Below are 43,370 nucleotides of genomic sequence, written 5' to 3'. Positions count from 1 at the left end.
TCGATCGGGTCCATTTGAACGGCAACGCGAAGGGGCATGTGAAGCTTTCGATCCGAAAGGCGTGTTGATCGCCACGATACCGCGGGCGAGCGTCAGCCGGTGGTCGTTTAGCTGATTTAAACCGGCGGCGAAATGATGCGTCGCGCACAGGGTTAGAAGCGCGCTCGCTTATGGCAAACATGCCGCAGAACGCGCCACTTATAGGAAGTTGTAGGGATCGACGTCGACGGTGATCCGAATGTCGGACTTGAGCTTTGGAATCATTCCAGCCCAGTCCCTGAGATAGCCCTGCAAATCGGCGTCGCGCGGCGCCTTGACGAGCAACCGCCAACGATGGCGGCCACGAACGACGGCTATCGGCGCTTCGGTCGGGCCTAGAACCGAAATGGTATCGCTCTGAGGCGCCCGCCGCGAAATGTCGCGTGCCGTCGTTTCGGTCAGGGCTTTGTCGCGCGCCGAGATGACGATGGCGGCGAGCCGGCCGTATGGCGGCAGCAATCCCGCCTGACGTGTCTTTACCTCGTAATTGAGGAAGGCCTCGCGGTCGCCGGCGACGATCGCCTTCATCACCGGATGGTCGGGCGAATAGCTTTGCACGTAGCCGCGGCCGACGAAACTCGTTCGCCCGGCGCGACCCGTGACCTGCTGCAAGAGCTGGAACGTGCGCTCTGCGGCGCGAGGGTCGGCGCCATGTGCGAGGCCGAGATCACCGTCGACGACGCCGACGAGGGCGAGGCCCGGAAAGTTGTGGCCCTTGGCAACGATTTGCGTGCCGATGATAATATCGAATTCGCGCGCCTCAATGCCACGGATCATCTCGCGCATTTCGGTCAGCCCTGGGATGAGATCGGACGACAGCAACGCCAGACGCGCATCGGGGAATCGCTCCGCCACTTCTTCCTGCACGCGTTCGATACCGGGTCCGCAGGCGACGAGCGCGCCAGGGGCTGCACACTTCGGACATTTCTCGGGGAGCGACAGCGAGAACCCGCAATGGTGGCACGTCAGCCGCTTCTTGAAGCGATGCTCGACGAGCCATGCCGTACACTGCGGACATTCGAGCCGATGGCCGCACGAGCGACAGAGCGTCAGCGGCGCGTAACCACGACGATTGAGGAACAGCAGTGTTTGCTGACCTTTTTCCAGCGTTTCAGTGATCGCTGAAACGAGCTGCGGGGCGAGCCATTTTCCCGGTTCCAGCTTTTCCCGTTTCAAATCGATGACCGAAACATCCGGCATCGCGACGCCGGAGAAGCGGCCCGGAAGGATCGCGTGGCGATAGCGTCCGACGAGCGCGTTGACGTGGCTTTCGATCGACGGCGTCGCGGACGCGAGCACGACGGGAAACTTGCCGAGGTTGCCGCGCACCACGGCCATGTCGCGGCCCTGATAGTGGACGCGGTCTTCCTGCTTGAATCCCTGATCGTGCTCCTCGTCGACGACAATGAGGCCGAGCTGACAGAACGGCAGGAAAAGCGCCGAACGTGCGCCGACGACGCATCGCACGTCACCACGGGCCACGCCTTTCCAGATGCGGCCACGCTCCGCCGGACTCAACGCCGAATGCCACTCGACAGGCGCGGCGCCGAAGCGGCGCGCGAAACGATCGAGGAACTGGCTGGTCAGCGCGATTTCAGGCAGCAAGATCAGGGCTTGGCCGCCGGCTTCGAGCGCACGCGCCACGGCCTCGAAATAGACTTCCGTCTTCCCCGACCCCGTGACGCCATCGAGCAAAGTGACGGAGAAATTCTCAGCGTCGACAGCACTGACCAACGATTCGACGGCGCGCGACTGATCGAGCGTAAAGTCCGTCGACGCGTGGCGCGGCTCAGGGTGCGGAAAGGCGCGTTCGGGGATTGCAACTTCAACGAGCGTGCCGGCCGCAGCCAGTCCGTCAATCACGCCTGTCGAGCAGCCGGCGATGTGCGCCAGATCGGATTTGGCGCGGACCAGGCCATCCGCCGCGATCTCTAGGACGCGCGTGCGAGCGGCGGTCATTTTGGCGGGAAGCTGTGCTCCTTCGACGAGGCAGACGCCGAAGCGGTGTTTCGGCGGCTCGAATGCCGCATCGGCGCTCATCATCATACGCGCCACCATGCCTAGCGGCGCCAGCGAATAGCGCGCCACCCACTCCGCGAAACGCATCGAAATTTCGGGCAGCCGCGGCGCATCGATGCGGCTGGTCAGGGTCTTGAGCTTTTTGGGGTCGACCGGCTTGCGGTCGCCACGCGGCCCGTCCCAGACGATGCCGATTCGGGTTTGGGGTCCGAACGGCACGAGCACGAAGGCACCCGGCGCTGCCTCAATACCCTCCGGCACCAGATAGTCGTAGGTTTGGTCGAGCGCGACCGGCATCAGCACCGGCACGCTGCGGAGGCCGCGACCGGCGCCGTTATCCAGAATTTCGAGCAGACTATCCAAAGGGACGTTCAACGGACTAGAAGCTTTTTCCAAGAATCGGGCGTGCTAGGTTTGCCTTAAGATGCGGCGCAGCAAAGGCAAGCGCCCCGTGACTTATGGGACGAGGTCAGGAGAAATAAATGAAATTTTTCGTCGATACTGCCGACGTGGCCGAGATCAAGGAGTTAGCGGCGACGGGGCTGCTCGACGGCGTGACGACGAATCCGACGCTCGTCGCCAAAGCAGGCCGCGATTTCAAGGAAATCATCAAGGAAATCTGCGCCGCCGTGCCGGGGCCCGTTTCGGCCGAGGTCGCCGCGACCGACTACGACGGCATGATGCGCGAAGCCGAAGTGCTGCGGAAAATCGCCAAGAACGTCACGATCAAGGTGCCGTTGACGATGGACGGCCTCAAAGCCTGCAAGGCGCTGACGGACGATGGGACGATGGTCAACGTAACACTGTGTTTTTCGGCCAATCAGGCGTTGCTGGCGGCGAAGGCGGGCGCGACGTTCGTCTCGCCGTTCATCGGCCGGCTCGACGATATCGGCCTCAACGGCATGGACGTGATCCGGGAAATTCGCACGATCTACGATAACTACCCCGATTTCTCGACGGACATCCTCGCAGCGTCGATCCGCTCCGTGAACCACGTCAAGGAAGCGGCGATGATCGGCGCCGATGTCGCGACCGTTCCACCCGCGATTTTAAAAGCGCTGGTGAAACACCCGCTGACGGATGCCGGGCTGACGGCGTTCGTCAACGACTGGAAGAAGACCGGACAGAAGATCGTGTAACGTCGTCGCCTCAACTCGCCGTGGGCAAATCGCGTGCGCTTGAAGAGCCTTCCCGCAAGTTTGATTGAACGTTTCGCCGCGATCGTCGGCGAAGCGCATGCGTTGACGCGCGCCGACGATCAAGCGCCCTACCTGCGTGAATGGCGCGACCGTTATACGGGCAAGACGCCGGTGGTGCTGCGCCCCGGATCGACGGAAGAGGTCTCGCGGATTCTGGCGTTGGCCAACGAACACCAAGTCGGCATCGTCCCGCAAGGTGGCAATACCGGTCTTGTCGGCGGCCAAATTCCCTCGCAAGAGGGCAACGAGATCGTTCTATCGCTTGCTCGGCTGAAGGCGGTTCGCAACATCGACGCGGCGGGCAGCACGATGATCGTCGAAGCCGGCGTGACGTTACTCGAAGCCCAGAATGCCGCGCAGGCAGCCGACCGGTTGTTCCCGCTGAGCCTTGCCTCGGAAGGAAGCGCCATGATCGGTGGCGTGCTCGCGACAAACGCCGGAGGCACGGCGGTGCTCGCCTACGGCAATGCGCGGAATTTGACGCTCGGGCTCGAGGCAGTGCTCGCCGACGGGCGCGTTTGGCACGGGCTGCGACGGTTGAAAAAGGACAACACCGGGTACGATCTGCGCGATCTGCTGATCGGTTCGGAGGGCACACTCGGCGTCATAACGGCGGCGTGCTTGAAGCTTTTGCCAATGCCGGCCGAACGCGAAACCGCCATCGTCGCGTTTCAATCGCCGGATGATGCGCTGAAACTGCTGCGGCTGGCGGAACGCCACGCGGGACAATCGCTGACGGCGTTTGAATTCTGGGCGGCTCGCGCGCAAGAGTTCGCGCTTCGCTTCATGCCGAACGTTCGCGATCCATTCGCCGACCGGCATCCCTGGTACGCATTGATCGAATTATCGCAGGCGCGCGGCAGCGATCAGAGTGCGAACGCGATGGAATATCTCCTGACGGCGGCGAGCGAAGACGGCATCATTCGCGATGCGGTCTTCGCCGGATCGCTGCAGCAGGCGCAGGATTTCTGGCGTCTACGCGACGCCTTCTCGGAAGCACAAAAAGGCGCCGGTGGCAGCATCAAGCACGACATCTCCGTGCCGGTTGCCCGCATTCCGGAATTCCTGATGCGTGCCGCCAGCGTCGTCGAACGTGTCTGCCCGGCCGCGCGTCCGGTGCCGTTCGGTCATTTCGGCGACGGCAATCTGCACTACAACGTCACGCAGCCCGAAGGCATGGATCGCGCCGCGTATCTGGCGCTCTGGACGCCGATGTCGGATGCGATCTTCGAACTTGTCGCGGATCTCGACGGCTCGATCTCGGCCGAACATGGTATCGGCCAGATGAAGCGCGAGGCGTTGCGGCTCTATAGAACGCCGGTCGAACTCGACATGATGCGTTCGATCAAGCAAGCGCTCGACCCCAAGGGCATATTGAATCCCGGCAAACTGCTGTAGAAAAGCCTGGCGTTAACGCTTCGTTAACCCAATCACCCAGACGCTTCTGCGGGCACGACAGGGCGCAGCACATGACGGACACGCTTGATGACATTCTGACGGCGGATGCCGAGCTGCCGCTCGGAGCCGATCTGAGACAGGCCGTCGACGCGTGGCTGACACATCTCGTCAACGAGCGCGGTCAAAGTCCCGCGACGTGCGAAGCTTACGCGCGCGATCTCCGGCAATTCCTGGCGTTTCTCAAATCTCACCTGGGCCATCCGCCGTGTCTCGGCGATCTGGCGCGGCTCGATGCCAAGGCGTTTCGCGCTTTCCTCGCCAAGCGGCGCAAGGCCAAGGTCATTTCGCGATCGCTGGCGCGGTCGCTATCGGCGCTGAGAACGTTTTTCCGGTGGCTCGAGCGGGAAGACACGCTGAAAAATCGCGCCGTATTGCAGGTGGCGCTGCCGAAGATTCCGCATTCCGTACCCAAGCCATTGACGATAGAGGGCGCGGCGTCGCTCGTCGTAGCTGACGTTACCTTCGAGACGGAATGGATTGTGGCTCGCGACGTCGCCGTGATGTTGCTGCTCTATGGAGCCGGGCTTCGTATCAGCGAAGCGTTGAGTCTGACGCCGAACAAGGCGCCGCTCGATGGCCGCGACGTCATGCATATCAAGGGCAAGGGCGGCAAGGAACGGCTGGTGCCGGCGCTGGCCATCGTATCCGGCGCGATCGCAAAGTACATGCGCCTTTGCCCGCACCCGCTGACACCGGATGGACCGCTGTTTCTCGGGGCGCGCGGTGGTCCGCTGTCGCCGCGCCTCATCCAGCTGGCGATGGAAAAGCTGCGCCATCAGCTTGGCTTGCCTGAGACCGCCACGCCGCATGCACTCCGGCATTCGTTCGCTACGCATCTTCTTTCGGCCGGTGCCGATTTACGACAAATCCAGGAGCTTTTGGGTCACGCCTCGCTCTCGACGACACAAGTCTATACGGAAGTGGATCGGGAGCGCCTGCTTGCGGTTTACGATCAGGCTCATCCGAGGGCGGCGCGACTCTGAACGTCAACGCCCGTCAAGCGCGAGATTGTCATGATATTACCACCTAATATCCGGCCGTTTGCGTGCGTGTTTGGCGCGACGTTGGTTGCGACGCTTCTCTTGGCGTCTCGCCCGGCGGTCGCCACAGAGGCCGGGCGCTGTCACGGCATCGACATGCTCGCCGAACTACAGACCACGTCGCCCGAGCTCTACAAAAAGGTGATGGAGGAAAGCAAAGCACTTCCCAACACCGAAGCCGTGTTTTGGAAAGTCGAGAAGCCCGGCGTCGAACCCTCCTACCTGTTCGGAACGATGCATCTGAGCGATCCCCGAATTTCCGAGCTTTCGCAGAAAGCCAAAGACGCGATCGCCAAATCGAAATCCGTGACGCTTGAAGTCGCGGATCTGTCGGACAAGGCGGTCGGCGACGCGATGGCGAAAGACCGAAACCTCATTGTTTATGCCGACGGCAGCAAATCCCTCAAAACGCAACTTTCGGACGACGAATACAAGAAGGTCGAGAAGGTCGTTTCGAAGTCGGGCATGCCGGCGGAATTCGCGAGCGTACTGAAGCCCTGGCTCGTCAGCATGTTGCTAGCCACTTCGGATTGCGAACGCCGTCAGTTGGCTTCCGGCGCAAAGGTACTCGATCTGCGCGTCGCGGCGGAGGCGCAGAAGGACGGGATGACGGTCGGCGGGCTCGAGACGGTCGAAGATCAGCTCGCGGCGCTCGCCGCCGTGCCGGAGGACCAGCAGGTCGCCATGCTGAAAGTCGGCCTCAAGTACATCGACCGCGCCGACGACATGATGGAAACGCTGGTCCAGATGTATGTGAAGCGTCAGATCGGCGCCGCCATGCCATTCCAGCTGGCGCTGGCGGCCGAGACCGGCGTGCCGGCTTCGGCGTTCGACGGGTTCAAAAAAACGCTGCTTGTCGATCGCAACGTCAAGATGCGCGACGCGGCTGCGCCAATGCTCGAAAAGGGCAATGCCTTCATCGCCGTCGGCGCTCTGCATCTGCCGGGCGAGACGGGTCTCGTGGCGCTGCTACGCGACCGGGGCTACACCGTCACGCCGGTCGAGTAGCGCTCAGAAATGTATTGCCCGTTTGCCGACGGCAAGGGCCGCTTCCTTGACGGCTTCCGTCAACGTCGGATGCGCGTGGCAGGTGCGCGCCAAGTCTTCCGCTGAACCGCTGAATTCCATCAGTACTGCCGCTTCCGCGATGATCTCGCCCGCGTTGACGCCGATGATGTGAACGCCGAGCACGCGGTCCGTCGTGGCGTCGGCCAGGATTTTGACGAAGCCGTCCGTCATGTGAATGGTCTTGGCGCGACCGTTCGCGGTAAACGGAAATTTGCCGACGTTGTAGGCGACGCCGGCGGCCTTCAATTCTTCTTCGCTCTTGCCGACCGTCGCGACCTCCGGGCTCGTGTAGATGACGTTTGGTATGACGTCGTAGTTCACATGGCCCGCTTGCCCCGCGACGACCTCGGCAGCGGCGACGCCTTCGTCTTCCGCCTTGTGCGCCAGCATGGGGCCCGCGATGACATCGCCGATGGCGAACACGCCCGTCAGATTCGTCTGGAAATGGCCGTCGACCAGCACGCGCTTCTTGGTATCGAGCGCGATTCCGGCCTCCGCGAGCCCAAGCCCATCTGTGAACGGTACGCGGCCGACCGCGACGAGCACAATATCGGTTTCAATGGATTCGGCAGGACCGCCTGCAGCCGGCTCGATGTTTGCAACGACGCTCCGGCCTCGCGTCTCGACCGAGGCGACCTTGCTCGACAGCCGAATTGCGACGCCCTGCTTTTCGAGAATGCGCTGAAAAGCCCGCGCGATTTCGTTGTCTACTCCGGGCAAAATTCGGTTGAGGTATTCGACGACGAGTACGTCCGAGCCGAGGCGCTGCCAGACGGACCCGAGTTCGAGTCCGATGACGCCGGCGCCGATGACGAGAAGCCTGCGCGGCACAGCCGGCAAGTCGAGTGCGCCAGTCGACGACACGATGCGCTTTTCATCGATCTCGATTCCGGGAAGACGGGCCGAATCGGATCCAGTCGCGATGACGATCGATTTTGTCGCGAGCGTCTGCGTCTCACCACTGGCCGAAGTCACGGCGACTTGCCCAGATTTGATGATGCGGCCAGTGCCGAAGACGCTGTCGATTTTGTTTTTCTTCAAGAGATATGCGACGCCATCGACGTTACCTTTGACGCCTTCGCGTTTGAACGCCTGCATCGTCGGCAAATCTAGCGTCGGATTGGCGTCGATACCCATTGCAGCAAAGGCATGCTTTGCTTCGGCGTAGGCGTGCGAAGCGTGCAGCAGGGCTTTCGACGGAATGCAGCCGACGTTGAGACACGTGCCGCCGTGCGTCGCCCGCTTTTCGACGACTGCAACTTTGAGCCCGAGCTGCGCGGCGCGAATGGCGCAGATATATCCGCCGGGTCCGGTGCCGATGACCACCAGATCGTACGAAGTGGCCATTCCTCAAAGCTCCAGAATGAAGCGCTGCGGATCTTCGAGACACTCTTTGACGCGCATCAGGAAGGTCACCGCCTCCTTCCCATCAACGACGCGGTGGTCGTACGACAGAGCCAGATACATCATCGGGCGCGCCACGACCTGACCGGCGCGGACGACGGGCCGCTCCTCGATGCGGTGCATGCCGAGGATGCCCGATTGCGGAGCATTGAGGATAGGCGTCGACATCAGCGAACCATAGACGCCGCCGTTCGAGATCGTGAACGTGCCGCCCTGCATGTCATCGATCGAAAGCTTGCCGTCACGAGCCCGGCGGCCGAAATCATTGATTTGCTGTTCGATCTCGGCAAGGCTCAAACGATCGGCATCGCGGACCACCGGGACGACGAGACCCTTCTCGGTCCCGACGGCGACGCCGATGTGATAATAATTCTTGTAGACGAGATCGTCGCCGTCGATCTCGGCATTGACGGCGGGCACGTCGCGCAATGCCTGGATGCAGGCCTTCACGAACAAACCCATAAATCCCAATTTCACACCGTGGCGCTTTTCGAAGGCGTCCTTGTATTGCGCGCGCATCGCCATCACCGCGGTCATGTCGACGTCGTTGAACGTCGTTAGCATGGCGGCTGTATTTTGCGCGTCCTTCAGGCGCCGTGCGATCGTCTGGCGGAGCCTCGTCATCTTGACGCGCTCTTCGCGGGTCGCGTCGTTGGCGGGGGAAGGAAAGCGCACATCCTTCAAGGCTGAAGCCGTATGCCGGTGCACAGCAACGGCCTTTGCCGGGGCCGCGGCGTTCGACGGTTCGCGAGGTGGCGGAGGTGGCGAGGGCTTCGCCGCAGCCGCAATCGCATTGACGACGTCTTCTTTCAAAATCTGGCCGTGCTTGCCGGAGCCGTGGATCTCCGAAGCTTCAAAGCCTGCCTCTTCCAGCGCCTTGCGCGCAGCGGGAGCCGGAGGTGGTGTGGCGGCTGACGTCGATGGCCTGGACACGGTTGGCTGCGCTGTCTGAGGCTGAGGACGCGGCGGCGGGGGTGCAGCCTTCGGCTCGCTCGGGGCCGATTGTGGCGCGGAGGCCGAAGCGGTCTTTGCAGCCCCATCTCTCAAGGCCGCGAGCAGCGATCCGACGGCGACGGTCGATCCCGACTTGACGAGGATATCGCCAAGCACGCCCGAAGCCGGCGCCGGTACTTCGACGGTGACCTTGTCGGTTTCGAGTTCGACGAGCGGCTCGTCGGCGTTGACCGACTCTCCGGCTTGCTTGAACCACTTGCCTACGGTCGCCTCCGTCACGCTTTCGCCAAGCGCGGGAACGCGAATCTCGATCGACATATGAGCCCTCACACCTTCCTGATTACGTTCCGAGCGCGTCGGCGACGAGTGCGGTCTGCTCCTTGATATGTTGCGAAAGCAGACCGGTTGCAGTTGAAGCCGAGGCAGGTCGCCCAGCGTAGCGCGGGCGACTATGAATATAGCCTAAATGGTTCAGCACCCACTCGATATTCGCATCCATGAAGTACCAGGCGCCCATGTTTTTCGGCTCCTCCTGGCACCAGACGATTTCCGCGAACTTGAAACGTCCGAGTTCGTGGATCAACGCACGGGCGGGAAACGGATAAAGCTGCTCGACGCGCAGCAGGTAGACGTCGTCGCGCTGTTGCTTGTCGCGGGCCTCGAGCAGATCATAATAGACTTTGCCGGAACAGATCACGACCCGCTTGATTTCGTTGTCGGGACGCAGCGTGATTGACCCCGTACCCATCTCGGCGTCGTCCCAAAGAAGCCGGTGGAAACTCGTTTGAGCGCCGAATTCCTCGATCCTCGAGACGACGCGCTTGTGGCGCAGCAAGGATTTCGGCGTCATCAGGATCAGCGGCTTGCGGAAGTTGCGATGCAGCTGCCGTCGCAGAATGTGGAAGTAATTGGCGGGCGTCGTGCAGTTTGCGACTTGCCAATTGTCCTCTGCGGAAAGCTGCAGGAAACGTTCGAGGCGTGCCGAAGAGTGCTCTGGGCCCTGCCCTTCATAGCCGTGCGGCAACAAGCAGACGAGACCCGACATGCGCAGCCATTTGCGTTCGGCCGACGACACGAACTGATCGAAGATGACCTGCGCGCCGTTTGCGAAATCGCCAAACTGCGCCTCCCATAGGGTCAGCGCATTCGGCTCGGCGAGCGAATAGCCGTATTCAAAACCAAGAACGGCCTCTTCCGACAGCATCGAGTTGACGATTTCGAAGCGTGCCTGGTTCGGTGAAATGTGCTTCAGCGGCGCGAACCGGCGGTCGTTGTCCTGGTCGACGAATACGGCATGGCGCTGCGAGAACGTACCGCGCTCGCAATCTTGACCTGAAAGGCGGACGCGAAAGCCTTCCATCAACAGCGATGCGAAGGCGAGATGTTCGCCCATCGCCCAGTCTATGCCCTGGCCGCTTTCGATCATCTCGCGGCGGCGATCCAGCAACCTGCTGATTGTCTTGTGAATGTGAAAATCTGTCGGGATGACCGTGACGCGCCGGCCGATGTCCCTCAGCTTCTCGACCGCAACGCCGGTATTGCCGCGCCAATCGTCGCTATCGACGCGCGTGATGCCGGACCAGCGGCCGTCGAGCCAATCGGCTTTGTTCGGTTTGTAGCCGTCGGAGAACCCGAACTCGCTGTCGAGGTTGGCGCGAACCGATTCCTTCATTTCCGTGACTTCGGCGTCATTCAGCACGCCTTGTTCGATAAGTTCCTTCGAATAAATCTCAACGACGGTCGGATGCGACTTGATGCGCTTGTACATCGCCGGCTGCGTGAACATCGGCTCGTCGGTCTCGTTATGGCCGTGCCGGCGATAGCAGAACATGTCGATGACGACCGGCTTCTGGAAACGCTGGCGGAATTCCGTCGCGATCTTCGCGACATGCACGACGGCTTCCGGATTGTCGCCGTTCACGTGGAAGATCGGCGCTTCGATCATCAACGCCACGTCCGAGCAGTAGGGCGAGGAACGCGAGTGATGCGGCGACGTCGTGAAGCCGATCTGGTTGTTGATGATGAAGTGGATCGAGCCGCCGGTGCGGTGACCTCTGAGGCCCGATAGGCCGAAGCACTCGGCAACGACACCTTGCCCGGCGAACGCCGCATCGCCGTGAATGAGAAGCGGTAGCACGGGTGTGCGTTCGCCGGCCGCGCATCCGTATTGATCCTGCTTGGCGCGCACTTTGCCGAGCACCACCGGATCTACGATTTCGAGATGCGAGGGGTTGGCCGTCAGCGACAAGTGGACGGTATTGCCGTCGAAGGCGCGATCGGAAGATGCACCGAGGTGGTATTTGACGTCGCCTGATCCCTCGACATCGTCCGGCTTGAAGGAGCCTCCCTTGAATTCCTTGAAAATCGCGCGCAGGGGCTTGGCCAGCACGTTGGCGAGCACGGTGAGGCGCCCGCGATGCGCCATGCCGATCGCAATTTCTCGGACGCCGAGTTGGCCGCCGCGCTTGATGATTTGCTCGAGCGCCGGGATCATCGCTTCGCCGCCGTCGATGCCGAAGCGCTTGGTTCCTGTGTATTTCAGATCGCAGAATTTTTCGAACGTCTCGGCTTCGATCAATTTCCTGAGGATCGCCTTACGACCCTTCGGCGTGAAGCGAATATCCTTCTCCACACCTTCGACTCGCTCCTGAATCCAACCCTTTTGCGTCGGATCTGTAATGTGCGTGAACTGAACGCCAATCTGGCGGCAGTACGTGCGCCGCAGAATGGCAAGTATCTGGCGCATCGTCGCCGTGTCGAGACCCATGACGTGGTCGATGAAGATTGGCCGGTCGAGATCGGCTTCGGTGAAGCCATACGACTCCGGCATCAGCTCGCGGTGCACGCGGCGATCGGCGAGGCCAAGCGGATCGAGGTCGGCGGCGAGATGGCCGATAACGCGGTAGGCGCGGATCAGCATCAGCGCGCGGATTGAATCCTGTGTCGCCCGGAGCGAGGCCGCCGGCGTCATCTCGAAGCCGGCGACGTGCGCCTGCCGCACGATCTTGTCGCGGATCGTGCGTTCCGTCTGTCCGTAATCGCCGGTCAGAGCCCCGACGAGATCGCGGTCCGTTGCATTGTCGTTGAGGAGGGCCGAAAGCTGCGGCGCCCACGCCGGCCCACCCGCTTCGATGCCGGCAGTCGCCTCAGGCTCTTTGATGCTCTCGAAAAAACGCCGCCATTCATCGCTTACAGCGCCGGGGTTGCGCTCATATTCCGCCTGCATGTCTTCGATGTAGGGCGCATTGGCGGCATTCAAAAACGAGGTGCGCAAAAAGGCTTCGTTCTGGCCGTTTCGTGACATCTAGTTCGTCCTTTTCATGCTCCGGCTGCTAATCTGAGCAGCGGCTGACGCGGACATATCGACCGGATGCAATATCGCCGGTCTTCGACTTATCGCCCTCTAGCTCGCTTATCCGTTGAGCATTTCGACAAGAGTACGACCGAGAGAAGCCGGACTCGGCGAGATGGCAATGCCGGCGGCTTTCATCGCGGCCAGCTTGTCTTCGGCCTTGCCCTTACCGCCTGAAATGATGGCGCCCGCGTGACCCATGCGCCGGCCTGGCGGCGCCGTGACACCGGCGATGAAACCTGCCACCGGCTTCTTGCGGCCTTTGCGGGCTTCGCGCGTCAGAAATTCTGCCGCGTCTTCCTCGGCCGAACCGCCGATCTCGCCGATCATGATGATCGATTGCGTGTCCTTATCGGCGAGGAACATGTCGAGCACGTCGATGAACTCGGTACCTTTGACCGGGTCGCCGCCGATGCCGACGGCCGTAGTTTGCCCGAGCCCGACATCGGTCGTCTGCTTCACAGCTTCATATGTAAGCGTTCCCGATCGCGAAACGATGCCGACCGTGCCGATTTTGAAAATGTTTCCCGGCATGATGCCGATCTTGCATTGACCCGGCGTCAGCACGCCCGGACAGTTCGGCCCGATCAGACGCGATTTCGATCCGTCGAGCGCCCGCTTCACCCTCACCATGTCCATCACCGGAATGCCTTCGGTGATGCAGACGATGAGCGGCACTTCAGCGTCGATGGCTTCGAGAATGGCATCGGCCGCGAACGGTGGAGGGACGTAGATCGACGTCGCGTTAGCGCCCGTCTTGGCGACCGCCTCGGCGACGCTGTCGAACAGCGGTACGTCGGCAAGCTCGGCGTCGGGGTGCCTCGTGCCGCCCTTCCCGGGCGTCACGCCGCCGACGATTTGCGTGCCGTAGGCCCGCGCCTGTTTCGTGTGAAACGTTCCCTGGCTACCGGTTATGCCCTGACAAATGACCTTGGTCGCCGTGTCGATTAGAATTGCCATTCCGTCCCCGCGTAAGACGTCCCGCTTGTGCGCGAATGTCGCGCATTTTTTGCGGTGCAGCAAGAGCGACGAACGTCTTATGAGGAACAGTTTTACCCAGTGCTGGCGCGGCCCTTCATGACAATAGCTGGAAGGAGGTGCTGCAAAATGCCTAGGCGGCGCTTTTCAGCTCGTCGGTGATCTTTTTTGCGGCGTCGGCGAGGTCATCGGCCGGAATGATCTTGAGGCCCGATCCCTTCAAAATTTTCTTGCCGAGTTCGACGTTTGTCCCCTCAAGGCGCACGACCAGCGGCACCTCGATGTGCATTTCGCGTGCCGCCGCGATAACCCCTTCGGCGATGATGTCACAACGCATGATGCCACCGAAGATATTGACCAGAATACCTTTGACGGCCGGATCGGCGAGAATGATCTTGAAGGCTTCCTGAACCTTTTCCTTCGAGGCGCCGCCGCCAACGTCGAGGAAGTTCGCCGGTTCCTGGCCATAGAGCTTGATGATGTCCATCGTCGCCATAGCGAGGCCGGCGCCGTTGACGAGGCAGCCGATGTTGCCGTCGAGCTTGACGAAGGCGAGATCGTGCTTGGAGGCTTCGATCTCGGTTGCATCCTCTTCACCGAGGTCGCGAAGCGCGACGATGTCGGGCTGGCGATAAAGCGCGTTGCTGTCGAAGTTCATCTTACCGTCGAGGCAGATGAGCTTGTCGTCCTTGGTGACGACCAGCGGGTTGATCTCGAGCAGGCTCATGTCCTTCTCGACGACCATGCGGTAAAGATTGTCGATGAGCTTGCCGCAGGCTTTCACCTGATCGCCCTTGAGACCCAGCGCGAACGCAATCCTGCGGCCATGAAACGGCTGGTAGCCGGTCGCCGGGTCGATGGTCAGCGTGTGGATCCTTTCTGGAGTGGCGTGCGCCACATCCTCGATGTTCATGCCGCCGGCTTCACTGGCGATGAAGGCAACACGTGACGAATCACGATCGATGAGGGCTGAAAGATAAAGCTCGCGTGCAATCGCAGAGCCGTCCTCGACATAGAGACGATTGACGACGCGGCCAGCTGGTCCCGTCTGCACGGTGACGAGCGTCTTGCCGAGCATCTCTTCGGCGAACGTCTTGACTTCATCGATCGACTTGGCAAGCCGCACGCCACCCTTATCGCCGGCCGATGGTTCCTTGAATTTCCCCTTGCCGCGGCCGCCGGCATGAATTTGTGCTTTGACGACCCAGACGGGACCGGAAAGTTTTTTTGCGGCTTCGACAGCCTCGGCCACCGAAAAAGCCGGGAAGCCGTTGGGCGTCGGCACGCCGAACTGACGATAGAGTTCCTTGGCCTGATATTCGTGAATGTTCATCGCATCGCCCTGTTGCCGGAGTATCGTTCGTCGCGTCTCTGATTTCTCGTGATGCCGTCTTTACGCCCTATTTCGGAGCCCAAAAGGCGAGGCTCACGCGCAATTGTCGGTATGGCAAGCCTGCGCCTCTTGAGTTGCGGTCGGCGCCGCCGTAAGTCCGGGTTCAATACAGACCTAGTCAACAACGGGGATCGTCCATGTCTACGTCTTTTGCGTGCATCAACATTGATGGCTTGAAATCGGCGCGGACAGGCCGCGATCCGTACAACTTTCTCGTCGGCGATAATTTCATTCAACCGACAGCCGTCGATCCACTCAAAGCGGATTATCCGGATCTCAAAGAGCCTGGCTTCTTCACGGAAACCGATATCAGCGAGCGTGTCCACGGTGCCTTCGCGAAACTGTTGCAAGACCTGAAGAGCCCTGAGGTTTCGAAAATCGTTTCGGAGAAACTCGATATCGATCTCGTCGACAAGCCGAAGATGATCACGATCCGCAAGATCTCGGCGGCGAAAGACGGGCGCATCCATACCGACGGCGAAGCCAAGATCGCAACGATGCTGACGTATCTCAACGACAAATGGGACGGCACCGCTGCAGGCTGCCTTCGGGTCCTGCGCAACGAAAAGAGCTTCGAAGACTACGTCGAGCAGATCAGCCCCCTCACCGGTACCGTTTTCGCGTTTCGCCGTTCCGATGGCTCCTGGCATGGGCACACGCCTTTCGTCGGTGAGCGCCGCGTCGTTCAAATGACATGGCTCAGAAGCGAAGCCGATGTTGCACGGAAGGAAAAGCGCGGCGCGCTGTCCCACAATTTGAAAAAGATGTTCCGGTTCGGTTGAGACAATAGCCTGAGCGTCGCGTGCGGCGAAGTTTGAACAGCTTGGCCGCACGGCTTTCTTTGCTCGCTCACGTTGCGAGCACCGGTTTGATCTTTTTGCAGGCGTCGATCAGGCTGCGCACGGAATTGACCGACTTTGAAAACATTGCCTGCTCTCCGTCGTCGAGCGCCAACTCGACGACCTTCTCGATACCGCCAGCCCCGATGATCGCCGTAACACCAACGTAGGTGTCCTTTTGGCCGTACTCGCCGTTGAGATAGGCCGCACACGGCAGCATGCGCTTTTTATCCTTCAGGTAGCTTTCGGCCATGGCGATCGCCGAGGAAGCGGGCGCATAGAAGGCCGAGCCCGTTCCGAGCAGGGCTACGATTTCTCCGCCGCCGCCGCGCGTCCGCTTGATCATCGCGTCAAGGCTTTCCTGGCTGAAAAAGCCGAGCTTGATGCAATCGGGCAGCGGCACGCCGCCAATCGTCGAATAGCGAATGAGCGGCACCATATCGTCGCCGTGGCCGCCAAGCGTCAGAGCACAAACATCTTCGATTGAAACGCCGGCTGCCTCAGCCAGAAAGCATGAGAAGCGAGCGCTATCGAGCACGCCGGCCATGCCGACGACCTTGTTCGACGGTAACCCCGTAAACTTCTGCAGCGCCCAGACCATCGCATCGAGTGGGTTCGTGATGCAGATGACAAAGGCGTTCGGCGCATATTGTTTGATCGCCGTGCCGACCTGCTCCATGACGCCGAGATTGACGCCCAGGAGATCATCGCGGCTCATGCCGGGCTTGCGCGGTATGCCCGCGGTGACGATACAAACGTCGGCGCCCTCGATTGCCGCGTAACCGTTCGTTCCGGCGCCTGCGAGCTTGGCGTTATAGCCTTCGATCGCGGCGGCTTGCGAAAGATCGAGCGCCTTGCCCTTGGCGACCCCCTCGATGATGTCCGTCAGGACAATGTCGCCCAGCTCCTTGAGCCCGGCCAGCAGCGCAATCGTGCCACCAATCTGTCCAGAGCCGATCAATGCGATTTTGCTGCGCGCCATACCTAAACTTCCCCCGGAGGATTTTTGAATCATTGCAGTCGAGAGGACGGACATCCTGCCGCCTAATCAAATTGGTCGGAGGGGCAAACGCAAGCCGCAACTTTCATCCGAAAGTGCAATGGCTGGTAAATAATTATCGTATTTCGCCGATCACCGCCGCGCCCGCCCGCCCGAATGGCCCGCGAGGTAGGCTTCGGACCGCATCTCGGTGAGGCGGGAGGCGGTCCGCTGAAAGTGGTCCGATCCAACGCCTTTGGGGTAGAGCGCACTGGGCTCGGCCGCCGTCGATGCGATCAGGCAGATGCGGTTGTCGTAGAGCGCGTCGACCAAATTTATGAAACGCCGGACGACATCACGGCGACCAGGGGTCAGCAACGGAATATCGTCGATAATCACGGTATGGAAGGCATGGGCGATGTGCAGATAGTCATTGGCGCCGAGTGGCTGGGCACAAAGATCGTCGAAGTGGAAGCGGGCGACGCCCATCGATGCGAGCGGCACGCGCACTTTTCGGCCTTTGACGTCGAGCGCCTGGGATTTGCCGGGATGTCGGCCGGTGAGACGCTCCCAATGCTTGTCGAGCGACGCCTTGGCTGCAGCGTCGGCAGGAAAGAAATAGAGCTGGGCGCCTGACAGCTTGTCGAGACGAAAATCCTTTTCGGCTTTCAGCTCGACGATGTCCATGTGCGCGCTGACCAAACCGATAAACGGTAGAAACAGTTGGCGATTGAGACCGTTCTTGTAGAGTCCCGACGGCGGCGAATTCGACGTTACGACGACAACGATGCCGGCGGCAAACAAGCCTTCGAACAACCGTCCCAGGATCATCGCGTCGGCGATATCGGTGACGTGCAATTCATCGAAACAAAGAAGCCGTGCTTCTTTTGCGATGGCCTGAGCGACGTGCGGTATCGGATCGCCCGGAACGTTCGTCCGGGCCATCGCGATGCGATCGTGGACGTCCGCCATGAATTCGTGGAAGTGGGCCCGCCGCTTCGGTTCGAATGGCGTTTCTTCGAAGAAGAGGTCCATCAGCATCGTCTTGCCGCGGCCCACGGCGCCCCAGATATAAAGCCCCCTGGGCGAGGGCGGCCGCTTGCCCAAGATACGCGAAACCACGTTTCGCTTCCGGCGAAGCTGCATCAGCTCGCTCTGAAGCGCATCCAGACGAGCGGCGAGTGCGGACTGCGCCGCATCGGGCTCAATCTCGAGCTCGGCAAGACGCTCCTGATAGCCCTCGATGATCGTTCCCATTCGCCCCGCCGGCCTGCACGCTTCGGTATTCGGTAGTCGTGCCGGCATGCAAAGCGCAACACCGCGCAATCATATCGCGTGAACGTTTCGCGCGACTGAATGTCACCATCCGGCGATTTCTCCAGAATTGTGCCCAGGGCCGCCGTTGCGAGCGGGTCAGACTTCCGTCGCCTGGAAGTGCATTGCTGCTGTGCAGCATAGCCTATCGCTATGCACGGATTAGTCACCAATTGCTGGTACTTACAAGTGTTTAGCGGGCGGCGTGCCGCGCGCGACTGAAGGAGCTTCGAGATGTTGGAAGCCGATCAATTATCAACTGAAGCGCAGTTTGGCTTCATTCGGCGCTTGCTGGTGAGCGAGAGCTACCTGCTCAAGGAGCACTTGCAGCGGCTCGACCCCGAGGCCCGGCGCCGCCGGTTCGGCCACGATGTGTCCGACGACACAATTGCCTCTTACGCGTCGCGCGCGGGCGACATCGGCAACATTACGTTCGGCTATTTCGTCGAAGGCGAAGTTCGCGCCGTGGCGGAATTGCGTCCCGATGCCCTGATCCGCCGCGATAGCGCCGAAGTCGCCTTTTCGGTCGAACGGCCATTCATCAACCGGGGCATTGCAACGCAACTGATGGGTCGCGTTATTCAGACCGCACGAAATCGCGGACTACGCCATCTGCTGCTGGTCTGCATGCCGGACAATGCCAAGATGCAAGCCATCGCTCGGCACTACGGAGCAGAACTGAAAATCGCCGACGGCTCGATCGTCGCCGATGTCGTGCCCCGTGGCGCGGACTATCAGTCTTGGGTTTCTGAAATTCTCGATGAGCGTTTGACGTATTTGCACGCGGCGCTCGACATGCAAACGCGCATGAGCGGACGTGCCGGGATTTAATCGCCGCCAATTGCTATTTTTGAATTGGCCGCGCAATTGAGACGGAAAATGCCATCTCGCCCAATGTGTATTTGCGCCCGCGAGTCGCCCAAAACGCCAAGTGTTCACGAAAAATAAGAAAAATTGCGACATTCAAGTCACACGTGCCTGTTAATAAACTCCTTTTTGCCCGCTATATCAAACTTCTCCGTCTACAAACTTCGTGAATTTGCTCATGTTTGCGAAGTTCGAGCTGATTCGAACTCTAGAGGGAGACTAAACCTATGGCTAAAGCAGCAGCGAAGACAGCAAAGAGAAAGAAACCCGTCGCCAAGAAGGCCGCAAAGAAGACCGTACGCAAGCCGGCCAAGAAAACGGCGAAGAGGAAGGCCGCCTAAATCATTTGCGCCTCGATGTTCTGGATTGGGCATTCGGACTTCGGGCGCAATTGAAGGCGGATTGGCGCTCATCAGCGCCTGTTCTTTTTAAATGGCCGGCGACAGCGATACGCGTCACCGGCCATATTCTTTTCAAGTCGTGCCATAGCGCCATTGCGGGTTAAATCCCCCGCTATTCCGGCAGATGCGTCACCGCCTCGATATTGTGACCGTCCGGATCAAAAACAAATCCGCCATAATAGTTCTCGTGATAATGCGGCCTGAGACCGGGGGCGCCATTATCGCGGCCGCCTGCCGCCAGCGCTGCATCATAAAACGCTTGGACTTCCTGCCGGTTTGCTGCCGCAAATGCGACGTGGAGGCGGCCCGTCAACGTCGCTCCGGTGCCAATCCAGAACTGCGGGCGTTGCCGGCCAAATCCCGCGTAGCCGTCGGCGCCATCTTCCGAAAGGCTGAATTGCTTCAGAATGACAATCCCCAGAGGCGCCAACGCCTTCTCGTAGAAAGCGACGGACCGGGCGTAGTCGGTCACCGGGAAACCGACGTGATCAAGGATATCCAGCACGACGTGTCCTTTTGCGCGTAACCGCAGGTTTAAATTGAAGCACTGGCGCTACACGCGCCGTTCAACCATCAGCTTCTTGAGTTCGGCGATAGCCTTGGCGGGTGACAAGCCCTTAGGGCAGGCTTTGGCGCAGTTCATGATTGTGTGGCAGCGGTAGAGTCGGAACGGATCTTCGAGATTGTCGAGCCGTTCGCCCGTGGCCTCGTCGCGGCTGTCGACGACCCATCGGTAGGCCTGGAGCAGGATGGCCGGCCCGAGATACCGGTCGGAGTTCCACCAATAGCTCGGACACGAGGCCGAACAGCAGGCGCACAAAATGCATTCATAGAGCCCGTCGAGCTTGGCGCGATCCTCGCGAGACTGTTTCCATTCCTTTGGCGGTGTCGCGGTATCCGTCTTCAGCCACGGCTCGATCGAGCGGTGCTGAGCGTAGAAGTTCGTCATATCCGGTACCAGGTCCTTGACGACCTCCATGTGCGGCAGGGGATAGATTTTGACCGCGCCCGAAACCTCATCGAGCCCTTTGAGGCAGGCGAGCGTATTGGTTCCGTCGATATTCATCGAGCACGAGCCGCAAATGCCTTCGCGGCAAGAGCGCCGGAACGTCAGCGTCGGGTCGATTTCGTTTTTGATCTTGATCAGCGCGTCGAGGACCATCGGCCCGCACTGTTTGCGGTCGACATGATACGTGTCGATGTGCGGATTTTGTCCATCGTCCGGGTTCCAGCGATAAACGCGAACCTCTTTCCAGTCACCGCCGTGCTCGGGCCGGTTCCAGGTTTTGCCTTCTGAAATCTTGGAATTCTTGGGAAGCGTAAGCTGAACCATGAGAGTGCTGTGCGTCCTCGCATGCGAAAAGACTGCTAAGCGACAGAAGCTTGATCGCGTTCGCGTGTCAACGGCGCGAGCGCTCGCGATGTGCGGTTCTTTGGCGCTTTAGGCGCCTTTCTGATACTTCTTCAGTTCTCTCACGAGGGCGACGAGGCGCTCGGCAATCTCGGCGCCGGTATCGACGGCGACGCGCAACGTCACGCGCGACTGGATGATGGTGTTGAGACGATCCTGCTGCTCGCCGAACCCGAAGAAGACCTCTTCCGGTGCATCGATGTCGCCATCCTCAATCGCCGTCATGACGTCGAAAGCGTTCTGCGCGGCCAACACCAGCATCGAAGCGATGTCGTTTATCAGTTGAAGGTAGAGACGCTGGGCATCGGCGCGGATGCGTTGTCCGTGGACTCCGAATTTGAGTGGCGCAGCGGCTTGCCCGCCCTCGCCGGCGAAGACGCGGGGATGGCGCTGGAAACGGCGGAAAATTTCGGCCAGCCCCAGGCAGCACGTCTCGAGATCGCGGAGCGCTGCGCCAGTCTTGCGCTTGGTTCGTGTCCGCGTCGCGAGCTTATCCTGGCCCGACCAGTTGATCGCGGCGATCGACGTAATGGCACCGAGCGCCGCAAGCGCCGGTAGGACCGCTGCAAACGGATCGGGCGACATACGAGTGTCGGTGTCGTTTGCGTCTTCTTCTGGCTTAGATCTGCTCAACTGCGGTGCCCCTCCAGGCGCCGCACACTAGCGCGTCTTGATATGGCCGCGCTATTTCTACTCGCGCGAGCCCAAACAAGGCCTTCAATACACGCGGGCTTTCGGCTCGATATATTTGACCTCATTCGTCATCGTGGTCTTGTGGACCGGCCGGTCGCCGAGCCGCACCGACGCCGTGTCATAGTCGGCCCAGGCCAGCGTGTGCTTCATCCAATTGACGTCGTCGCGGTTCGGGTAGTCCTCGCGCGCGTGGGCGCCGCGGCTTTCCTTGCGGTTCTCGGCGCCGGTAACGGTCACCGCCGCCTGCGCGATCAGATTGTCGAATTCGAGCGTCTCGACGAGGTCCGAATTCCAGACCAGCGACCTGTCGGTGACGGAAATGTCCCCTGCGTCGCGCCATACGGCCGTGATCTTTTCGACGCCCTCTTTGAGGACCGGTCCGTCGCGGAAGACGGCGCAGTTCGCCTGCATGGTTTTCTGCATGCGAAGGCGCAGGGCCGCCGTCGGCGTGCCTCCGCTGGCAAACCGGTACTTATCGAGACGCGCGATGGCCCGGTCGTGGCCGTCCTTCGGCAACTCCGGTTGCGCACTTTTCGATTCAATCGTCTCTGCGCAGCGCAGACCGGCGGCGCGGCCGAAGACAACGAGGTCGATCAGCGAGTTCGAGCCCAAGCGGTTGGCGCCGTGTACCGACACACACGCGGCCTCGCCGATCGCCATAAGGCCGGGAACGACGTGATCGGGGTTGTCACCTTTCTTCGTCAGCACCTCGCCGTGATAATTGGTCGGTATGCCGCCCATGTTGTAGTGAACCGTAGGAAGGACGGGGATCGGCTGGCGGCGCAAGTCGACGCCAGCGAACACCTTGGCGCTTTCAGTGATTCCCGGCAGTCGTTCGGCCAAAATCTTCGGATCGAGATGGTCGAGATGCAGATAGATGTGATCGGCCTCGGCGCCATGGCCGCGGCCTTCGCGAATTTCAATCGTCATCGAGCGCGAGACGACATCGCGCGAGGCGAGATCCTTAGCATGCGGCGCGTAGCGCTCCATGAACCGCTCGCCCGTTGAATTCGTCAGATAGCCGCCTTCGCCGCGCGCCCCTTCAGTGATCAAAACGCCGGCGCCGTAAACGCCGGTCGGGTGGAACTGGACGAACTCCATGTCCTGCAGCGGCAGTCCGGCACGCAGAACCATCGCATTGCCGTCGCCGGTGCATGTGTGCGCCGATGTGCATGAGAAATAAGCGCGGCCATAGCCGCCCGTCGCCAGAATCGTTCGCTTGGCGCGAAAGCGGTGCAGCGATCCGTCTTCGAGATTTAGCGCGACAACGCCCCGGCAGGCGCCATCCTGGTCCATGATCAGATCAAGCGCGAAATATTCGACGAAGAATTCGGCCGCATGGCGCAGCGACTGACCGTAGAGCGTGTGTAGCATCGCGTGCCCGGTGCGGTCCGCGGCGGCACACGTGCGCTGCGCCGGTGGGCCTTCGCCGTAATCCGTCGTCATGCCGCCGAAAGGTCGCTGATAGATCTTGCCGTCCTCGGTGCGCGAAAAGGGAACACCGTAGTGCTCCAGCTCGTAGACCGCGTCGGGAGCGTGGCGGCACAGATATTCGATGGCGTCCTGATCGCCGAGCCAGTCGGAGCCCTTGACGGTGTCGTACATGTGCCAACGCCAATCATCAGGGCCCATGTTGCCCAGCGCCGCAGCGACGCCGCCTTGAGCGGCAACCGTATGCGACCGCGTCGGAAAGACTTTCGTAACGCACGCCGTCTTGAGCCCGGCTTCGGCAGAGCCGAGCGTCGCCCGCAAGCCTGCGCCACCGGCGCCGACGACGACGACGTCATACGTATGATCGATGATCGGGTAAGCCTTGCCGCTCACAGCTGGTGCAGTATTCCGGCCTTTGGCCCCGCCATTCTTTGCCGACATCAGGCTCAGGCTCCAAAGCTCAGTTTCAAAATGGAGAAGATGCTCGCCAGCGCGATGAATGCCGCAAAGAAGGTATTCAGCATCAGCGCCGTGATCTTTAATCCTTCGCTATGCACGTAGTCTTCAATGATCGCCTGCATGCCGAGACGCATGTGCAGCGTTCCGGAGACGATCAAACCGAGCAAGGCGAGGGCGATCAGAGGATTGGATAGTTTCAGTTTCACTGTCGTGTAATCGGCACCGACGAGCGATGCAATCAGCCAGACGAGAAACAATCCGAGAAAAACGTTGGCGACGGCCGTGACGCGCTGCTTCCAGAAATGGTCGGTGCCTTCTTTCGCGGAGCCGAGTTGACGCGCAATTTTCAGTGGAGTTCGCATCAGCACCATCAAATACCCCCGAGATTCAAGGCGCAGAACCAGATGAGCACCGTCAGGACCAGAGATCCCGCGAGCGATCCCCACGAGAGGATATCTATTGTCTTCAGGTCGAAGCCGAGGCCGGTGTCCCAAATCAAATGCCGAATTCCGCCGAGCATGTGGTGCATCAACGCCCAGGTGTAGCCGAGCAGAATGAGCTTGCCCGGCCAGGTCGCAAACCAGCTCACAACGTAATTGTAGTAGTCGGGGCCCGTTGCCGCCGCGATCAGCCACCACGCCAGCAGCAATGAACCGATGTAAAGCGCGGCACCGGTGATCCGGTGCACGATCGACATCACCATATTGATGAGAGGGTAATAGATTTGAATGTGCGGCGAGAGCGGCCGTTCGGGCCGCGCGCTCCGCCCGGATGTGGCTTGCATCTGATACCCTTGCGTCACGTCGAAGCCGCGGTTGTAGCGTCTCGCAGGCGGCGCGGCAATTCGCCAAATGCCACATCGCTGAAGTTGAAGCGGCGCGGCTTCAGTTAAACGAGTCGATGATGGCGCGTCCCAACTTATCACCGCTTTCGAATGCATGTTCGGCAAGCCGGCCATGACACCAATCGCCGGCGATGCCTGCCTTGTGTTCGACCGAGTATAGGTGCGTTTCGCCGACGGTCTGATCGACAAGTCCGTGACGCCAAAGATGCGCGGTCATGCGCGACGGGCGAACGGGCGGCAGGCCCAGAACGTGGCTGACTTCACTCCAAAGCTCTTCGGCAACTGCTTCGGGATCGGCATTTTCCGCCTCGCGGCTCCATGCGGGAGAAGCGTGAATGACGATGTTCTCGCCTGCGGGGTTGCGGCCGGGCTTTGTATTGTTGCGGGCTATCCAGCGAATGGCTTCCGACACGTCGGAATAGACGTCCTGATCGGGCAAGGTCTTTTCTTCGATGCGCACCATCAACGCCCAGCACGGGACCATGCGCACGCGCGACAGCGGCGCCGCCAGTTCATCGATGCGGCCAAGCAGCAGCCGTGCGTCGGTCGCTGGAGTGGCGACCGCAACGACCTGGAACGGGCCGACGGACGTTTCATCCTCGAACCGCACGTGCCAACCCTTATCGCGCCGTTCAAGGGTGTGGACGCGCTTGCCGGTGCTAATGCGCACGTTCTCCGTGAGCGGACGGACGATCGAAGACATCCCCGGCGTTCCGACGATCCATGTGCCGGCCGCGCCGTTCAGCGTCGCGCGCGGGCTCCATCGGCCGGCATAACCAAGCTCCGATATTTCCGTCAGGTAGTCGCCAAATTCTCGCGAGTGCGTCGTCAGGTACTGAGCGCCGTGATCGAACGTATCGCCGCCGATACGGGTTGTCGCGAGGCGGCCGCCGATGATGCTGTCCTGTTCGAAAACCTCGACGAAGAAGCCGGCACGGCGAAGCGTGCGAGCACACGATAATCCTGCGAGCCCAGCGCCGACGATGGCCGCTTTGTTTGTCACGTTGTCCTGCTTTTAGTATCGCAAGTAATTGTTCGGCATCTGAGCGGTGCCGAATCGCAAAATAATTGAAAAGCTACGAAACACGTTGTGAAAGAAGTGTTTACCAAAGGTTATTGTCGGCCGGCGGCGGCCCTAAGAGCTTCTCTTTGAGCCACGTCTTACTCGGCCTTCAGCACGCCGCAGGCGATGCGCAGGCCTGCCCCGCCTTCGGGTTCAGACTGATAATCATCAGCTTTTTCAAATATGACGAGGGACGAGCCGTCGGCGTCGAACAGCGAGTCCTCGGCGTCTTTGCTGAGATTTAGAAACGTCGTCAAAACTTCGGCGGCTGCCGTTCCATCGGCGGCAGCGACGACATTCGGCAGATCGCCGGCCATCGGCCCTTCATCGTTGGAAAAGCCATGCTTGGCACCGAGCGGATTGTAGATGTTCCCGGCACTTGAAAAATCCGCCTCGCATTTGCCGGCTTCATGGACGTGCAGCGCGTGGGGCCCGGGCGTCAGTCCCTTGAGATCGAATTTCAGAAGTACCCCCGCAGGCGCTTCGGTCAACTTGATGGTACCGGCATCACTGCCGTTGGCGAACTTTAACACGGCAGTAGCGGTCTCACCCGCTGCCCACGCCGGGCCGCCGGCGGACACGACGAGAATGGCGGCGGCGGCGAGCGTCAGACGTCTAACGTTCATGCAAGGACTCCATACCGCGTGTCCGCGTGCCTTTTCATTTAGAGACGACGGCTGCGGACGACGGACTGAGGGCAGGCGATCAACGGGGGAGGACAAGCCACGTATCAAGGTCAAGGACAACCCCCTCGGCGTAGTCGCCACCCGGCGTCTTCAGCGGCAGCGACGAGCAATCCTGATTTTTGACGCCGACGAGGCGAACGCGCAGCGCGCCAACGTCTTGCCGACCTGGAATTTCAGCTTTTTCGAGAACCTCCGACCACGCATAGATCGTATCGCCTGCGAACGTCGGGGCGACGTGCCTGCCGCCGTTGATGGCGGCCAGATGGAAGGCGTTGCCGAGGCCATTGTAGGACAGCGCCCGCACCAGCGAGATGACGACACCGCCGTAGACGATGCGCTTGCCGAAGCGTCCCTTCGATTCGGTGTGCTGATTGAAGTGCACTTTGGCCGTGTTCTGGTAGAGGCGCGTCGCCGTCTGATGCTCGGCTTCTTCCAAGGTCATGCCGTCGACGTGGTCGATTTTTTCGCCCGCCTCGTAGTCGCCCCAGCGATGCGGCGAGCCCGCGAGCGCGAAATCGTATTTGCTGACATCAAGCGGGGGGATCGCCAGCGCCAAGTCCTTTGGCTCAACGCGGTCGGGAAGCTTCGGCACGACGGCCTCGGGCGGAGGGGAAGCCTTGTCGCGCTTGCGCACCATCACCCAGCGGCAATATTCGAGGACGATCAGGCCGTCCTGGTTGCGGCCGGTCGAGCGGACATAAACCGTGCCGGTTTCGCCGTTCGAATTTTCCTTGAGGCCAATGACCTCGGAAACCGAACTCAGCGTGTCGCCCGGATAGACGGGCTTCAGAAACCGGCAGGCGGCGTAGCCGAGGTTGGCGATGGCGTTCAGCGAGATATCCGGCGTGGTTTTGCCGAATACGACATGAAAGGTCAGCAGATCGTCGAGCGGGGCACGCGGATAGCCGATCGCCTTTGCGAAGGTATCGGCCGACTGAACCGCGAAGCGCGAGCCGTAGAGCGCCGTATAGAGCGCCACGTCGCCATCGGTGACGGTGCGCGGCGTCGCGTGGGGAATGATCTGCCCGTAGCGGAAATCCTCGAAGAAATTGCCCGCATTGGTTTTCGTGCCCGCCATCGTTGCCGCCTTCGCTCTTGCATGATCCTGCAAGAGACTGCCCCGGCTGGCGCCGAAGGAAAATCTTGCCTTGCCCGCTCTTTTTCAGGATGTCGCGGCCTGACCGCAACCCTTTTCAAAGACTGATGGACGCGATCTAGGGCCGCAGAAGCCTAAGTCCCGAACTAGAACCAAGGTTCCTCGACGCGAGAACGGGCGTTGATGGCCTCGGCGATGGCGGCGACCCGTTTTGCCATCACAAGATGCAGGCGTTCGACCATCTTGCCCTCGACCGTGATGACGCCCTTGCGGACGTTTTCAGGCTCCTCGAAGGCTTTGATGATCTTGCGGGCCCAGGCGACTTCGTCTTCGGTCGGCGAGAAGACCTCATTGCAGGGGGCAACCTGCGAAGGATGGATCAGGGTTTTGCCGTCCATTCCGAGTGTGCGCCCGTGCTCGCATTCGGCACGAAATCCCGAATCGTCTTTGAAATCGTTGTAGACGCCGTCGATGACGTCCAGGCCATAGGCGCGCGCGGCGACCAGCGTCATCGCCAACCATGGGACCACGGCGAAGCGATTGTTGCTCGATCGTGCGCGGCTCTCTTTCAAGAGATCGTTGGTGCCGAGAACGAAACAGGCGAGCCGATTATCGGGATCAGGGCCGCAGGCCGCGATTTCACGCGCATTTATGATTCCCATCGGCGTTTCGATCATTGCCCAAAGCCGAGTGTTCGGCGCTGCCTCTGCGGCCTTGACGACCTTGGCCGTGCCGATGACGTCGCCGGGATAAGAAACCTTCGGAATGAGTATGGCATCCGGCGCCGCCCCGATGGCCGCGTGCAAATCGGCCATCCCCCAGGGCGTCTCGATCGGATTGACGCGCAGGACGGCTTCGCGCGTGCCGAAACCGCCTTCGCGAATAACTGAGATGGCGTGTCTTCGGGCGATCTCTTTATTGGCCGGTGAAACCGAGTCCTCGAGATCGATGATGATCGAATCCGCGGCGAGCTTTTTCGCCTTTTCGAGCGCGTGCTCGTTGTCGCCGGGAACGTAGAGAACGCTGCGCCTGGGTCGCATCGCCATCGCCTAGTGCTCCGGTTCGTGAACGCGGATGGTGCATTGCACAATAGTCCATTGTAGCGAGCGGCGCAGCTGAACTTTGGCACAACGAACAAGAATCCAGCGATATGTTGCGAGCTGAACAATGGCCACACGTGTTATGGCCCGGCCGGTCGCTCCAAACCGCCACGTTGCAAGCCCAGGACCATGCGCCAGATCCTCGTCATTTCATCACACGTCGCCTACGGAACCATCGGCCTCACGCCGATGGTCGCGCCGCTGCAGCAGGCGGGCATCGAGGTCACAACGCTGCCGACCATCGTGCTGTCGAACCATCCGGGGCTCCGGCGCGTCGCCGGCAAGGCGGTTGAGCCGGCGTTGCTCGAAGACATGACGGCGGCGCTTGATGCCAACGGCTGGCTCGGCACCTTCGATGCCATCCTTTCGGGCTATCTACCCTCTGCGGGTCACGTTGCCTGGGTGAAAGCCGTTGTCGAACGGCTGCGCGAACTAAATCCGAGTGTCGTCTACGTTTGTGACCCGATCCTCGGCGATGATCCGGTTGGCCTCTACATCGACGACGCGGCGGCGGTGGCCGTGCGCGACACGCTTGTTCCTGTCGCCGACGTATTGACGCCGAACCGGTTCGAACTCGCGTGGCTGTCCGGCGTCGACGTGCAATCCGTACAAGACGCGGTCTCCGCTGCCCGTATCCTTGCTCGACCGAAGCTCGCGGCGACGTCAATTCCATCGGGGCGAGCCGAATTGGCCAACCTGCTCATCACTGAAAGAGGCGTGCTTGTCGGCAAGGTCGAGAAGCTGGACCGAGTACCGCACGGCACCGGCGATCTCTTTGCCGGTCTCTTGACCGCCGAACTTTTGCAAGGCGCGCCTGATGCAGCCGCTCTCGGTCGCGCTGCCGGTGGCGTCAAGCATGCCCTCGACATCAGTCGCGACAGCGACCGTCTATTATTGTCGATGATGAACTGGACGCACGGCATTGAGCCGGCGCGGATAGAAAGCCTTTCGTGATCGGCCCTTCGCAAAGTTGCACGGTGGCAGCGTGCCGCTGCAACTCATGAAACTTGCTAGCGACGCCTTGGCCTTGCATACCTTCATACAACATGAAAGTCGTCCGGGGGGTTAGCACGCATGAAGCCTGAGACAGATGCCAAAGGCGTCAACCGCGAGGCAGCGGCCGGTCTGGCCTTGCTCGCGGCGGCCGTGCTGGCGCTCATCGTCGCCAACTCGCCGCTACGCGAAAATTACGAAACCCTGCTTTCGACGCGGTTGCCGATCGGTGTGCCGCCGTTCGCAATTACAAAGTCATTGCTGCATTGGATCAACGACGGCCTCATGGCCGTTTTCTTCTTCGTCGTCGGTCTCGAAATCAAGCGCGAGGTGGTGCGCGGGGCGTTATCGAACCGAAAGACGGCCTCGTTGCCGGTCATCGCCGCCTTCGGCGGCATGGTTGTGCCGGCCATGATCTATGCCAGCATCAATTGGGATAACGACATTGCGCTCCGAGGCTGGGCCATTCCGGCGGCAACCGACATTGCGTTTGCCGTCGGCGTTCTGGCTTTACTCGGATCTCGCGTGCCGCCGGCGCTGAAAGTCTTTCTGCTGGCACTCGCCATCATCGACGATCTCGGCGCGATTCTGATCATCGCCTTCTTCTACAGCAGCGGCCTTTCGGTCTCCGCCTTGGCGCTCGCCGCCGCGGGCATCGTGTTGCTCGTACTGTTGAACCGCTCGAACGTGCTGCGCGTCTGGCCTTATCTTCTGGTCGGGGCGATTGTCTGGCTTTGCGTTCTGAAATCCGGCGTGCATGCGACGCTCGCCGGCGTCGCGACGGCGCTCGCGGTCCCACTAACTGGGGTAAAGAAAGGCCAGGAAGGGCCGCTCGAAAGCCTCGAAAACCGACTCAGCCCTTGGGTCAGCTTCGTCATTCTGCCGATCTTTGCCTTCGCCAACGCCGGCGTGTCGCTCACGGGGCTCTCGGCGGCGCAAGTCGTGTCGCCGATCCCACTTGGCATCGCGCTCGGTTTGTTTATTGGAAAACCGCTCGGCATCTACACGTGCGCGCGCGTGGCGATCAGCAGCGGCATCGGCGCCATGCCGGCAGGCGCTTCGCAGGTGCAGCTTTTCGGCACAGCTATTCTAGGCGGCATTGGCTTCACTATGAGCCTATTCATCGGCATGCTTGCATTCCACGGACCTCTTGAAAGTGCGGAAGTGCGAGTGGGCGTTCTGGCGGGCTCGTTGATGTCCGCCGTCGTCGGTTACCTGGTGCTGGCAAGACATCGAACCGTGTGACGGAGAGGCGCTTCTTCGCGCCTCAAGTATCTTGAATAGGAGACAAATCCACTATGAGCAGCTTTCCCGAAGCCCTGACGGACCGCTACCGCCGTTTTAAACACCGTCACTTCGTGCCGAATGCTGACCATTACGAAGAACTCGCGACCTACGGGCAAAGCCCCGATACTATGGTCATCTCGTGCAGCGATAGCCGCGTCGATCCGGAAACGATCTTCAGCGCCATGCCGGGTGAACTATTCATCTTGCGCAACATCGCCAACCTGGTGCCGCCATTCGAGACCGGCGGCAACTATCATGGCGTCAGCGCGGCGATCGAGTTCGGGGTGCTGAATTTGCGCGTCAAGCACCTGATCGTATTGGGTCACTCGGGCTGCGGTGGCGTCAAGGCGTCACTCGATCAAAGCGCTGCTATTCAAACAGAAGCGCAGTTCATTTCGCGGTGGATGTCGCTGCTCGACGAAGCTCGGCTGGCCGTTCTCGCCGAACACAAAGGCGAGTCGTCGGCGGCGCAACACACCGCTCTTGAAATGGAATGCGTAAAGACGTCGATCAAAAACCTGCGCACGTTTCCGTTCGTCAAAAACGATGAAGATCGTGGGCATCTAGCCCTGCACGGCGCGCATTTCAACATCAAGACCGGCACGCTTTCGGTGTACAATGCGGCGCGCGGCGCCTTTTTACCGCTCTGATGCGCAAGAAGTCGCCGCAGAGAAGACGGGTTAAGGCGTGACGGCGAGGCCTCGGGCCTTCTCGATCGCGGGCAGCAGCCTGGTCGCGATCGACTCTGACGAAATCGGTCCGACGTGCTTGTAGACGACCTTGCCCTTGCCATCGACGACGAACGTTTCGGGCATGCCGTAGACGCCCCATTCGATTGCGCCGCGACCCTCGGCATCGCCGCCGAGTGCCGTGAACGGGTTTCCGAAGCGGCCGATAAAGTGACGAGCCGAAGCCGCCTCGTCCTTATAGTTCACGCCATAAATATCGACGCCGGCATCGTGCTTGAGTTGGATCAGCAGAGGATGCTCTTCGACGCAGGGCTGACACCATGACGCCCAGAAGTTGACGAGCGAGACTTTGCCCTTGGCGAGGTCGGCATTCGAAAAACCCGGTTCCTGCTTGCCGTTCGTCTCGATGCCGTCGATGGCAGGGAAGACCGTTTGCGGTGCCGGTTTGCCGACCAGCGTCGAGGGCACGAGTGAAGGATCGCCGGAGCGTAGCGCCATCGCAAAAAACCCCGCGACGCCCACGAAGATCAGTACCGGCAATAGCCGCAAGAGTTGAGACCGGCCTTCGCCCACGCGCATCACTCCAGGCCGCTTGGTGATGAGCGTCGCTTGACGCCGGCGCTTTCGAGCGCCTCGAGATCGGCCGCTTGCCGTCGCCCGTCCGCAATCAGCCAGGCCACCAGAGCGGCGACCATCCCCGCGACGGCAGCGTAAGAAATCCAGATGAAAGCGGCGTGCGGGCCGAAGTCCATGACGCTTACTCCGCCGCTTGTGCTGCGAGACGATCGCGGCCAGCCACGGCTTGCGCCCGCATGGCCTTGACGCGCCGTCGCAGGATCTCGTTACGCATCGCTTTCAGATGCATCGCAAAAAACAGAACCGTGAAACCGACGGCCATCACCAGCAGCGGCCAGCGCATGCTTGGATCGACCGTCGAGGTGAAGTCGGTCGACGGCTGATGCAGCGTATTCCACCATTCGACCGAGAACTTGATGATCGGCAGGATCGTAACGCCGACGAGAGCCAGCACTGCAGTGAGCTTCGCGGCTGCGGCTTCATCCTCAAGCGAAGCGCGAAGCGCCATCAAGCCGAGATACAGGAAAAACAGGATCAGCACCGACGTCAGCCGTGCGTCCCAAACCCAATACGTTCCCCACATCGGCTTACCCCAGAGCGATCCGGTGAAAAGCGCCAGGAACGTGAAGGCGGCTCCGATCGGCGCGGCGGCCTTTGCCGAGACATCGGCGAGGGGGTGGCGGAACACCAGAAGGCCGAAGCTCGAGATGGCAATCAGCGCGTAAATCATCATCGACAGCCAGGCGCACGGCACATGAATGTACATGATGCGCACCGTTTCGCCCTGCTGATAGTCGGCGGGCGAGGCAAAGAACGCCAAGTACAATCCGTAGACAAGCAACGCCGCGGCAGCTGCCGATACCCACGGCAACACGCGATCTGAAAGCTCCATGAACCGGGTCGGATTGGCGAGTTTTTGCGTGAGTGTCTGCATCAGCGGCATTTAAGCCTTTCGTCAACGCCGCGCAACGAACGGCGAGATTACCATTTATTGAAACTGAATGCGCAACGCGGCCGCCGCGGCGATCGGCCCCAATACAATTGCCGCAAGCGAAATCGCCGTCAAAACGAGAAACGCCGCACCGACGCCACCTGGGCCCGCCGTGGCGCTGACCGCCGAGATCCCAAAGATTAACGTCGGGATGTAGAGCGGCAGAACGATGACGGCCAAGAGCAGCCCGCCGCGCCGGGCCTTCAGCGTCAACGCCGCGCCGATGGCACCTAGAAAGCTGACAGCGGGGGTGCCAACAAGCATGGTCGCGATCAAAATCGGATAGGATTTGAGGTCAAGGTTCAGCAGTATCCCAAGGATCGGCGCCAACAGCGCCAGCGGGATACCCGTCGTCAGCCAATGCGCGAGCGATTTTGCCGCAGCAACAAGCTCCAATGGTAATTGGCCAGTCGCGAGAATATCCAGCGCCCCATCCTCGTAGTCCGTCTCGAAAATGCGACCGAGCGACAGCAGCGCTGCAAGCAGCAGTGCGATCCATAAGATGCCGGCGGCGATGCGCGCCAAGAGATTGAGATCCGGGCCGAGGCCGAGCGGCATCAGCGAGACGACGATGAGAAAAAATCCCAGCGCCGTGCCGATGGCGCCGCCTTCACGCACGGCGAGCTTGATGTCGCGACGGACAAGAGCCGAGAAGCTCGTCACGCCGCTATCCTTTGATGAGCAAGCTGCAACGTTCTGGCGGACTCGAGCGCCAGCGGCAGATGCGTCGCGATGACGGCGATGCCGCCCGACTTCGTATGAGCGTTGACGGCCGCGACCAGCCGTTCCGATGAGGCCGTGTCCAGTGACACGGTCGGCTCGTCCAGCAGCCACAGCGGCCGATCGGCAATGAGAAGCCGCGCAAGTCCAAGCCGTCTCTTTTGTCCGGCTGAAAGGTAAGCGGCGGGAAAGTCGGCAAGATCGTCCAAGCCGAAATGGCGAAGTGCCGCATCGAGGCGTTCACCCGTCGCGGCGCTCGAATTCGGCGGGCCCGAACCCAGATAGTTACCCCAGAACGCCGTGTTCTCGACGACCGTCAGGCTCGACTTCACAGCGTTGGCATGACCGACGACGTGCGCCTGTTCGGCGAGCGTCAGCTCTTCGTCGCCGCCTTCGAGACGAACCGCGCCGCGCACCGGACGAATGAACCCTGCCAATGCCCTGAGCAACGTCGTCTTGCCCGAGCCGTTGGCGCCAGCGAGCACGAGCGCCTCACCGGCCGCGACCGCGAACGACAAACCATCGATAACGCAGCGGCCCCCGCGCTCTACGATCAAGTCTTCAGCAACGAGCTGCACAGGGATGAGTTTCCGCGAATGGGTGACGGAGCAACGACGGAGGCATTTGCGCGCAATGCCACCGCTACAACGTGGAGGGTTTCACTTTTGCCGCCGATTATATAAAAGGCAGGCTGTATCCTTCGCTAGCGCAAAAGCGAGAGTCCCGCGGCCACGTTAGCAGGTCGCGCGACGTCCTCGATCCGCCGGCACTCCGGCGGCGCAGCCCTTCGTCGACATTTTTCGGAGGCCTGACCTTGAGCGCCCAGAAACCCATCTCTAACGACAGCTTCAACTGCCGCAAGACCCTTAATGTCGACGGCAAGAGCTACGTTTACTATTCGCTGCCCGATGCCGAGGCCAACGGCCTCACCGGCATCTCGCAGCTCCCCTACTCGATGAAGGTTCTGCTCGAAAACCTTTTGCGCCACGAGGACGGACGTTCGGTCACCAAGGCCGATATCGCGGCGATGGCCAGTTGGCTCGACAACAAAGGCAAGACTGAAAAGGAAATCGGCTTCCGTCCGGCCCGCGTGTTGATGCAGGATTTCACCGGCGTACCCGCCGTCGTCGATCTCGCAGCGATGCGCGACGGCATGACCAAACTCGGTGGCGATCCAACTAAGATCAATCCGTTGGTGCCCGTCGATCTCGTCATCGATCACTCGGTCATCGTAGACGAATTCGGCACGCCGAAAGCTCTGGCCGATAACGTGGCGCACGAATACGCACGGAACGGCGAACGCTACAACTTCTTGAAATGGGGCCAGGGCGCGTTTGAGAATTTCAGGGTCGTTCCGCCAGGAACCGGCATCTGTCATCAGGTCAATCTCGAGTATTTGGCGCAGACGGTTTGGACCGGCACGACGGCCGACGGTGCAGCACTCGCCTATCCCGACACACTCGTCGGCACCGACAGCCATACGACGATGGTCAATGGACTTGCCGTGCTCGGTTGGGGCGTCGGCGGCATCGAGGCCGAGGCTGCGATGCTCGGTCAGCCGCTTTCGATGCTCATTCCTGAAGTCATCGGCTTCCGCCTGACGGGCCGGCTTAAGGAGGGCGTGACGGCGACCGACCTCGTGCTGACGGTTACGCAGATGCTGCGCAAGAAGGGCGTCGTCAACAAGTTCGTCGAATTCTACGGGCCTGGCCTCGACAGCATGACGCTCGCCGACCGTGCGACGATCGGAAATATGTCACCCGAGTACGGCGCGACGTGCGGGTTCTTCCCGGTCGACAAGGAAACGCTCAACTATCTGACGATGTCGGGCCGTGATTCACATCGCATCGCGCTGGTCGAAGGCTATTGCCGGGCGCAGGGTCTTTACCGCGAAGCCGGTTCCGCCGACCCAGTCTTCACCGATACGCTGACACTCGACCTCGGCGAGGTCGTGCCGTCGATGGCCGGACCGAAGCGGCCCGAGGGGCGCATTTCGCTGACGGACATCAAGAGCGGCTTCGAAACAGCGCTAACGGCGGAATACAAAAAGCCGGGCGAAATTGGTAAGCGCGTGCCGGTTGAAGGTAAGCCCTTCGACCTCGGGCATGGCGACGTCGTGATCGCCGCCATAACGAGCTGCACGAATACGTCGAACCCGAGCGTGCTGATCGCGGCGGGACTCTTGGCCCGCAACGCCGTCAATCGCGGCCTGGTGTCGAAGCCCTGGGTCAAGACCTCGCTGGCGCCGGGATCGCAAGTTGTTGCCGCCTACCTCACGAAGTCAGGCTTACAGACCTACCTCGACCAGCTCGGATTCAATCTGGTCGGTTTCGGCTGCACGACCTGCATTGGGAACTCGGGTCCTCTCCATCCGGCGATTTCGAAAGCGATCAACGACAACGGTCTCATTGGGGCTGCGGTGCTTTCGGGCAATCGCAATTTCGAGGGCCGCGTCAGCCCCGACGTGCAGGCGAATTATCTGGCGTCCCCGCCGCTCGTCGTCGCCTACGCCCTGGCGGGCTCCGTGCAGAAAGATTTGACACGCGAGCCTCTCGGCACTGGTTCGGACGGCAAGCCAGTCTATCTCAAGGACATCTGGCCAACGTCGCAGGAAATTCAGAAATTCATCGTCGAGAACATCACGCGGGCAATGTTCAAGTCGCGCTATGCCGACGTTTTCAAAGGTGATGACAACTGGCAAGCGATCGCGACCGGCAGCGGCTTAACCTACGGCTGGAACGGAAATTCGACCTACGTTCAGAACCCGCCCTACTTCCAAACGATCGCTCGGAACGCAAAGGCGGTTGCCGACATCGTCGATGCGCGCATCCTGGGTCTCTTCGGCGACAAGATCACGACCGATCACATATCGCCCGCAGGTGCGATAAAGGCGGCGAGCCCGGCGGGACGTTATTTGCTTGAGCACGGTGTGCAGCCGGTCGACTTCAATCAATACGGCACACGGCGCGGCAACCACGAAGTGATGATGCGCGGCACGTTCGCCAATATCCGCATCAAGAATTATATGACGAAGGATGCGAACGGGAACATCAAGGAAGGCGGCCTGACGATCCACTATCCGTCAGGCCAGGAGATGGCAATCTACGATGCGGCGATGCTTTATGAAAAAGAGGGCGTGCCGCTTGTCGTGTTCGCCGGCATCGAATACGGCAACGGCTCGTCGCGCGACTGGGCGGCAAAGGGTACCAACTTGCTCGGCGTTCGCGCTGTCATCGCACAGTCGTTCGAACGCATTCACCGTTCGAATCTCGTCGGCATGGGCATTGCGCCATTTACCTTCACAGAGGGCGCTACCTGGCACTCGCTCGGTCTCAAAGGCGACGAGCGCGTCTCGATCTTAGGACTTGCCCAGGTCAAGCCGCGCCAAGTGATCAGCCTCGACATCACGCGCGCGGATGGAACGACCACACGTGTTCCGGTGCAGTGCCGGATCGAAACCCTCGACGAAATCGAGTATTTCAAGAACGGCGGCATTCTCCATTACGTTCTGAGAAATCTCGCCGCCTAGACAGGAGGGCGTCGGCGGTCATTGTTAGGAATTTGTAACGTTCGAAGACGCCGGGAAGAAATCGTTGTCGTCTCACCGAGACGTGACGCGACTTTTACTTTGCGCGGCTGGAAGAACGTCTAAAATGGTGTTGCCGCGTAGGGCTTCTACGGCATCGGAACTGAAATCAATGCGCGTGCGACGCCTCCTTCTGACGTTCCTTTCGGCCGGTGCGGCGGCCTTCCTGACAGCTTCGTCGCTGTCATCGGCGCCGGCCAACCTCGAGCCGAGCCAGCCGGCGCCGATCCGAGCCGTTGTCGAGCTGTTCACGAGCCAAGGATGCTCGTCGTGCCCACCTGCCGACACGCTGCTCAAAACGCTCGCCGACGATCCCTCGATCATGGCACTGACATTGCCTGTCGATTATTGGAATTACCTTGGCTGGAAGGACACGTTCGCGAGTTCGCGCAACAGCGACCGGCAACGCAGCTACGCCAAGGTGCGGGGTGACGGCTCCATCTACACGCCGCAAGTGGTCGTCAACGGGATACAGCACGTCAACGGCGCTTCGAAAGCCGAGATCGAGAACGCCATCGGAGCGACGTCGAAGAGCCTTGGCCCGGATCGAATCCCTGTACGTTTCTGGCAAGAGAACAATACGCTGAATATCGCGACCGGGGGCGCGCAGCCCGGGCATCCGGTCGAAGAAGCCACGATCTGGTTCGGTGTCGTGCAGACCTCCGGCACGGTCGACGTTACGCAAGGCGAGAACAAAGGCAAGTCGCTGACCTACACGAACATCGTCCGCGAGTTGACGCCGATCGGATTGTGGAAGGGCCAGCCGATGCAAATCCAGATTCCGCGCGGCGCCGTGATGCTCGCTGAAACGCAGAAGTCGGTCGTGCTCATTCAGGAAGGCCGCGCCGGTCCGATCATCGGCGCCGCCTGGGCGGGGCTCTGGTAGGCCCAAACTTTGACGGCTCGAAACCGCTAAGCGGCAAGGCCGCGTTTTTTCAACAGTCCGTCGATTTTCGGTGGCCGGCCACGGAAGGCGACGTAGGCCGCGTGCGGGTCGCGCCGATTGCCCGCCGAATAGATGAACTCATGCAGCTTTTTCGCAGTCGAGGGGTGAAACACGTCACCGGCTTCCTCGAATGCCGCGAAAGCGTCGGCATCCATGACTTCCGACCACAAATAGCTGTAATAGCCCGCCGCATAACCCGACATGATGTGCATGAAGTGCGGCAAGCGGTGGCGCATGACGATTTCGGCCGGCATGCCGATCTCGGTCAGCGTCTCGCGCTCGAAGCGCTCGACGTCACCGATGCGAGCGCCTTCCGCTGAATAAAGTGCCATGTCGACGAGCGCCGAGGATGTGTATTCAACCGTCGCGAAGCCCTGATTGAAATTTCTCGCCGCGACGAGGCGCTCGCGCAGAGCTTTCGGCATCGGCTTTCCGGTCTTGTAGTGCCGTGCATGTTTTTCGAGCACCTCCGGCGTCGACAGCCAGTGCTCGTAAAGTTGCGAAGGAAGTTCGACAAAATCGCGCGACACCGATGTTCCCGAAATCGACGGGTAGGTGACGTTGGACAACAGCCCATGCAGCGCGTGGCCGAACTCGTGAAAGAGTGTGCGCGCGTCATCGAACGACAGCAATGCCGGCTCACCGTCAGCGCCCTTCGTGAAATTCAGCACGTTGACGATGATGGGGGCCTGGGCTTTGCCAAGCTTGTGCTGCGAGCGGAAGCCCGACATCCACGCACCCGATCGCTTCGCGGGGCGTGCGAAATAATCGCCGATGAAAAGCCCGACGTGCGTCCCGTTCCTGTCGAGCACTTCCCAGGTTCGCGTTTCGGGGTGATAACGCGGCAGATCGGTGCGCTCTTTGAATTGCAGTCCGAACAGGCGTGAGGCGCAATCGAAGGCCGCGCGGATCATGTTATCGAGTTCGAGATACGGCTGAAGCTTCGCCTCGTCGAAATCGTACTTCGCCTTGCGGACCTTCTCCGAGTAATAGCGCCAGTCCCAAGGCATGATCTCGGCGTTGTCGCCGCTTTGGCGCGCTTCGGCAATCAGTGCGTCACGCTCCTCGCCGGCACGTGCGACGGCCTTGCGCCAAACCGCATGCAGCAGATCCGCAACGGCACCAGGCGTCTTCGCCATCGTGTCTTGCAGTGAGAAATCGGCAAACGACTTGAAACCCATCAGACCCGCATATTCGCCACGCAGTGCCACGGCTTCGGCGACGATCTGGCGATTGTCGGTATCCCCTGCGTGAGCGCCGCGCGTGACCCAGGCGTTGAAAGCCAGTTCGCGCAAATCGCGGCGGCTCGAATAGGTCAGAAATCCTTCGATGCTCGAGCGGGCGAGCGTGATCATCGCCTTGCCTTTGAGCCCGGCGTCGGCAGCGGCGCGTTCCGCGCTTTCCCTGAGCGTCGGCGGAAGGCCCGCGAGGTCGTTGTCACCATCAAGGACAAGACGCCACGACTGCTCGTCTTTGAGCACGTTCTGCATGAATTGCGTTACGAGTGTCGCGAGCCGCGCATTGATTTCCTTGACGCGGGATTTGTCGGCCGGCGACAGACGGGCTCCGGCACGAACGAATTCAAGATGATGGCGTTCGAGGACGCGACGGTCTTCGTCATTGAGTTTCAGCGCGGCGCGGCGTTCGAAGAGATTGTCGATCCGTTTGAAAAGCCGCTTGTCGAGCAGAATTCGAGTTTCGTGGCTTGCGAAGCGCGGCGCCATTTCGCGCGCGACCTGCTGAAGTTCGGGCGTCGAGTCTGCGGCTTCGAGATTGGAAAAAACGGCGGCGACGCGGGAGAGTTGCCAGCCGCTTTTCTCCAGTGCGACGATCGTGTTGGTGAACGTCGGCGCGGCGCGGTTGGTCGCGATCTTTTCGATCTCAACCATATGGTCGCGAAATGCGGCTTCAAGCGCGGGCTTGAAGTGGCGAACCTCGATTTTACCGAACGGCGGCATGGCAAAGCCGCTATTCCATTTAACCGTAAAAGGGTTCGAGGTGGGTTTGGCGCGCGGCCTGGGCGCCGGCTTGCGACTGGCAGCTATCATGCTGTCAATAATACCAGAATTTCCGCTTGTGTAACATTATATTATGTACATTTCGGCCTTGGCCGAAGGTGCCGAAACCTTACAAAAAGAAGGGCCGGGTTTGATACCGGCCCTTCGTCAGGGGGAAGTTTCAGGTCTAGGGCGTCTTGGTTGGGGAGCCAAGACGGGAGAGGGGGTCTTCCGGGAGAAGTTGCCCGAGGGCCCAACCCCGAAAACTGTGGCCCCGGGGGGCTGGGGGGCTGAGTATCCAGAGCCGGTCGTTGAAGTCAGGCCCCAGGCAACGGTTATCTCTATCGCGGTATAATGCGGCAGATTGTGGCCCGCGCGGGGTCGCGAATTTGTTCGGCCAAGGGTATTTCCATGCCGAAAGTTGCAGCGCTCATCATTCGCCAATTCTGCAATCGAGACCGCCCGCTCTTGCAATCCGGACGTGTTGGCGCGATCTTTGACCCGGCAACGATGGACGATGCGGTTTGAGCGAAACCACCGACCCGATACGCTTTCGCCCGCGCCCTGCGGGCAATCTGGCAACTCCAGACGCGCAAAGCCGCTGGGAGCCGGGACGGCGCACTACCTTCGACAGATATGAACTTGCCGCCATCCTCGATCTCTACGGCCGCAAGGTCGCATTGGGAGTTTGGCGCGATTACGCGATCGATCTGTTGCGCGACAAGGCGGTCTTTTCCGTCTACCGCAAAGCGAGTGAGTACGCGCTCTATCGTATCGAAAAGGACGTGCGTTTGGCGCGCAAGCAGGGCGCGTACAGCGTGATCGCCGCCGGCGGACTGATCATGAAGCGCGGCCACGATCTGCAACCCGTCTTGAGCGTCCTCGAAAATCGGCTCGACCTTGTCAGCCTATAGCGCTTAACCGCACCAAAAGAGCGAGACGCAAAAAAGGCCCAGAAACTGGGCCTTTTTCATTGCATGTCTCGATCCGGCGAACCGGAAACCTATTGCTGGTTTGCCAGCCCCAGCAGGTTCAGGATGTGGATGAACAGCGTAACGAACGAGCCGTAGAGCATGAAGGCGCCGAAGATCGACGAGCGCTTCAGCTGGGCTTCGCCGCCGTAAGACGCGTTCTCGATGTACATCGATTTGATGGCCTGCGTTTCAAACGCCGTGATCACCGTGAAGAGAATGACGACGATGCTCGAAATACCGAAGCTCACCAGCTTGCTCGTGCCCGGATCGGTCACGAAGAAGAAGCTGACGAGCATCGCAATGATCAGGCCAATCGAGGCCATCGACAGATAATTACCCCATCCCAGCATGTCGGTTTTCATCGTGTAGCCGATGACGCTGGTGACTGCGAACGTCGCGGCGGCGACGAAGAACGCCTGGCCGATGAGGCCAGCCATACCGTGCGATACGAACATCGCAATCATCGGCGCGATCAATGCGCCCCACAGCGCGCAGTAGAGCCAATAAGCTCCGTGAGCCATCACTTCGCTGCCGGAGTAGAATAGCTTTGGCGCAAACCAGCCAAGTCCAAGCACACCTGCAAACAGCACCCACTTCATGGGTCCGAGAGCGATCGCCTGCATCACTTGTGGGTTTGCCATAAGCAGCATTACGACGGCGGCCGTGCCGGCGACGCCGAGTGCCATGTAGTTGTAGGTGCCGAGCATGAACGAGCGCAGCCCCTGGTCGATAGCGCCCGATGTTCTCGCACCACCTAGAGGGCCGGTCGGTCGCGTAAAGACTTCAGCCATGTTCCTCAAATCCTCGTGTTAGCCGGCGCAAATCGGCCGGTTCGCGTGAAATATGATCCTCGCCCGGTTCGCTTTCAAGGCCTTCACCGAAAAGGGTAAGTTTTCCTATTCTGAACGGAGATAAGGGACGGCCGGCGCCCGCAGGATCGACCAGGTGCCGATGCCCCCGAAGACGGTGATCATGGCCGCCGCCAGCGCCAGCGTCCTTAATACGGCTTCGGCAGAGAAGACGTAGTCGATCTCCATCAAGCGGGTCACCGTCACCCAGGCAATCACGCTGCCGAGCGCAACGGCGACGAAAGCGGCAATCGCCGCGAGCAAAGCATACTCGTAGGCATGGGCCTTCAAGATCTGCCGCCTCCGCGCGCCTATCGTCTTCAGGATCACGGCTTCGAGGATGCGGCGGCGCTGAGCGGTCGCGAGGGCGCCCGCAAGCACAAGTGCGCCGGCTGCGAGCGTGACGCTGCCTGCGACCTGCACGGCCACCATGACCTTGGCGAAAAGCTTGGCAAATCGATCAATGGCGTCGCGGACCCGGATGGCGCTGACCGACGGATAAGCGCGGCCGAGATCGCGCACCATGTCAGCTTCCACGCTCGGCGCCGTGCCGGGCGGCAGCCGGACGGTCGCCAGGAGGTTGTGCGGGGCCGCTTCAAGGGTGTTGGGGGAAAACACCATGATGAAATTCAGCGCCAGGCTTTCCCATTTCACCTCGCGCAAGTTCGCGATCGTCGCCTCGATGTTGCGGCCGAGAACGTTGACCGTGACGCGGTCGCCGAGCCCGACGCCGAGCTTCTTGGCAATCTCGCTTTCGAAAGAGACGAGCGGGGGCCCGTGATAATCTTTGCCCCACCACGTCCCGTCGACAATGGTTGAACCTTCCGGAACGGTATCGTCATAGCTCAAACCGCGATCGCTGTTCAGAACCCACTGCACATCGGCCGCTACTTGCAAATCCTCGACCGGCGTGCCTTTCAGCGCGACTAGGCGCCCGCGCAGCATCGGCGCTTCGACGAATGCCGTGCCCGGAATGTGCCCGACGACGCGTGACTGGAGAGCCGTCGACTCCTTCGGGCTGATGTCGAGCAGAAAGTAATCCGGCGACTGTTCCGGCAACCGGTCTTGGAGGTCGGCGACCATCGACGAATTGGCTAGCGCGACGGCGACGAGAAGCGACAGGCCCGTGCCAAGCGACAGCACGACCGAGCGCGTCAGGCCATCCGGTGCTGCAATGTTGCGCAGCGCCAGGGCAAGCTCGGGCGACCGAGGGCGCGGCAGGCGTCCCGCCAGGTGCGCGATAAATCCGCCGAGCCATCCGAAGACGATGAGCATCGCGATAAGCCCGCCCGCGACGTAAACCGCGACGACACGCGGCTCCGACGTCATCACCGCAACGCCGAAAAGCGCCGCGATCAGCAGAGCCGTCACCGCGACGATCGCTTTGCGCGGACGGCCGCCAACGGAATTGATGGAATCGCGAAACAGCACGCTGGCGCGGATATTCTCGACGCGTCCCAATGGCCACAGCGCGAACAGGATGGCGACGAGGAAACCGTAGAGCGCGGCGATGCCGAGACTTTGTGGAGATACCTGGAGATCGGTGCGAACAGGCAGAAGATCGCCGTAGAGCTTATCGATCAGCGGCGGCACGGCAACGCCGAACGCCAGACCGATGGCTATCCCTATGGCGCTCATCAGCAGGATCTGAATGAGAAAAATGCCGATGATCTGCG

At 60.7% G+C, this 43,370-nt stretch carries 38 protein-coding genes; 12 read left to right on the top strand and 26 right to left on the bottom strand.

Annotation, left to right across the window (positions count from 1 at the left end; genetic code table 11):
- Window positions 1-198: 198 nt before the first annotated feature.
- Window positions 199-2,433, bottom strand: coding sequence for a primosomal protein N' (locus tag VN623_RS10080; protein WP_325570662.1), 2,235 nt, complete (start codon window positions 2,431-2,433; stop codon window positions 199-201).
- 107 nt (window positions 2,434-2,540) lie between these two features.
- Here VN623_RS10080 and fsa point away from each other — a divergent pair, with 107 nt between their 5' ends.
- The 4 genes from fsa to VN623_RS10060 all read left to right on the top strand — a co-directional run bounded on the left by fsa (window position 2,541) and on the right by VN623_RS10060 (window position 6,763).
- On the top strand, window positions 2,541-3,197 hold the full coding sequence (gene fsa / locus VN623_RS10075; RefSeq protein ID WP_325570660.1) for a fructose-6-phosphate aldolase: 657 nt from the start codon (window positions 2,541-2,543) through the stop codon (window positions 3,195-3,197).
- A 60-nt stretch (window positions 3,198-3,257) separates the two neighbouring features.
- Window positions 3,258-4,655, top strand: coding sequence for an FAD-binding oxidoreductase (locus VN623_RS10070; RefSeq protein ID WP_325570658.1), 1,398 nt, complete (start codon window positions 3,258-3,260; stop codon window positions 4,653-4,655).
- A gap of 71 nt (window positions 4,656-4,726) precedes the next feature.
- Complete coding sequence (locus VN623_RS10065) at window positions 4,727-5,698, top strand: tyrosine recombinase XerC (protein ID WP_325570656.1); 972 nt, start codon at window positions 4,727-4,729, stop codon at window positions 5,696-5,698.
- A gap of 30 nt (window positions 5,699-5,728) precedes the next feature.
- A complete protein-coding gene (locus tag VN623_RS10060) occupies window positions 5,729-6,763 on the top strand; it encodes a TraB/GumN family protein (RefSeq protein ID WP_325570654.1) in 1,035 nt (344 codons plus the stop codon).
- Window positions 6,764-6,766: 3 nt separating this feature from the next.
- On the opposite strand, the gene lpdA is transcribed toward VN623_RS10060, so the two are convergent.
- From lpdA to sucC, 5 genes are all read right to left on the bottom strand, one after another.
- Window positions 6,767-8,170: a dihydrolipoyl dehydrogenase gene (gene lpdA, locus VN623_RS10055; RefSeq protein ID WP_325570652.1), complete on the bottom strand. Its 1,404-nt coding sequence runs from the start codon at window positions 8,168-8,170 to the stop codon at window positions 6,767-6,769.
- Between the two features lie 3 nt (window positions 8,171-8,173).
- Window positions 8,174-9,499: a 2-oxoglutarate dehydrogenase complex dihydrolipoyllysine-residue succinyltransferase gene (odhB, locus tag VN623_RS10050; RefSeq protein ID WP_325570650.1), complete on the bottom strand. Its 1,326-nt coding sequence runs from the start codon at window positions 9,497-9,499 to the stop codon at window positions 8,174-8,176.
- A 22-nt stretch (window positions 9,500-9,521) separates the two neighbouring features.
- The gene (locus VN623_RS10045; RefSeq protein WP_325570648.1) at window positions 9,522-12,485 is read right to left on the bottom strand and encodes a 2-oxoglutarate dehydrogenase E1 component; all 2,964 of its coding nucleotides are present in this window, start codon (window positions 12,483-12,485) and stop codon (window positions 9,522-9,524) included.
- A 108-nt stretch (window positions 12,486-12,593) separates the two neighbouring features.
- Window positions 12,594-13,493, bottom strand: coding sequence for a succinate--CoA ligase subunit alpha (gene sucD, locus VN623_RS10040; RefSeq protein ID WP_325570647.1), 900 nt, complete (start codon window positions 13,491-13,493; stop codon window positions 12,594-12,596).
- Between the two features lie 151 nt (window positions 13,494-13,644).
- Window positions 13,645-14,844, bottom strand: coding sequence for an ADP-forming succinate--CoA ligase subunit beta (gene sucC, locus VN623_RS10035; protein WP_325570645.1), 1,200 nt, complete (start codon window positions 14,842-14,844; stop codon window positions 13,645-13,647).
- A gap of 197 nt (window positions 14,845-15,041) precedes the next feature.
- On the opposite strand from sucC, the gene VN623_RS10030 reads away from it, so the two are divergent.
- The gene (locus VN623_RS10030; RefSeq protein WP_325570643.1) at window positions 15,042-15,686 is read left to right on the top strand and encodes a 2OG-Fe(II) oxygenase; all 645 of its coding nucleotides are present in this window, start codon (window positions 15,042-15,044) and stop codon (window positions 15,684-15,686) included.
- A 67-nt stretch (window positions 15,687-15,753) separates the two neighbouring features.
- Here VN623_RS10030 and mdh read toward each other — a convergent pair whose 3' ends face one another.
- Together mdh and zapE are read right to left on the bottom strand one after the other, a co-directional pair.
- Window positions 15,754-16,725, bottom strand: coding sequence for a malate dehydrogenase (gene mdh / locus VN623_RS10025; protein WP_325570641.1), 972 nt, complete (start codon window positions 16,723-16,725; stop codon window positions 15,754-15,756).
- Between the two features lie 150 nt (window positions 16,726-16,875).
- Window positions 16,876-17,979 (bottom strand): cell division protein ZapE, encoded by a 1,104-nt coding sequence (zapE, locus tag VN623_RS10020; RefSeq protein ID WP_325570639.1) that lies wholly within the window; start codon window positions 17,977-17,979, stop codon window positions 16,876-16,878.
- Between the two features lie 291 nt (window positions 17,980-18,270).
- Between zapE and VN623_RS10015 the strand changes: the two genes are divergently transcribed.
- Window positions 18,271-18,867, top strand: coding sequence for a GNAT family N-acetyltransferase (locus tag VN623_RS10015; RefSeq protein WP_325570637.1), 597 nt, complete (start codon window positions 18,271-18,273; stop codon window positions 18,865-18,867).
- A gap of 549 nt (window positions 18,868-19,416) precedes the next feature.
- Here VN623_RS10015 and VN623_RS10010 read toward each other — a convergent pair.
- The 10 genes from VN623_RS10010 to VN623_RS09965 all read right to left on the bottom strand — a co-directional run bounded on the left by VN623_RS10010 (window position 19,417) and on the right by VN623_RS09965 (window position 28,033).
- Complete coding sequence (locus VN623_RS10010; RefSeq protein WP_325570668.1) at window positions 19,417-19,800, bottom strand: VOC family protein; 384 nt, start codon at window positions 19,798-19,800, stop codon at window positions 19,417-19,419.
- Window positions 19,801-19,857: 57 nt separating this feature from the next.
- Complete coding sequence (locus VN623_RS10005; RefSeq protein WP_325570636.1) at window positions 19,858-20,637, bottom strand: succinate dehydrogenase iron-sulfur subunit; 780 nt, start codon at window positions 20,635-20,637, stop codon at window positions 19,858-19,860.
- A 108-nt stretch (window positions 20,638-20,745) separates the two neighbouring features.
- Window positions 20,746-21,348, bottom strand: coding sequence for a hypothetical protein (locus VN623_RS10000; protein ID WP_325570635.1), 603 nt, complete (start codon window positions 21,346-21,348; stop codon window positions 20,746-20,748).
- 84 nt (window positions 21,349-21,432) lie between these two features.
- The gene (sdhA, locus tag VN623_RS09995) at window positions 21,433-23,280 is read right to left on the bottom strand and encodes a succinate dehydrogenase flavoprotein subunit (protein WP_325570633.1); all 1,848 of its coding nucleotides are present in this window, start codon (window positions 23,278-23,280) and stop codon (window positions 21,433-21,435) included.
- A gap of 5 nt (window positions 23,281-23,285) precedes the next feature.
- On the bottom strand, window positions 23,286-23,669 hold the full coding sequence (sdhD, locus tag VN623_RS09990; protein ID WP_325570631.1) for a succinate dehydrogenase, hydrophobic membrane anchor protein: 384 nt from the start codon (window positions 23,667-23,669) through the stop codon (window positions 23,286-23,288).
- A complete protein-coding gene (gene sdhC, locus VN623_RS09985; protein WP_325570629.1) occupies window positions 23,669-24,082 on the bottom strand; it encodes a succinate dehydrogenase, cytochrome b556 subunit in 414 nt (137 codons plus the stop codon). The genes sdhD and sdhC overlap by 1 nt, the downstream gene beginning before the upstream one ends.
- 100 nt (window positions 24,083-24,182) lie before the next feature.
- Window positions 24,183-25,145: an NAD(P)/FAD-dependent oxidoreductase gene (locus tag VN623_RS09980; RefSeq protein WP_325570627.1), complete on the bottom strand. Its 963-nt coding sequence runs from the start codon at window positions 25,143-25,145 to the stop codon at window positions 24,183-24,185.
- A gap of 158 nt (window positions 25,146-25,303) precedes the next feature.
- The gene (locus VN623_RS09975) at window positions 25,304-25,831 is read right to left on the bottom strand and encodes a superoxide dismutase family protein (RefSeq protein ID WP_325570625.1); all 528 of its coding nucleotides are present in this window, start codon (window positions 25,829-25,831) and stop codon (window positions 25,304-25,306) included.
- Window positions 25,832-25,910: 79 nt separating this feature from the next.
- Complete coding sequence (locus tag VN623_RS09970) at window positions 25,911-26,969, bottom strand: MaoC family dehydratase (protein WP_325570622.1); 1,059 nt, start codon at window positions 26,967-26,969, stop codon at window positions 25,911-25,913.
- Between the two features lie 164 nt (window positions 26,970-27,133).
- Complete coding sequence (locus VN623_RS09965) at window positions 27,134-28,033, bottom strand: CoA ester lyase (protein WP_325570620.1); 900 nt, start codon at window positions 28,031-28,033, stop codon at window positions 27,134-27,136.
- Between the two features lie 183 nt (window positions 28,034-28,216).
- Between VN623_RS09965 and pdxY the strand changes: the two genes are divergently transcribed.
- The 3 genes from pdxY to VN623_RS09950 all read left to right on the top strand — a co-directional run bounded on the left by pdxY (window position 28,217) and on the right by VN623_RS09950 (window position 31,017).
- Window positions 28,217-29,041, top strand: coding sequence for a pyridoxal kinase (gene pdxY, locus VN623_RS09960; protein ID WP_325570618.1), 825 nt, complete (start codon window positions 28,217-28,219; stop codon window positions 29,039-29,041).
- Between the two features lie 120 nt (window positions 29,042-29,161).
- On the top strand, window positions 29,162-30,325 hold the full coding sequence (nhaA, locus tag VN623_RS09955; protein WP_325570616.1) for a Na+/H+ antiporter NhaA: 1,164 nt from the start codon (window positions 29,162-29,164) through the stop codon (window positions 30,323-30,325).
- Between the two features lie 53 nt (window positions 30,326-30,378).
- A complete protein-coding gene (locus VN623_RS09950) occupies window positions 30,379-31,017 on the top strand; it encodes a carbonic anhydrase (RefSeq protein WP_325570614.1) in 639 nt (212 codons plus the stop codon).
- Window positions 31,018-31,047: 30 nt separating this feature from the next.
- Here the strand turns inward: VN623_RS09950 and VN623_RS09945 are convergent, their stop codons facing one another.
- From VN623_RS09945 to ccmA, 5 genes are read right to left on the bottom strand one after another with little or no spacing between them, the layout of a single operon-like run.
- A complete protein-coding gene (locus VN623_RS09945) occupies window positions 31,048-31,635 on the bottom strand; it encodes a DsbE family thiol:disulfide interchange protein (RefSeq protein ID WP_325570612.1) in 588 nt (195 codons plus the stop codon).
- The gene (gene ccmD / locus VN623_RS09940) at window positions 31,635-31,808 is read right to left on the bottom strand and encodes a heme exporter protein CcmD (protein WP_325570610.1); all 174 of its coding nucleotides are present in this window, start codon (window positions 31,806-31,808) and stop codon (window positions 31,635-31,637) included. Before ccmD ends, VN623_RS09945 begins: the two co-directional genes overlap by 1 nt.
- 5 nt (window positions 31,809-31,813) lie before the next feature.
- A complete protein-coding gene (locus VN623_RS09935) occupies window positions 31,814-32,566 on the bottom strand; it encodes a heme ABC transporter permease (protein WP_325570608.1) in 753 nt (250 codons plus the stop codon).
- Between the two features lie 54 nt (window positions 32,567-32,620).
- Window positions 32,621-33,286 (bottom strand): heme exporter protein CcmB, encoded by a 666-nt coding sequence (gene ccmB, locus VN623_RS09930; RefSeq protein WP_325570606.1) that lies wholly within the window; start codon window positions 33,284-33,286, stop codon window positions 32,621-32,623.
- Window positions 33,283-33,921 (bottom strand): heme ABC exporter ATP-binding protein CcmA, encoded by a 639-nt coding sequence (ccmA, locus tag VN623_RS09925; RefSeq protein WP_325570604.1) that lies wholly within the window; start codon window positions 33,919-33,921, stop codon window positions 33,283-33,285. The genes ccmB and ccmA overlap by 4 nt, the downstream gene beginning before the upstream one ends.
- Window positions 33,922-34,157: 236 nt before the next feature.
- Between ccmA and acnA the strand changes: the two genes are divergently transcribed.
- On the top strand, window positions 34,158-36,872 hold the full coding sequence (gene acnA, locus VN623_RS09920; RefSeq protein WP_414653198.1) for an aconitate hydratase AcnA: 2,715 nt from the start codon (window positions 34,158-34,160) through the stop codon (window positions 36,870-36,872).
- Window positions 36,873-37,041: 169 nt separating this feature from the next.
- Window positions 37,042-37,815, top strand: coding sequence for a DUF1223 domain-containing protein (locus tag VN623_RS09915; RefSeq protein ID WP_325570602.1), 774 nt, complete (start codon window positions 37,042-37,044; stop codon window positions 37,813-37,815).
- Between the two features lie 26 nt (window positions 37,816-37,841).
- On the opposite strand, the gene VN623_RS09910 is transcribed toward VN623_RS09915, so the two are convergent.
- Window positions 37,842-39,923, bottom strand: coding sequence for a M3 family metallopeptidase (locus VN623_RS09910; RefSeq protein WP_325570600.1), 2,082 nt, complete (start codon window positions 39,921-39,923; stop codon window positions 37,842-37,844).
- Between the two features lie 473 nt (window positions 39,924-40,396).
- On the opposite strand from VN623_RS09910, the gene VN623_RS09905 reads away from it, so the two are divergent.
- The gene (locus VN623_RS09905) at window positions 40,397-40,786 is read left to right on the top strand and encodes a DUF2794 domain-containing protein (RefSeq protein ID WP_414653197.1); all 390 of its coding nucleotides are present in this window, start codon (window positions 40,397-40,399) and stop codon (window positions 40,784-40,786) included.
- 89 nt (window positions 40,787-40,875) lie between these two features.
- Here VN623_RS09905 and VN623_RS09900 read toward each other — a convergent pair whose 3' ends face one another.
- Both VN623_RS09900 and VN623_RS09895 read right to left on the bottom strand, forming a co-directional pair.
- Entirely contained in the window at window positions 40,876-41,637 is a 762-nt protein-coding gene (locus tag VN623_RS09900; protein ID WP_325570598.1) for a Bax inhibitor-1/YccA family protein, read from the bottom strand.
- A gap of 105 nt (window positions 41,638-41,742) precedes the next feature.
- Window positions 41,743-43,370: ABC transporter permease (locus VN623_RS09895; protein WP_325570596.1), on the bottom strand; the 1,628-nt coding region annotated here is incomplete at its 5' end.

The sequence above is a fragment of the Hyphomicrobium sp. genome (assembly GCF_035572195.1).
Taxonomy (GTDB): Bacteria; Pseudomonadota; Alphaproteobacteria; order Rhizobiales; family Hyphomicrobiaceae; genus Hyphomicrobium_B.
The sequence above is the reverse complement of the archived record's forward strand: the minus strand, read 5'-3'. Positions and strand labels throughout refer to the sequence as shown.

What these genes read in the sequence shown, in the direction of transcription:
- VN623_RS09945 (WP_325570612.1), bottom strand. Translation starts at nt 31,635, where the DNA reads ATGCGCGTGGGCGAAGGCCGGTCTCAACTCTTGCGGCTATTGCCGGTA.
- VN623_RS10005 (WP_325570636.1), bottom strand. Translation starts at nt 20,637, where the DNA reads ATGGTTCAGCTTACGCTTCCCAAGAATTCCAAGATTTCAGAAGGCAAA.
- sdhC (WP_325570629.1), bottom strand. Translation starts at nt 24,082, where the DNA reads ATGCAAGCCACATCCGGGCGGAGCGCGCGGCCCGAACGGCCGCTCTCG.
- VN623_RS09915 (WP_325570602.1), top strand. Translation starts at nt 37,042, where the DNA reads ATGCGCGTGCGACGCCTCCTTCTGACGTTCCTTTCGGCCGGTGCGGCG.
- nhaA (WP_325570616.1), top strand. Translation starts at nt 29,162, where the DNA reads ATGAAGCCTGAGACAGATGCCAAAGGCGTCAACCGCGAGGCAGCGGCC.
- lpdA (WP_325570652.1), bottom strand. Translation starts at nt 8,170, where the DNA reads ATGGCCACTTCGTACGATCTGGTGGTCATCGGCACCGGACCCGGCGGA.
- mdh (WP_325570641.1), bottom strand. Translation starts at nt 16,725, where the DNA reads ATGGCGCGCAGCAAAATCGCATTGATCGGCTCTGGACAGATTGGTGGC.
- VN623_RS10045 (WP_325570648.1), bottom strand. Translation starts at nt 12,485, where the DNA reads ATGTCACGAAACGGCCAGAACGAAGCCTTTTTGCGCACCTCGTTTTTG.
- VN623_RS10030 (WP_325570643.1), top strand. Translation starts at nt 15,042, where the DNA reads ATGTCTACGTCTTTTGCGTGCATCAACATTGATGGCTTGAAATCGGCG.
- sdhA (WP_325570633.1), bottom strand. Translation starts at nt 23,280, where the DNA reads ATGTCGGCAAAGAATGGCGGGGCCAAAGGCCGGAATACTGCACCAGCT.
- VN623_RS09910 (WP_325570600.1), bottom strand. Translation starts at nt 39,923, where the DNA reads ATGATAGCTGCCAGTCGCAAGCCGGCGCCCAGGCCGCGCGCCAAACCC.
- VN623_RS09935 (WP_325570608.1), bottom strand. Translation starts at nt 32,566, where the DNA reads ATGCAGACACTCACGCAAAAACTCGCCAATCCGACCCGGTTCATGGAG.
- VN623_RS10065 (WP_325570656.1), top strand. Translation starts at nt 4,727, where the DNA reads ATGACGGACACGCTTGATGACATTCTGACGGCGGATGCCGAGCTGCCG.
- VN623_RS09975 (WP_325570625.1), bottom strand. Translation starts at nt 25,831, where the DNA reads ATGAACGTTAGACGTCTGACGCTCGCCGCCGCCGCCATTCTCGTCGTG.
- sucD (WP_325570647.1), bottom strand. Translation starts at nt 13,493, where the DNA reads ATGGCAATTCTAATCGACACGGCGACCAAGGTCATTTGTCAGGGCATA.
- ccmD (WP_325570610.1), bottom strand. Translation starts at nt 31,808, where the DNA reads ATGGACTTCGGCCCGCACGCCGCTTTCATCTGGATTTCTTACGCTGCC.
- VN623_RS10060 (WP_325570654.1), top strand. Translation starts at nt 5,729, where the DNA reads ATGATATTACCACCTAATATCCGGCCGTTTGCGTGCGTGTTTGGCGCG.
- zapE (WP_325570639.1), bottom strand. Translation starts at nt 17,979, where the DNA reads ATGGGAACGATCATCGAGGGCTATCAGGAGCGTCTTGCCGAGCTCGAG.
- sucC (WP_325570645.1), bottom strand. Translation starts at nt 14,844, where the DNA reads ATGAACATTCACGAATATCAGGCCAAGGAACTCTATCGTCAGTTCGGC.
- fsa (WP_325570660.1), top strand. Translation starts at nt 2,541, where the DNA reads ATGAAATTTTTCGTCGATACTGCCGACGTGGCCGAGATCAAGGAGTTA.
- VN623_RS10015 (WP_325570637.1), top strand. Translation starts at nt 18,271, where the DNA reads ATGTTGGAAGCCGATCAATTATCAACTGAAGCGCAGTTTGGCTTCATT.
- sdhD (WP_325570631.1), bottom strand. Translation starts at nt 23,669, where the DNA reads ATGGTGCTGATGCGAACTCCACTGAAAATTGCGCGTCAACTCGGCTCC.
- VN623_RS09965 (WP_325570620.1), bottom strand. Translation starts at nt 28,033, where the DNA reads ATGGCGATGCGACCCAGGCGCAGCGTTCTCTACGTTCCCGGCGACAAC.
- pdxY (WP_325570618.1), top strand. Translation starts at nt 28,217, where the DNA reads ATGCGCCAGATCCTCGTCATTTCATCACACGTCGCCTACGGAACCATC.
- VN623_RS09900 (WP_325570598.1), bottom strand. Translation starts at nt 41,637, where the DNA reads ATGGCTGAAGTCTTTACGCGACCGACCGGCCCTCTAGGTGGTGCGAGA.
- odhB (WP_325570650.1), bottom strand. Translation starts at nt 9,499, where the DNA reads ATGTCGATCGAGATTCGCGTTCCCGCGCTTGGCGAAAGCGTGACGGAG.
- VN623_RS09970 (WP_325570622.1), bottom strand. Translation starts at nt 26,969, where the DNA reads ATGGCGGGCACGAAAACCAATGCGGGCAATTTCTTCGAGGATTTCCGC.
- VN623_RS09950 (WP_325570614.1), top strand. Translation starts at nt 30,379, where the DNA reads ATGAGCAGCTTTCCCGAAGCCCTGACGGACCGCTACCGCCGTTTTAAA.